Below are 54076 nucleotides of genomic sequence, written 5' to 3' on the forward strand. Positions count from 1 at the left end.
GTACGGGCGGGGCCGGTCCAGGCCCCAGGCGGGGTTGAGCTGCTCGGGCGGGGCGGCGGCGATGACGGCCTCGAGCCCTCCGGGCAGCGGCCGGGTGGTGTACAGCAGCGCGTAGGCGCCCCAGTCGGGGCCGGCGCCACCGCCGATGCGTTCGAGGGTGACGCGGCCGGCGCCTTCGAGTAACTGGGCGGGGGCGGGGCGGCGGTTCGTGGTACGGGCCATGATGGGAGTTCTCCTCGTCTCGTACGCGGGATGTGGGGATGGGCCCGGGGCGGCCGGCGAGTTGGCAGACCGGACGGCCGCCCCGGGGCGTGATCAGAGCTGAAGGCGGTATTCGTCGATGGCGTCGAGGCCGTTGCTCAGGTGCTTGTCGGCCAGCCGTGCCAGCACCGGCCGGTCGGGCTCCTCGACGGCGTCGACGTCGGCGAGGTAGACGGCGCCGGCGTACAGGTCGCCGCCGTCGATGCCGACCGCGGTGAGGTTGTCCGCCGCCGTCTCCGCCTGGGCCGCGATCTCATCCAGGGTGGTGGCGGGCGCCTCCTCTGCGACGAAGGCGACTTCCTTCGCGTACCGGCCGATCAGGTCCTCGGGGCCGGTCAGGCCGGGCATGCGCTCCTCCCCCGCCGCGGGTGCAGGGCGGGACGCCGGCGGCTCGTCGGTCTCGCTCTCGATGCGGCAGCCGCAGCCGCCGGCGGGGTCGACGAGGATGCCGGCCAGCTCGACTTGGTACTTGATCTCGGTTTCGCAGAAGCCACCGAGGTCACAGGGCCGCACCAGGTGCAGGCGCCCGCCCATGCGGGTTGTCGAGTCGCGCCAGTGCAGGAAGGTGCCGCAGCCGAGGTAAGCGGTAGCGCTCGGCTGCGCACGCTCGGCGGTGCCGGCCGGGTAGATCACCGGACTGCCCTTCCAGTCCTCGGCGGTGATGACTGGTGCCAAGGTGTCGGCGAAGTGCTCGCGCACAAGCCTGGCGGCGGAGTATTCGGCGCTCCGGATCTCGGAATGCTGCCGCGCCTGGTCGGCTTCGGCTTCTGCCTGCCGGCGCTGCTTTTCTTCCGCGGCGAGGGCGTCGAGGAAGGTCTCGGCGGCGTCGCGCAGCTTCGGCAGCCGCGCCAGTTCGTACGTGCTTGCAGACATCTGTGATCGTTCCTTTCTGCTGGTGGGGTTGGGTTGTTCGGGCACTTGACGATCAGGTGACAGGGGTGGCCGTTGATCATTTGGCCCATGCGCTGCGGGCAGTCCTCTCGTCCTGCTCAGCCGAAATCAGAGCCAGGTGTCGGTGCCGGCGTCGTTGTCGCGCATCTTGCGTTCGTGGCGGCGCTCGCCGTAGGCACCGGCTTCCTTCACACCGTCGCGGGCCAGGCCGATGCCTTCTTTGCCGAGGTCGGCGGCGGAGCCGACGGCCGAGGCGCCGGCGGTGGCGACCTGTCCGGCGGCCCCGGCGATGGCGGCGAGGGCGCCGCAGGCGGCGGCGAATGCGCCGCCGGTGGCGCGGCCGGCGGGCTTGGCCGGGCCCGGTGCCGGGGCCGCGCCGTTCTTGCCCTTGACGGCGGCGGCGGCCTTGCCGGTCGACGTGGCTGCGGCCTTCGCCTTCTTGCTGGGCGGCAGGATGGTGCCCTCGATCGTGTTGCCGCCGGGGGTCGTGACGCGGATGGCACCAGGCCTTTCGTCGGCGAGGCCGTTGAGCACGCTGCGGTGAATACCGACGGGGAACATGCAGCCGCTGCGGGGCCGGCCGTGCTTCTCGCCGCAGGTGGCCATGACTTGGCCCTGTTCGCCGGGCATGAGCGTGAGTTTGCGGGGAACGTCGCCGGCGCCGCGGCCGGGGCAGCGCACCCACACGCCGTTGATCGCCAGCTTCTTGACGGTGACGGTCGCCATCAGCGGCCTCCGGTGTCCCAGGCAGGGCCGTCGTACTGGACGGCGACGAGCTCGGCCTCGGGATGGCGGGCGCAGGTGTCGATGACGTCCTTGACGAGTACGTCGAGGCAGTTGGTCGTGTTGATCGACAGCACGGCTCCGGTGCGCTGGTCGTACAGCCGGTAGTGAATGTCCTCGAGGACAGGGCTGCGCTCCGGCAGCGGGCGGCCGTTGTACATGTCAGGCACGGGCGTGCTCCGTCTGCTCCTGGCCCTTCCGGTCGGCGGCGAGGCGCAGTTGGGCGGCGAAGAGCTTGGCTTCCAGGGCGGCGCGCGGGTCGCCGGTGACGGCGTGCAGGGCGACGGAAGCGGCGATGATCACGTCGCAGAGTTCGTCGGCCACGTCCGCCGGTACGTGCGTGATGCCTTTGCGCGGGTTCTGGCCGGTCATGCCGATGTAGGCGGTGGCGGCTTCGCCGGCCTCTTCGCTCACCTTCAGCAGGCGCATGGCCTGCTCGTGCTCGCTGGTGCCGTTGGCGGCGTCCAGTGCGGCCACGATGCGGCCGGTGATCGGCCAGAGGGCGTCACTCATGGGAGAGGTGTCCTTTCGTCGGGTGTGGGCGGGTCACTTGCTGATGGAGGCGGTTGCGGTGGCGGTGGCCTTGGCGCGGAAGCCCTTGGCGACGGCGGTGGAGGTGGCGGTCGCGGTGTCGCTGCCGCCGCCGCTCAGCGCACGGCGGGCGCGGGCGGCGGTGCGGCGGGCGACGAGGTAGATGCCGCCGAGGATGGCGGCGAGGAAGGCCAGCAGCGGTGTGGCGACGGCGGCGGCCTCGGCGGCCTTGTGCGCGGCCTCGGCGAATTCGTTGGTGGCTTCGGCGGCGATGTACAGGGCGCCGGCGCCCAGTCCGGAAGATGCGGACAGGGCCAGGCTCAGCAGGGCGAGGGTCTTCGCCCACGCGGGAACGGCGTTCGCCGCGCCGTCGGTGGTGGCCGGCTCGGTGGCGTGGATGCGGGCGAAGCGCACCCAGCCCGTGGCGCCGTTGGGGAGTTCGACCTCGACGCCGCCCGGAATCGGGGTCGGGGACAGCAGCGGCAGGGCGATCGTGGTCGGCGAGCCGGGGATCGGCTTCTCGAGCGGCGCAGGCCGGTACACCTGCGGCTCGAGGTCGGTCGTCACGGGCGATTCCATGATCGGGTCGTCTCCCTGCGGCTGAGCGGTTTGTGGCGGTATGGGGTGCCGGGTCGGGGCCGTACGGGGCGGGTTGTCGCAGGTCAGCGGCCGGTGCGGGTCGGTGCGGCCGTGGCGATCACCGGTGTGCGTCCCGGGCGCCTCGAGGCCGGTACGGGCTGGATACCGGTCGTTGACCTGCGGTGTTCTGGCCTGTACCGGCTCTACACCGGGCATGTCAGGCCACTCCTGCGGCGGTTCGGACGTCGGCGAGGTAGTAGCCGTTCGCTCGGCCGCCCTTGCTCCAGCTGCGCGGGGAAAGGGTGCGGTCGGTGTCGTCGAGGGCCTCGCTGATGGCCTTGCTCAGCGCGGTGCCGCCGACGGTCACATACGTGCGCCGGTCGCCTTCGTCGACGCCGAGGGCTGCGGGCGCCCACGTCTTCTCGTCGATCTCGGCGAGACCGTCGAGGATCTCGGCGGTGGCCAGCCGTTCCGGGTTGCCGGCGTCGGCGAACACCTTGAGCACGTCGGCGAAGACGCCGGCGACGCGGGGCGTGGCGCCTTCGATCTCGCCGGGCCGGCCGGAGCCCTTGGGGCCGCCGCCGACTGAGGACTTGCCGGTCTCCTCGTACAGCTGGGCCTCGATCGGGTCCTCGAAGGTGCCCGGGGCCCGGCCGCAGGCCTTCCGCAGCTCGTATCCGGCGTCGATGATCGGGGCGGCGCCGTCGTACTTCTCGTCCTCGATGAAGAAGGAGCGGATGAGCTCGCCCTCGGCGCCGTCGAGGTCGACGATGGCGCAGCCCTTCTGGTTGGGCTTGATGTCGTGGGCGCGCAGGCCGGCGCCGGTCGCCCCCTCCTTCAAGATCGCGTTGGTTTGGGTGGGGCCGCCGGTGCGGGTGGCGATCCGGGCGCCGGAGTTGGACTTGAAGCCGCGGGGCACGGTGTTGGCGTCCGGGTCCTGCGTCGCGAGCAGGATCGTCATGTTCAGGGCGCCGACGAATGCAGAGGCTTCCTCGATCAGCTCGGCGATGCGCTCGGCGAACGGGGCGCCCTTGCGCAGGTATTGCTTGAGCTCGTCGATGATGAGGACCTCGAGCGGGAACAGCTTGAGGTCGGCCTCGCTCATCTTGGCGCGGCCCTGGTCCTCGAGGTATTCCTCGCGCCGGTAGGCATCGGCGAGCCAGGCCTCGAGCAGTGCGACCAGGCGGGCGGGGCGGCGGCCGAAGAAGGTGGCGCAGACCTTCGCATAGCCGATGTGCTCGCCGGGCTTGGCGCCGGCCACCAGGCGAATGTTGATGCGCGGGTCCAGGCCCAGGCCGCAGATCAGGCTGCGCAGCAGCATGCCCTTGCCGGTGCGCTGCATGCCGCCCAGCAGGATCATGATGTGCACGAGCTTGATGAAGATGGTTTCGCCGCGGCGGTTGTAGCCGACCGGGACGCCGGTGTTCCACACGTCGAGGCGGCTTTCGCCGCGGGTGACGGCGTCCAGCAGCGGGGAGGGCCGGCCCTTGCCGAAGGGGTCTTCGCTCGTCATCCACAGGCGCACCCGGCCGGGGTTGCCGGCGGTGCGGAAGTCCAGCCATTCGGGCTGGACCCGGAACGCGGCGGCGATCTTGTCCCGGTGCTTGATCAGGTCGTTGATGGTGAGGTTGCCGGGGAGGTCCATGACCGCTTCGGCGGCGTTGATGTCGACGGCGCGGACCGGGCCGACGAGGGAAACCTCCTCGCCGTCCTTGAGCAGGCCGGAGCGGCGCAGGGCGGCGGTGATGGAGTCGGCGCCGAGCGGTGCTCCGGGCTGGTCGGCGGCGTTGTCCAGGAGGGTGTACAGCTCGCCGTCGGGCAGGCGGCGGATCATCTCGCGGTGGCCGAGCATGTACAGCAGCCCGATCAGCGGGATGAGGGCCGGGCTGGCCTGCAGCACCCCCCAGGCCTCGGCCAGGGCGAGCAGCGCGCCCACGTACGTTGAGGCGCCGGTCGCGGCGTAGACGGTCACCGCCTCGCGGCGCCGGGCCTTGCCTTCCTTGCGACGGTCCGCGCGCAGGTCGGCGATGTGCTCGGCGCCGGCGTCCTTGCGGCGGACCTTGTCGGTGAGGTCGCCGTACTCGGTGGCGAACAGGTACGACCAGGCGTCACGCAGCCCCACCTTGGCGCCGATCGCGGATACCTTCGCGATCCGCCAGGCGTAGACGGGGCTGCGGGTGAGGTGGTACAGGCCGGTGTTCGTCCACACCGCGCGGCGCTGGCGCCACACCTCGGGGTCCATCAGCGACGCGGGGATGATCGGCCGCAGGCCAGGCGCCATCTGCCCGTCGGCGCCCGCGTCGTCGTCGACGTCGCCGGGCTGGGCGTCGAGGCGGGTGATGACCAGTCCGTCACCGGCCGCGTCGGTGTCGTGGTCAGGGGTGTGCTGCTTGGTGAGGCTGACGGTGCCGGAAGCGAGGTCGGCGAGGCCGGCCTCGGTGGTGTGGGTGGTCTCGCGGGAGAGCGCGGCGATCCGCTCGAGGGTCTCCGGGTCCTGGGGCTGGAACTCGGCGAGCGGGACGACTTCGGCCTCGCGCTCGTGCTCGGTGTCGGTGGTGCTCATGGAGATGGGTCCTTCCTGCGCAAAGCGTGGTCTGGGGCCCCGTGCCGACTGGCCGCGAGGTCATCCGGTCGGCACGGGGCAGCTAGGCGGCGGCCTCTGCGGCGGGCTGCCGTTGGTGGTCGAGGGCGTCGAGGGCCAGGTGCAGCCGGGCGCGGGCCGTATCGGCGCTGACGTTGAGTGCGCTGCCCTCGCGCACGGCGTATCGGGCGGCCTCGGCGGCCTGCCACGCCTGCAGCCCGTGCGGGCCGGTCGGCGGCTGGTCGACGAACGCGAGGTAGACGAGGCCGAGTTCGGCGGCGGCCCGGCCGAGCTGCGGGTGCCGGGTGCGGGCCTCGGCGTCGGCGACCTCGGCGAGATCGGCGGCGATCCGGTGGCAGACGGCCGGCAGCGTGGTCGCGGTCATGTCCGGCTCGCCTCCTTCACCGCGGCCTGCACGGCGCCGGTGGCCTTCTTCTCCGCCCTCTTGCTCGCGGAGCGCACGGCCAGCCACTTGACGACTGCCTTCAACAGGGCGGCGCCCCACCGCACCGCGGCGAACACCACGGCGGCGGTGATGGCGGCGCGGATCCAGCCGGTGCCGGTCAGGCCGTGTTGCAGCAGGACGTACGTCGCGGCGCCGGCGGCGGGGATGATGAGGCGGTTCGGGGTGTGGCTCATCAGCTCTTCCCCTCGTCCTTCACGTGGTCGCGCAGCCGCATGAGGTACTCGGTGGAGCCGCCGACGCCGGCCTGACGGAGCTTGTTCACGGAGACGGCGCCGTCGAAGGCGTCGGCGACCTTCCGCGCCTTCGCGATGTGTTCGGGCGTGAGCGGCCTGCCGGGGGTCTTCGGGGCCTTGCGTCCAGTCAGGCGGCGAAACGCCTTCTTCCCTTTACGCCCAAGGGTTTTGGCGTTCGTACGTCCGTCTGTAGGACTACCGTTCGGGCCCTTCCCGGAGGGGTCGCCGGCCGGGCCGTCGCCGCCGTCGTCATCGCGGAAGACGTCCGCGAGGAGGAGCTCGACGGCCGCCGCCTCCCGGCTGACCCCGGCCTGCTCGACGGCCGTGCCGAGAGCCTGCGCGGCGGCGATGCGACCGGCCCGTACCTTCGGCGTGACGCCGATTTCGTCGCCGTAGACATCGCGCCACGCATTCGCCCACGCGGCTTCTTGGTCGACGGTGCCGTACGGGTGAGCGGCGATGATGTCCCGGTATCGCTTGTAGACCTTCGGGAAGTGGCGGCGGCGCTTGCGGTCGTGCCGGGCGCGGGCGCGCTCCGTACGGCGCTGCGCCTTGCTGCGGGCCGTCTTCGCTTTGCTGTGCCGGCCCCAACCACGCAGCTCCCAGAAGAAGACCCCGCCGTAGGAGGAGGCGGCGAGCACCCAGGCCAGCCAGGGCTCTCCCGGCGCGTGGCTGTAGTTGATGAAGGCGGCGAAGCTCGCGCAGCCCCACATAGCCAGACGGAAGGGCCACGTGGGGCGGCCCTCCCGCTTGGCCCGCTCCCCCGCCACGGTGGCCACCCAGGCGCCGGACTCCAGCATCACCGCCAGGCACACGGCGATGATCAGCAGCAGGCCCGCGCCGCTGAGCGCCTTCAGCTGGAAATACAGGGCGGGGACGATGGAGCACACCATGGCGACGAGCGCGCCGGCGGTGTCGAACTCCTTCAGGATCTTCTCGTACGCCTGCCGGCGTGCGGCCTTACGCTTGTCCTTGTTGCGGTCGCGCTCCCGCTTCGCCTCGCGCCGGTCCCGGCGCACCTTCTCGTCGCGGGCGTCGGCGTCCTTGCGCCGCTCCTCGCGCTCGAGCTGTCGATCGAGGCGCGACTCGGCACGGTCGGCGGCCTTGTCCTTCCGCTTCTCCTCGTAGTAGTCCGTCAGGCTCACCGGTCACTCTCCTTGCTGCCTGCTGCAACTTCCGGCAGGCGGGCGATACGGGCGCTGGCGTCCTGCGCCGTAAGGCGCTCGCACAGCGGGCAGTCGGCGTACAGGGGCCGGCCGCGGCGGGCCGCGGCGTTAGCGCGCAGGCGCTCGCCGGTGAACACCACCGCATCGGCCGCGAAGTGCGCGCTCACCAGCCACGGGAAGCCCGCGAGCGCGGCGCCGACGGTGAACAGCACGCACCCGGCGATAAACGGCCAGGAGGTCAGTACGTGGTGGAAGGCGAGAACGCCACCGCGGCTGGCCACGGCGCGGTGCGCGGTCACAGCTCCTCACCCGCCCGGCGGTCGCGCTGCGCCGGCACGGCGGCCGGACGCTGCGGGTGGGCGGGCAGTGGGGCGCGAGCGACCTGCAGCTCTTCATCGAGGGACTCGGCACGCTCGAGCTCGGTCCGCCAGTTGGCGTGCCAGATCTCGGCCTGCTCCGCCTGGTCGCGAAGGCCGTTCAGGGTCCGGGCGCGCACGATCCGCAACCCGCGCTCCGGCTTGCCAGCGGCGTCCCGGCGCTGGCTCCATACGCAGATCGGGCAGCCGATGCACGGGTTGTCGGCGGCGTCGGCGCGCAGTCGCTCGGCCCACAGCGCCACGGCCACCGCCAGCAGTACCGCGGCGCCGATCCACTGCCGGGTCATCACGGCGGCCACCGCCGCCCACGGAGTGACGACCAGCGCGGGCATGCTGACCATCAGGTGGTGCAGAGCGGCCGATACACGACGAAACATCACAGCGCCTCCCCCGTCTTGCCGTAGAAGCCGCTGATCGGGTCGGTCGTGTGGCCCTTGTGGATCGGGGCGCCCTCAACCAGCACCAGTGGATCGGCCTCCGTGGCCTGATTGCCGCAGGCAACGCACGAGTTGTTGATCCTCATCAGCCGCTCGAAGCGCGGCCCCGGAGTCGTGCCATCGCGGCTGTCGCGCTTCAACAGCTCCTCGCCGAGGATCGCGGCCGCGCCCGCGTTCCGCTCGAGCGTCCGGGCGTGGTGGTACGCGGCGAACAGGTCCTCGTCAGCCAGTGCCGGCAGACACGCCGCGCACGCCGCGCAGCGGCCCGGCCCCAGGTGATCGGCGAGCAGCGTCGGCACCGTCTGGTGCTGGTAGTCGAACACGCCCTCAACTACCGGGCGTGCCGGTCCGAGCTGGGCGGTGATGTCGGCGAACAGCCGGTCACGCTGCGACGGCAGCCGCACCTCACCCGCCGCCACCCGCTCGGCCGACTTCAGCGGCTGCGCCCAGGGCTGCACCTCAGAGAGCATCTTGAGCAGCGGCGTCTCATCGGCCTTGCCGGTCATCGCGAGTACCGCAATCGCGTTCAGGGCGAGCGTCATGCGCTCATCGCTGCTGACCAGCGCCGAGAGCTCGTCGACGATCGCGGTTCGCTCGGTGCGCAGCTGCTCGGCCTCGTCCGTACGAGCCTGAAGCTCGACGGTCGTTTCCGACAGGCGCCGGCGGAGGTGCTCGAGCTCGTCGTTCAGCCCTTCGGCGCGGGCCGCCGCGACATCAGCGAAGGCGCTCTCCTCCTCGGAGTGCTCGAACCACATCTCAGCTACCACTTCGTGCGCCGCGACGTCCTGGTCGGCCTGCTCGACGTCGGCGTGCAGGCCGTCGAGGACCGATGCGTGGACGATGCGCCACGAGTACCAGCGGCGCCGCGGCGTGGTGATGGTCTCCTCCGCCTCGTCGACGGCGGGCGAGGGGGCGGGGTTTGCGTTGGGCATAGCGAGGGTCATCGGTTGGCTCCCGGTTCGGCGTGCCGGTCGAGGGCGGCGCGGTCGAGGCGCCGGCGCTTCTCTACGGCCCACATCTCGGCGCAGCGGGCGGCGCGATGGGCGGCGGCCTGGTCGCGGAGTCCGGCGTCACGGAGGGTCTCCATAGACACGTCGCGGACCAGGGCGCACACGGTGGTCATGAGGACAGCGCCGGCGAACTCCCGGCGGGCAGAGGGCGGCGGTAGGCCGCGGCGGTCCGGATCGCGAGGCGGGCGAGCAGGCCGGCCCCGGCGAGGAAGGCAGATGCCTTCAGTACGGCGACTACCGCGGTGAGCAGCGCGACGAGGAACGGCGCGGCGGCGTAGACGACGCCGATGAGCACCGGGACCAGGACTAACAGCGCCACCGGGTGCAGCCGGTCGACCAGGGTGAGGAAGCCGCGCAGCGCGCGGGCGAAGGTGCGGGTGCGGGCGTTGAAGGTCATGCGGCCCACCCCCCGACGAGCAGCTCGTCGGCGTCGTCGAGCTCGTAGCCGTCGGCGTCATCGGCACGCTCGAGCTCGTCGGCGAGCACGAGCAGCCGGCCGTACGCGCGGGGGACGTCGACGAACCCGGTGTCGATCATGTCGACCAGGGCGGCGGTCCGGGCCGCCTCGTCACTGAACGCGTCGAACAGCGCCGCGGTGTACTCCGCGTCGCTCAGCTCGTCGGGGATGTCGTAGGTACGGCCGGTGACGAGGTCAACGTCGAGCCCGATCAGCGCGGACACATCCGCACGGGCGTCTTCAGAGATCGGAAGCCGGGGGCGACTGGGGACAGGCAGGCTACGGCCTGCAAAGATGGTGTTCACGGGTCGTTTTCTCCTTGAGTGCTGAACGGCCTGTGCCGCGGCTCCCCGCCATCCGCCAAGATCCGGGGAGCCGCTTTTTGCTGCTCTGAGCAGCACTGATCGGACATGCCGATGCAGCGCTCCGTGAGTGACTCACGCCACTCAGTAGCAACTGATCTCGAAGCTACTCGCACCTGGATTGCGAGTCAACACCCGAACTTCAGCCGTGTTGAAGTCTTGGTGATTCATAGTTCAGCTGCGACCATGAGAGGGTGTAAACCCGCTCTCGACGCTCAGGAGGGGATGTGCCGCAGACCTTCGGACTGCTGGTGCGCTTCGTCATGAAGGACGAAGCCTCAGCTCAGTCCTTCGACCAGCTCGCCAGCGAGACGCTCGAGGGGATTCGCGATCACGAGTCCGGAACTCTCGTGTACGTGGTCCACACGCCCGAGGGCGAGCCACTGACGCGGATCTTCTACGAGCTGTACGCCGACCGATCCGCTTTCGACCGCCACGAACAACAGCCCCACGTGAAGCACTTCCTGGCCGAGCGCGAGCAGCATCTAGCCGCAACCGAAGTGACGTACCTCGCCGAGGTCGCCGGCAAGCGCCCCGCCCTGGAGAGTTAGTGCCAACCGAACCGACAGCAGAAGATCGTGCCTTCGGCCGACGCGTTGCAGAGCTACGCAAGGCCCGAGACATGAAGCAGGACGAGCTCGCCGCACGGATGCGCCGCACCTCAAGCTGGATGTCCCAGGTTGAGCGCGGGCGCATTCCCGTGCGGCGTCTCGACTTGCTACAGCAGCTCGCCGATGAGCTCGGCGTCTCGGTGCAGACCCTCAACCCGGCGGTGCCGACGACAGCACGCACAGAGCCGCCGGCGCCCGCTCGGGACGCCGGCGCAGTAAACGATCTCGATGGCGCACGGCTGCTCATCTCTGGACACCCAGCCTTGGATGTGCTGCTGCCCGGATCGCAAACGACTGCCGCGCCCTCCCCCTCCGTCGAGGAGCTGGTCACGAGGGTCGAACATGTCTGGGAGCTGGCGCATGCTTCCCAGTTCGCAGACATGAGCGCCGCCCTTCAGTCCCTAGTTCCGGACCTCGAGCGTGCACTTCGAGTCGTCCCTTCTGATCAGCGCCGCGCAGTCTCTCGTCTCCTCGCCCGGACCTACCAAGCGCTATCGGCGGCGTTCGTACGGCAGGACGAGGCCGACGCTGCTTGGATCGCAGCTGACCGCGCGATCCGGGCCGCTGAGGAGTCGGGTGATCCGCTCGCCGTCGGGGCCGGCGTCTTCCGGCTTGCGCAGGCATTTGTGCGGCTACAGCGCCTTGACCAAGCCGAGTACGCGGCACGCAACGCTGTTCAGGTGATCGAACTGCATGTCGCTGATCGGCCTGCCGCTCCGGAGGAGCTCTCCGTGATCGGCTCCCTGCATCTCGCCCTGGCACTCGTCTACGCCCGCGGAAGCCGACGGCCCGAGGCCCGCGCAGAGATCGAGGCAGCACGATTGGCAGCGCGCGCGCTCGGCGCGGACCGCAACGACTACAACTTGGAGTTCGGCCCGACCAACTGCGAAATCCAGGCCGTATCGACTGCTGTCGAGCTCGGCGACGCCGGCGAGGCGCTTGACGTCGGGCTCGACCTGGACCCTACTGAGCTTTCCCCGGAGCGGCAGGCCCGGCTGTACCTGGACCTGGGCCGTGCTCACGTGCAGCGCCGGCATCCGGGGGAAGCGCTGGACTGCCTACTTCGCGCGGAAGAGCTCGCCCCCGAAACCGTGCGGTCGCACGTAGCGGCGCGCGCCGCTATCCGCGAACTTGTTCTGATCGCTGGTCGCAGTGCTCCGCCTGAGCTGCTGGATCTCGCCGAACGTGCAGACGCTACGGAATAGGTCGAGGAAGGTGACGGCACATGGCTGACGCCGAGCAGCGGTACATCTACGTGATCGGCAGTGCTGCAACACCGCTAGTCAAGATCGGGACAGCCGCCGATCCCAGCGCCCGGCTATGCGCGTTCCAGACAGGGTCTCCAACTCCCCTGACGCTCCTTTGGACTTGTCCAGGCGGTCGTGATCTTGAGTTAGCGCTGCACCAGCACTTCGCGAATCATCGAGCGCACGGCGAATGGTTCGATCTCCGCCCCTTGGGCGACACTTCGATCAAGGTGGTGGAGTCGGCCGTTGCCGTGGTGACGGCAGCGCTTGAGGAGAGCCGCGCGATCCCTCCTGCGGTCCCCGACTGGCCTAAGTACGATCCCGAGCGCCCGTACTACCTATGGCTGCAGCAGCGAGCGGTGAAGCCGGAGGAAGGGCGGTGCTGGTGCGGGCACCAGGCCGCTACTCACAATCCAGAGCCGCCTCACCCATGCGCCGGCGACTGCCCTTGGGGCAACAGCTCGTCCTGGTGCCTCTGCACGGAATACGACGAGTCCGCCGAGGCGATTGCTGAAGCCGAGGCCTACAACGCCGCCCACCCGTTACCTCCGGAGATAGAACGCCTGATCTAGATGCGGGATTCCAGGGGCATCCCGAGCAGGGATACGAAGCGTTCGCGGGCGATGGCTTCCAGCTGCGCGCGGCGGTAGACCGTGTTCCATTGAGGGCCATCGCCGCACATGGAGGTGACGGTTACCGCGCCCGTGCGGGTCAGTTCTTCGTGGAGCTGTTTTACGGTGCTTCCTCCGCCGCTTCTCCAGCTCGGCGGGTGGCTCTTGCCGTACGGGCAGCCCTCGTTCGTTGCCGCGTCCTGCGCCAGGTCCACCAGGGTCCGCGGGGGCAGCATGCCCGTCGCCCGGCAACTGGGACAGGTCATCAGGTAGCGCAGGCCGTCGGCGGTGCGGGCGCTGCGGCGTTCTGCGGCGGCGCCGTTGCATGTTCCGCACAGCGGCCCCCGGATCATCATGTGGTCGTGGCAGTGGTCCCACACCAGCGCCGGGCGTACGGCGCAGCGGGTGCAGCGGTACGCCTTCGGGGATGGCTGGCGGCGGGCCTTGGGGCTGTAGGTTTCGCCGGTCCGCTGCCCGGTGTACGGCAGGTATTGGGCTGTGAAGCAGTCGGGGCACAGTGCGCGGTCGGACTCGCGGGGCCGGTGGCCGTGGCGGCGCCAGAGCGTGAACTCTTGCCAGGATTCCGGGCCTGTGTGTCCGCATCCGATGCAGACGCGTTCGGCGGTGCGGGCGTTGGCTTCTTGTTCCTGCCAGCGATCGAGTAGGGCAGCGTAGGCGCGGGGAAGGCCCCAGGCCGTGCTTCGGGCGCGCGGGCGGAGCATGAATCCCGGAGAGGTGCACCCGATGATGGCGGAGCGGGCGGCTTCGTCGGCCTCTGGGCTTTCGCGGCCGTCGTCGCAGACCCTTCTGGCCAGCTGTCGGCGCCATCCCCATGCGGGATCGCCGCGGCGTTCGCGGACGGGTACCAAGTCGTCCCAGTCCACAGTCACGGTGGCGAGGCGGACGGCCGCGGCGTTCAGCGCTTCCTCCTCCACCCGGTACGCGCCGCGGTCGTAGGTGACGGGTATGGCGGTGTCTCCCACGATGATCCGGTCTCTCCCCCAGGGCTCCGGGTGGAAGACGGCCCACACGCTGCTGGTTCGGGTCGCCTCCGTGAACACGGTCTTCGCCTCGCTAAGTGTGATCACGTCTCCTCCCTCCAGTACGAGTCTGCTCGGGAGCACTGACAAGCACGGGCCCTGCGGGCTGGGAGGGTTCGTCACCGGCGGCCGAGCTGCGGAGTGTCCGAAGAGCAGCGAGGCGCGGCGTCGTGTGTTTCGGATCAGAGGGCCGAGGCGGCGGCGAGTCGGCCCGGAAAGTTACCTAAGCAGGTTGACGGACCGAAAACGGGCGATCGGGGCCGGCGTCGTCACCGGCCTCATCTGGTGGGCCCAGCACCGCTGACCGGGCCGGTCAGCGCGAGAACCGTGGTACGAACTGCGAGGGCCCCGCTCTGGGGCCCTCGCAGTCACCTTCGTCTCCGTGTCGTTTATGTCGCGACGCGCTTGGTGTCAGGCTTCTACGTCTCCTCACCGGGTGTCCCGTACTCGCGGCCGTCGGCTCCGGCCAGCTTCCGAGCGGTACACCGTCAGGCCCGTTCGCGTGCTCGGATATCGCATCCATCCGAGGTGGCCAGCATCACATGTGATTGCCGAAGATTCTTTGCCGTTGGCCGCTGTCCCGTTGCGACTTTCCCGGGCGACCCTGATCCGACGACTGCTAGGGAACCCATGTCGCTATCGAGACCGATCCCGTCCAGCCCGCCGCCCGGTGCCCCCATCGAAGACCCGCTAAAGCTCTACCGGCTCCTGCACCTGGAGCGGCCGGAGCGAAAGGCAGAGGTTGAGGCTGAGGTGCAGGCGGAAGTCGACGCGTTCGACGACCCGCGGATCGCGGCCGTGCTGCGCCAGTTGTCCCTGCCCGAGGCGCACGTCGCCATCGAGTGGGCCCGCAAGGGCTGCAGCTGGTGGCGGGCGGCCGCGAACCTGGGCATCGCACCGGCATACGGCTACCACGAGCGGGTGCGGCGGAAGCTGAAGCGGCTGGGTGACCGCCACACCGCCCGTGCCGCCGCGGCCCGGGCGCGCGGGTGATCATCTTCAGCGCAGCGCACCGGAGTTCCTCGGCGGCCTGGGAGCCGCCACTGCTCTTCGCCACCGCCCTTAGCTGTTCCCGGCGTCGGTCGCAAGGCTTCGCGAAATCGCGGTGCGGGCCTTCTGATCAGGTGCTTCCGCAGATTTTCGCGAGGGTTGCGCCGCTAAGGCTCCCGTCCTCCAGAGTGCAGACCTGCCCCCGACGGCGCCTCGGGGGCTATTCGTTGAACTACGACCGAAGGGACCACCGCCCATGTCCGCCGAGCCGACCACCCCTCACCCGCAGTCGCCCGCCCCGGAGCCGCCGCCTGGGGCCCGGCCGCTGCTGAGCCTTCACGCCTTCACCGTCCTGCTGGGTGCGGCCGTCATCGGCGCAATCGCGGCCGGCCTCGCCTACGCCCAGGACCATTCGACGGCTGATGCCGCGATAGCCGGCGGGGGCCTCTTCCTCGTCGCCGTACCGGGGCTGCACCATCTCATCGGCTAGCGGGGGGGCCTGGCGCCGGCGCCCGGGGCGGGGGCCTGGCCCCCGCCCCGCTTTCGGGTCCGCTCTGCGGCTGGGATGTCAGTGCCGCACGACATGATCTTGATTTCATGATCGTTGCACAGCGCGCGCTCCCCGAAAGGCTGACGGTGAACGACTCCTTGGCGGACCTCTTCGACGCCCCCTCCAGCGATTGGTTCGAGGATCCCTTCCGCGATTGGTTCGAGGACCTCTTCGCTCCCCGCACCGACTACGTCTACGTCGTGGGCGGCCGTCTACAGGTCGATGGTCTCCGGGTCCGCAAGATAGGCATCACGCGCGTGAGAGGGCCGGTCCAGGAGAGCCGGCGAATCAGCGAGCACCGGCGCCAAGGCTTCTCCTTGCTGAGGTATTGGCAGGTGCCGAGCACTGCAGTCGCTCGTCGAGCCGAACGGTCGGTGCTGAGCTTCATGCGGAAGTGCGGCATGGAGGCGGTGGATGACATTCACATGCCGTACGGCGGCGCCACGGAGACCTTCTGGCATCACGAGATCGAGCAGGACTTCCTCAATGCCCTGATCGAGAACGCTGTGAAGATCTCTGAGCGGCAATGGAGATTGCAGGCCGCCGCCAAAGAAGGCGTCCGCTACCGGAGGACCCTGGGGGACTCGGTCGCCGACGCTGGCGGGTCGGTCTGATGCGACCGCGGGGTCCGGTCAGGGGCCGGAGAAAGACGACGCGCACGGTGTCATCGTCTAGGTGCCCTCTGCTGTTCCTGCGGGGCCGGCTCTTCGCTGCTGCCGTGTGGTGATCAGGTCCCGCCAGCGGCGGCGGACCTGTTCCGGCTCGTCCAGCCAGCGGGTGGAGGAGTTATCGGATGCGGGATGGGCGGCCATCATGTGGGCGACGTCGACGAGGTGGGCGGAGTCGCCGTTCGCGGTCAGCTCCCGCAGGCGGCCGATCGTCGCCTGCATGGCGGCGTCGTCTTGCAGGACGGCGGCATGGAAGCAGGCCACCAGCTGCAGTGTGGGGGCAGCGGAGGCCAGGCCGGCAATGTCGATGGCCGCTTCGACGCTGCGGAACCGCTCGTGCCAGCCGGAGGTGGTGCCTGCGTCGCGGACCAGGGCGGCCATCTGGGCATTCAGGCTGGAGGCGCGGAGGTCGACGCCGGCCAGGAGTTCCTCGGCGAGGTCAAGTTCGTCGTCGGCGCGCTCGGGATCGGTGAAGGCCAGGGCGAAGGCGCACAGCGCCTGGCAGGTGGCCGTCTCCCCGGCCTTGCCGTGCTGCTCGGCTTCGCGGCGGCCGGCCCGGTAGGCGTCGGCGGCCTCGTGGACGCGGCCGTGCGGCCAATACAGGTCGCCAAGGACGCGCTGCTGGCGGCCTTCCCAGCCGAGCTCCTGGGCGGCGGCGAAGGCGGCGGGGAAGTCACCGCGCAGCCGGGCGAGATGAACCAGGCCGCGGCGGGCGGCGGGAGCCTGGCGGCCCCCGCCGGCCAGGACAGCTTCCATGTGGCGGCGGGAGTCGTCGGCGCGGCCGATGTCCCGTTCGGCCTTGGCCCGGTAGTACGTGGCCATGTCGGCGAGCTGCCGGGGCAGCAGCTCGGTGGCGATGAGCTCGGCGAGGCGGGCGACGGTGCGTTCCCGGTGTTCGTGCTGGCGCTGCCGCAGGGTGGTGAGCAGCTCGAGCAGCGCCGCGGCCGCGGTGTCCGGGCGGTCCGTGGATTCGGCCATGGATGGGGTAAGCGGCTCCCACACCGAGTCGCCGACGTACGCGAACGCGGCCTCGATCAGCCAGCCGAGCGCCAGGCCGTACTCGGCGGCGAGCGCCAGGCCCTGGCGCAGGCAGGCGATGAGGACCGTACGGTCGCGGCGCGGGCCTTCGGTCCATTCCTCGCCCAGGGCGGTGTGGGCTCGCTCGGCGGCGCGGCGCCAGTCGTTGCTCGACCACCGGTCGTCGCCGGTGTCGGCGGTGCTGTCGCGGATCGCGGCGCGGATCAGCTGGTGCAGGTGGTACGGCCACGGGGCGGCGGGATCTTCGGTGATGAAGGGTCGCTCGGCCAGGCGGAGCGCGGCCGCGTCGCGGTCCAGGCCGGCGACGCGGGTGGCCAGCGGGATGGAGAAGGCGTCCAGCAGGGAGACGGAGCGCAGCACGTGGCGTTCATCGGGGGTGAGGTCGCGTACGGTGCGGACGATCAGCGCCGGGAAGGGATGGTCGAAGTCTTCCGGTACCGGGGTGCGGCCACTGCGGCGGATCTCCAGGAACCGGCTGATCGACAGCTCGAGGTGCAGCGGAAGCCCGTGCGAGCGACGGGTGATGGTGTTGCGGATGTCGGCGCCGATGAGCGGCTGGTTGCCGCTGGTGAGGCGGTGGGCGAGGTAGGCGTCGCAGTCCTGGGGTGAGAAGTCGCCGATGAGGACTTGGCCGCGGGGGTGGGTGTCGGGGCCGGCGGCGAGGTCGGGCCAGGCGGTGGGGCCGGTGAAGTCCAGCTGCCCGGACAGGGCGGCATCGGCCCACTGCAGCCGGTCGCGGCCAGTGATGACGAACATCGTGTTGGGCATCAGGTAGACGACGTGCTGGATCAGCCGCTCGAGCTCGCGGTGGGTGCGGTCGCCGACCTCTTCGAAGGTGTCCAGCAGCACCACCGGCACCGGCCGCTTGGTGGCGGGGAGTTGGGTGATATCCCAGGCGAGCAGGTGGGTGGCGTAGGAAAGGGTGTCGAGGTCGAGGTCGGCCTCGAGGAGGTCGGCGAGGCGGTGGCAGCCGGCCAGGGCGGTGACGCGTTCGTTGCGTTGGCGCAGTGCGGTGACCAGGGAGCCGATCAGCTGGGCGCCGGCGGCGCCGACGGTGCCGGGCAGCGACAGCGCGCCGGCGACGTCGGCGAGCGTGGACTGCAGTTGTTCGGGCAGCCGTATGGCGCCGGCGAAACGGGCCGCTAGGCCGCCGCGGCGCAGGTACTCTTCCAGCGGTTCGCCCGGGTGGTGGGCCTCCCACCAGCGGCGCAGGAACACATCGAAGGCCGGCATCGGCCGGCCGGTGTCGGTGAGCGCCAGGCGGAGGGTGAGCACGAGTTGTTCGAAGTCGGTGCCGGCGGCGCGGGCCAGGTCGATGCGGATCGGCAGCAGCTGGACCGGCGGCGCCGGCCACTGCGACGGCCGCGCCTGTGTGTTGCGCAGTGAGGCTTCGATCTTCGCCGACAGCGTGGTCTTGCCGATGCCGCCGACGCCGTGGAAGACGAGCACGTTGTGGCGGGGTGCTTCGACGTCCTGGACGTCGAAGCCGGGCTCTTGCTGCTGCGCCTGGTGCCGGGCGAGGGCGTCGAGGAAGGCGGCCCACTGGGCCTGGCGGTTGGTGAAGGCCTCCGCCGAGGCCAGGGCGCGGTCGTTGGAGGAGAACAGCGAGCGTAGATCCCGTCCGGCCACCGCACCTCCCCCTCCAGCTCGCCCTGCGCCCAAACCCTAGATCCCCCGCATGCGGGCGGACGACCCCTCCCCCACCAGTCCTGCCGGCGCTACGGTGCCTGGTGTGGGCAGACACCAACCGCCCGTTGATCATTTCCGCGGGTAGGGTGACGCTCCATGTCCGATATCCCCCCCGCCGGCCATGACGGGCCGGCGCCGTCCGCGGACGCGGTCTCCGTCCAGATCAACACGGTCCTCGTTCTCCTGCAGCGCGCCCTCGTTGCCGAACGGCGCACCGAGCCGCAAGACTCCGTCCGGATCCAGCAGCTCGGCGAGCAGCGTGCGGCGGCGCTGCAGGATCTGCGCACTCTCCCCGGTGCCACCCCCCAGACGCTGCGGACGATCAGCGCCCGCTACGCGGCCCTGCACACCGAACTAGTCGAGGGTGAGTAGTCGCTGGCCGGCAGCGGCAACCAGGTGGCCGGTCCCGGCTGGGGCAGGCGCGGCGGCAGCAACCAGGTGGGCATCAGCGGCCGGGCCAATGCCGCAATGTCGTCGAGCTCGTCGCGGTACTGGGGCAGCTCTTGGCGCAGCCGCCGCTGCAGGGCAAGAAACCGCTCGGCCTCGCCGTCGGTGTAGGGGCGCATTCGCTCCGCGAGCAGCGACCACACCAGCCGCCCGGCTCCCGCGCCGGGTCCGGCGCCGGGTCCGGCGGCGGCGCCTTCGTGCCGCCACAGCGCCTGCCCCTCCCGGTTAATTATCGTCACCGCTGCCACCGAAGGGTGCGCTGCGACCGCGGCGATGACGTCCGGCACCGCTTGAAAGCAGGTGTCGTGCCCGGCCTGGGACGTGAACCGGCCGGGCAACCCCATGCCCACGGCCAAGGCGTAGCGGTGTGCCGTTGCCTGCCGGCTGTCCGCCTCCCGGACCGCCAGCGCCACCACCTCGACGCGGTAACCCGCCTGGTGAAATGGCAGAGCGGATGCCCAGAACTCGCCGGCGTCGCCTGGGGCGATCTCGATCGTGACGTTGCCGCGGCGGGCTCGCACGTACGCCTCGCTCTGGGTCATCCAGGCCCGGTAGTCGTCCCGGATGGCAGCGCCGGCGCTGCGCGGATCGTCCTTGAGGAGCTCCAGGTAGTCCGGGTGCAGCGACTTGAAGTGCTCCCCCACCAGGTGCGTCACGCCCTGCAGATCAAGCGAGCGGCGCACCAGGCCCGCGACGTCGGCCTTGCCGGCGCCCGGCTGCCCCAGTACGTACACCACCCTGGGCCGCTCGGTCGGGGTGATCGGCTCCAGCATGCCGGGCACGATCGCGTTGTCGAAGGTGTCCTTGTGCTCGGCGGCCGACAGACCGAGGAAGCGCACCCCGGGCCGGCCCGGCTTGATCCGCGCCTGCCGCTTGACCGGCTCCGCGAACGCGCTGGCCCGCTCCAGCGCCGGCCGCACCGCGACCTCCCGTTCCTCCGGCTGCGGCGCCCGGGCCAACTGCCGCTCCACCGTGGCCTGCTGGCCGCGAAATCGGCGGGTCTCCGTGGCCGTCCAGGGGCGCTTGCGCTCGGCGGCCACCGCCGTGCCGGCGCCGACGGGGTGTCGCCAGTGGCCAGCGGCCAGTTCGTTGGTGAAGAGCGGCTGAAGGTCGCGGCGTACGACCGCGATCCGGTCGGCGAGCTGCTCGGACTCGACGACACGCACCGCGTCTTCGAGGGCCGTCGACGCCGCGTCGTGGTTCTGCCAGCCCACGAACCGGCCGGTGCCTTCGGTGGTGACCTGGGCGAGGTAGCGGTGCAGCACAGCCAGTTGGCTGACCGCATCGGGCACCGCGACGACCACCAGCTCGATCCGGTAGCCCGCTGCCCGCCAGGCCGGCGCCGCCGTACGGAAGGCTTCCAGGTCCGCGAGGGTGGTCTCCACCACCGCATCGACGCCGCGGGCCCGCACTTGGGTTTCGAGGTTGTCCTGCCAGCGGCTGACCACCGGCCGCACCCGGGCGCCGGCCTCCCGGTCGTCGGCCTGCAGCAGCTGCGGGTAGTCCGGATGGTCGGGCCTGTATTTGTCGCGGCTGATCTGCACGGCCCCGCCACGGGCGGACAGCGCCTTGCAGATCCAGCCTCCGGCCGTGGATTTGCCCGCTCCCGGCTGCCCGGCAACGAACACCACCACCGGACGGTCCTGCCGCACGGCGCCGGCCAGCGCGCGGGGCAGGATCTGCCGGTGCAGGATCTGCTGCTGGCGGTCCGCGGGCAGCTGTCCGGGTGGGGTCGTCTCCGTCACGTCAGCCGGTCCAGGCGCGCAGCGTGCGGGCGACGCCGCGGAGGTCTTCTTCGCCGGCACGGACCGCGCCAGCGAGGGACCACAGCTCCTCCGGCTTGGCGGTGACGGCGTGGCCGGACAGTTGCAGGTAGGCGTCCGCGGCGGCATAGCCGACGACCAGGTTGTAGTCCTCGAACGGCTTGAGCACCAGCGCGTGGTGCAGGAAGGTCGCGGCCCGGGCTGCGGCGTCCTCGTAGTACGGCTCGCCGGCGATCTGCTCGTAGCGGTGCGCGCTGCCGGTCCAGTGCAGCGCACCCCAGTCGGCGATGCCGATGTTCTGCGGCGCGGCCTCCTCCTGGATGGTCAGCAGCCAGCCAGGATCGACATAGACGATCGGGCTCACCGCAGGCCCGCCGGCGCATCCTTCACGGCCTCAAGGGCAGTGGGCAGCGCCGAGCGCGCAGCGGTGAGGAAGCGCGCTTTGTCGGCGTCGCTGACCAGCAGCTGCTTGGCCCAGGAGCGCGTGGACATGCCCAGGCGCTCGGCGTGCTCGTTCACCCGGGCCAGCTCTTCCTCGGTGAGTTCCACGGAGATCTTCGGCATGCACCCATGATATCGCGGAATGCCTCCACCCGTGGAGGCATTCATGGAGGCATCGGAAGGCGGCGTGCCACGCCAGCCGGAAGGACGTAATTCGTGCAGGTCGGGGACTCACGCAACGCGGCCGCCACGCGCGCCATGAAGGCATCGTCAAATGATGCCGGTGCGGGCAGAGGCTGCGAAGGTGACCGGGTCTGGCGCCTGGTCGGTCACGCGGTGGGGTCCTCGCCGAGCAGCTGCTCGAGGGTGTAGCGCGGCGCCGACGGGTCGACCGAGGCGTTGATCGCTGCCTGGATGTCGGGGTGGGTGCGCAGCACCCATACATGCCGGTACTCGGTGATCAGGGCGCGGATGGCGTCAAGGCTGGAGGCGTCAGTGGTGCGGACGGCGTCGAGGCGGGCGGTGAAGGCGGCGAGTTCGGCGGGGTCGATGGCGGCAAGGGCGGCTTTGAGTTCGCCGATGGTCTGAGGGCCTTCGTCCGGCTCGATGCGGTACGGGCTGCGCGTGGGTGGAGTGCCCGGGTGTTCGGCGGCGGTGGTCACCGGGCCGCTCCGATCGCGTGGGGTCGGTCGTGATGGGGCACAGTCGCGGGGCGGGTGAGTCTGTTGGCAGGCCGAGAATTTTCCGCGGAAAATTCTCGGCTGCCTCTGCTGGCCGCTGCGTTTGGCGCCTCGGGGGTGGTCATGCGGCTGTCCGGCGGCGGCGGGGCGGCGGCTTGCGGCCGGCCTCCTTGTCGGCTTCCTTGCGGGCCTTGCGGTTGGCGGCCGCCTGCTCGAGCCAGCCGGGGTGCAAGTCCTCGATGAGGAGGCGGAGGTACTGGCTGGTGATGCCGGCCTCGCGGGCGACGGCCGAGAGGTGGCCGTGCTCGTCGGACTTCATCGCTTCGGCGACGGCGGCATCTAGGAGGGCTTCCTTGGCCTGCTCGGCCAGGTCGGCTGCCTTCGCTGCTTTCTCGCGCAGGGTGGCGAGGTCGGTCGTCGTCATGGGCTGATGATGACACGCTGGTAAGCCGTCTACAAGAAGCGCTTGTAAGTGACTTTTGAATGTGGTTGAGTATGCGTGATCCACACGGCGCGTAGCCGTGTATCCCTGTCTGTGACTATGCGCATTGCGCATGAGCAGTGAGGAAGCGAGATATGACCACGGGCAATCTGGACGGGCTGAGCTCCCAACAGGCCCTTCGTGTCACGGTGGCCGCTTTGATGCAGGCGTGCACCGAGACCCAAACAGATCTGGCGCGCGGGCTGCGGCTCACTCAGGGCCAGGTCAGCCGGAAGCAGACCGGTCACGGGAAATGGTCCATCGAGGACCTCGACAAGCTCGCCGCGCACTACGGCATCAAGGCGTCTGACCTTCTGGACGGCCCGACGGTGGCCGTCCAAGCACTCCCCCGGGTGCGGCATCTCGCGCTGGTGCGCAGCTCGCGGGAGCCGGTGACGGTTTAGTCATGTCCCAGAAAACACGGAACGCCTCCGCCGGCCGGGAGCTGGTAACTCCCGTTCGTGCCGGTGAGGCGTCCGCCGACCTCGCGGTAGGTCTGCTGTCGAGTGTACCCAGGGACGGTTGCCCTGGACACGGCAGTGGGCCGGTTAGGCCCTCAACAGGGCCGGAAAGGCCGAATCCAGGTGTCTCAGCATCGGGTGATGAGCCCGGACGACTGCGACAAGTGCCGCAGAATCTTCGCGGCGCTGGACGCACACCAGAAGCAGGAACCCAACCAATCGCTGACCGCTCGACAGATCGGCGCCGCCGTCGAGCTGAAGGAACGGGCCACCCGTGTCCACCTGACGCACCTGTACGAGCACGGCCGGATCGACGCCACCCGCCGCGCCCCGCTGGCCGGTGCCGCCGTCGGTCAGCCGATGCTTCCGGGAGCGCAGGAGTGGGCGGCCAGTGTGGTGGCCCCCGATCCGACGTGCCACAAATGCCTGATCGCCCTTTCCGGCAAGGGCTTCGACGGGGTGTACGACACGGAGTGGCTCGCCGCCGAGGCCGGTGAGTCGGTCCGGTCGATTGAGCGGCACCGGCCCCACATCGTGGCGTGGAAGCTCGCGAAGTTCACGCCCGTATCGATTCCCGCTGAGACCGCCGGCCGTTTCCAAGGGCGCGGCCGATCCCGGTTCACGTTGATGAGCGGGCTGTACGCGCGGCGGCTGACCGAGGCGGAGAAGGCGACGGTCCCGGCACGGGCCGCGGCCCTCGTCGGCAAGATCGACTGGTATGTGAAGGCCGGGGTCGACCACGAGGACCGGGTCGGAATCGAGATCGCCATGCGGTGGATGCTGTACGCCGGGTGGCCGGAAGAGGCGCTGCTGCAGGCTCTCGATGCGTCGAAAGAGCGGCAGGTGCGGCGCCCGCACGCCTACATGGCCAAGCTGTTGGCCAAGCTTCGCGAAGAGGACCCGGTCACCGGACAGGTCAGGCCGCGGCGGTATCTGGTGCCGGTGCGCGACCTGTACACCCCCCAGCTCGAGCGGCGCGGCGTGGCCTGCTCGGTGTGCGGCTCGGTCACCTGGACCGACTCCCCCACCGGCGGGGAGCACGTGTTGTGCGGTGGCGCGGTGTGCCTGGACGCCGGCATCGCACCGCAACGCGCCTCGTCCGATGCGTCCGTCACCCCGTTGATCCGTACGGCCTGACCGCGAGGAGGTATCCGTCATGGCCAGTGATGACGACAAGGTCTTTGATGCCTTCCGCGGCATGGTGCACACCAAGAACATCCCGGTGAAGCCGCAGACCCGGTTCAACCGACTGATCGCTGCGGTGAAGGGGTCGACGAAGGCGGCGGCCGAGCGGCTGGGGATCTCCCGGCGCCAGGTGCAGCGCTACCGAAGCGGCGAGGCCAAGATCGAGAATGCGAAGAAGGAGACGCAGGAGCGACTGGAGAAGGAAGTCCTCAAGGACCATCAGCCGCGGGTGCGGGCCGAGGCCTTGAAGCGGATGCAGGACAAGGGCCTGACGGTGGAGGCCCGAGCGTCGTTCGGGTTCTCCAGTGCCGCCGGCAGTACCGACGACCCGCGGCTGCGGCTGCTGACGCAGGAGATGCCCGATCATCTGCTGCCGGACATGTTCGACGCACTGCGCGACGGGGACCGGGAGCGGCTGAGCGAGCTCGTCGCCGAAGGCTTGGGCGAGGCGTACTTCCGGCAGTTCGACGCGCGCGCCCAGGGGCTCGAGGTCGAGTTCACCGATATCGACTACATCGACCTGTACCACTCGAGGTGATCACTGTGGCTGAGACGCGTACGAAGTACACCGCTCCCCTGATCGTCCTCGATGCGGTCGATGGTGAGCTCGTCGGCCACCTGCCGTCGGTGGAGCGGATGAAGGTGCCGGCCGAGGTGGTCGACCTGGCGACGGCCGCCGACTGGGCGCTTGCCGCCAGGATCGGCGCCGAGAGGATCAGTGAGTTGGGTGAGGACTTCGGGCCGGTGCTCATCCTCACGGCGGCCGCGACGGAACGCCTCGGCCTGCCGGTCGAGCTCGAGGACCGCAGAAACCTGCGGCTGGCGAAGGAGCACCCGGCAGCCGAGGCCCTGGCGGCGGCCGGCTGGTCGGCCTCACGGGCGGGGTTGGCTCCCTGGACCCATCTGTTCCGGGACCGGGACGAGGTGCACATCGGCGTCGTGCCGTGGGGCGGCCTGGGAGAGATGTACCGCTGGGGCGGCTTCGAAGAGGTCGCCGCCGATCCGCCGGCGCTGGCGTACGCGCTCGGCGTGTATGCCGAGCGCGTGATCCCTCCGAGCGGTTCCACCGCCGGCTGCTCGGTGGCGCTGATGGAGGCGGTCCGCCCGCCGACGAGACTGGTCTTCGACCGCGGGACCAAGCGCAGGAAACGGGTACCGGTCGAGACCTCGCTGTACCAGCCGATGGCACCGGCGCCGCCGGAAGCTCCGGACGAGCATCCCCTCGCCGAAGGCCGCACCCGGGAACAGGCCCAGGACCCCGCGCATGTGCTCTTTGAGGAGGCGTACGACTGCTCACGGCCGCCGAGCCAGGCAGAGGGCGAGCTGCCGTACGTGGTGGGTCTGGACATCAACACCGCGTTCCTCGCCGCGGCGAACCGGCTCACGGTCGGGCTCGGCGAGCCGGTGCACACCGAGGGGCCGAGCTTCGATCCGAAGCTGCCCGGGGTGTGGCTGGTCGATCTCTCCGGCGCCGAGCTGTTCATCAAAGATCTGCACACCAAACAGTGGCGGCCGATGCCGGACGGCTTCCCCTCCCCCTTCACCCCGACCGGCGAGCCCCCCACCGGACCGGCCTGGTACGCGACTCCGACCCTGACGTACGCGCGCGAGCTCGGCGTCGACGTGCGGCCGACCGAGGCATGGATCCGGCCGGAGGCGGTGGTTCCCGGGCCGGGTGGCCCGCTGACGGTCAAGCCGGGCGGCTATCTCGACCTGTGGCAAAAGCGGCTGCGGGACGCCTACATGGACACCCTCGCGGAGCTGAAGGTCACGCCGGACATGGGCGAGGAGGAGTTCCTCGCCGCCATGGCGACGATCGACAAGAGCGATCCGGAGCTCGCCGCCGTGCTGAAAGCGATCAAGCAGACCGCGAAGGGCGGCATCGGCAAACTGCGGGAGCGGCCTCGGGGCCGGCGGGAGGGCAAGCACGCCGAGTGGCCGGCACTGAAGCGGCCGACATGGCGGCCGGACATCCGGGCCGCAGTGCTGTCCAACGCCCGCGTCGGCACGCACCGGAAGATGGTGAAGTCCTGGCAGGCAACCGGGTTGGTGCCCCTCGCGGTGATGTCGGACTGCGTTGTGTACCCGTCCGCGTATCCCACTGCACGGGCCGTGGTGCCGCGGAAGGAGGACGGCAGTCCGCTGCCGGGCGGCTTCCGGCTGGGCCCGAACCCCGGTTACTGCAAGGAAGAGGGGGTGCGGTCGATGGAGTGGTACCGGGACCTGATCGCCAAGGGCGCGGAGAAGAACGTAAAGATCAACCCAGGCCGGTACATCAAGGAGGGCCGCGACGCGGTCCTCGAGGGGGAATGAACGATGCAGAGCCCGGACTATCCCGTCGTCGACGCGCCGGCCTTCCCGCTGTTCTCCATCACGCCCACGGGCGAGATGATCCTGCTGCAACCGGTCCCCCGCACCGCCGCGCCCGAGCTCGACGAGGCATACACGAACGCCGCGTTCGACAGCACCTCAGACACGGATCACATGCCGGGGACCGGGGTCAACATCGACGTGCATTGGCGCGTGGCCGCCGACCTCTCTCACGTACTGCTGGTTCTCAACGGCCGCACGCCGCGGCACTTCAAGCTCGGGGTCCGCCTCGGCGCCACCGAGGACCGTGAACGCGACTTCTTCCTCGACATGGCCCGCCACCATCAGCAGGGCGGCCCGGTTGTGCTGTTCATCTACCCGGACAAGGAAGACGTGGTCCGGGCCATGGCAGCGCTGCAGAAGGGCGACCCGCTGTTCACGCATCTCGGCATCGGCGTCGAAAGCGATGTGTACTGCCGGCCGCTGCTGCGCCTGGCCCGCGCAACCACACAACGGCCAGAGCAGTGAGCAGCCCCGGAGCCACTCCCCCGGCCCTCAGCCGCAGGCCAGTTCATCGGGAACGCCTCACTGTCCTGTCTCAGCGGACCTGTCCGTCGATCGCGCTGTGACCTGGGGTTGGACAGGTGATGTGAGACGACGTCCAGGCTCGCGTCTCATTCGGTGTGGCCAGGCAGCAGCCCCGCGGAGAATCTCATCGAAGTGGCCAAGAGGGTTTCCGTGGTGCTGTGGGTGGGCGGCTGGGTCTCACTCGGGGCGGTAGCGCAGGTCGAGCGAGTCGGTGCGGTGACCCCAGTGGAGCGTGAGGGACCAGCAACCTGCTTCCGGCAGATCGATGATGGACGCCCCGGGCCAGGGGGAGATTGTGCGCTTCTCTGTCCGTCCGTTCACGGCGAGCACGGCTGTGATCCGCAGTTCGCCTGCCGATTCGGCCGCTGCCTCGCGGGGGATGAACCTGACCTTGTTCTGGCGTCCCCCCTTGAATGTTGACCGTTCGGTCAGGGGGTAGCCGAAGACCACCGCGACGATCTGGCGGCGGTCGCTGAGGATGAAGTGGTCTGTGGTGCCGTGGGTGAATCCGGCGTTGGCCCAGTCGGGAAGCTTCCCGGAGCGCATCGCGGGCCGGCAGCTGTCAGCGGTGCCCGTTCTGTTGGCGGACGAGGACTCGCGGGTGGTCTTCGTGGCGGGCTGTTCGTTGGTGCAGCTTGCCAAGGTCACGGTGCTCAGGATGATTGCTGCGAGCACTCCGGGCCGGCGAAGTGTCAGGTGTCGTAAGTAGGCTGGCCGAGCTGCGTAGTGGGTCATGTCGAGCGTCGTCCCCTTCTGTCGGGGCCTTGGACGTTGGTGGCGCCATCCCTGGATTACCCCGCGATCCACCTTGAGGTTCCCGCTGCTGTCAGTAGAACGGCCAGGGCGAGGTTCGGAAGTCCCGGCTGGGGCGGTTTGGTGGGGTGGGGCGGGTGGTCTCGTCGGGGTCGAGGGCGCCCCAGGCTCTCCAATGGACTCGGCAGAATTTGTGCTGGATGACGCGCCCCTTGATCCAGTCGAAGAGTGGGTCGTCCTCCTCGGTGAGTTGGTAGCCGGCGAGGATTTCGCGGCGGGTGATTTCCTCGACGTAGCGCTGGGGGCTGCCTTCGCCGAGGTAGAGACGCTGTTCCCAGTGGCGAGAGGCGAGCAGTCCGGTGAGGGCCACGATCTCGGCATGGAAGATCACCGGTAGCAGGAGATCTTTGCGGATCGGGCGCCGGTTGGCGGCAGCGAGGTTGAGCATGCGGCGGACGATTTCGTGTTGTGGCTGGAACTCGCGTTCCTTGTGCCATTGCAGGTAGATGCTGCGGGCTTCGTGGAAGCGTTCGCGGACCCAGCGCCGGCCGTGCCGGACGAGGAGGTTGCGGTGGTGGCGTTGGGCCCGGCAGACGCGGGGCAGGCGGCGTAGATCGGCTTGGTCGTCGATGCGGTGGCAGCCTTCGCCGATCCAGAGCCGGTGGCGCAGGCAGACGTTGCGGTCGTGGGTGGTCCAGCAGGTGACAGGCTCGGTGATTCCCATCGCGCGGGTGCAGCGGCGGCAGGCAGGCCGCTTGAGGGCTCGATGGCGGCTGGTGGCGGGTCGTTCGATGCAGCCGGGTTCGTCGGTGTACTGCTCGGTGATGAACTCCGGCATCGCCAGGCGGAGGTTGTGGACGGGATAGCCGCTGAGCGTGGACAGCGGCTCGAGCAGCTTGCCCATCGGCGTCTTCTTGAGCATCCGGACGCCGAGGTGTTCGCGCAGTTCCTCGATGCGCAGGTGGTTCGCGGCGGCCAGGCGAGCAAGGTAGGAGTTGACGGTCTCGTCGTGGAACGGCCGCGCGGTGCAGGGAAGCTGCCGGTGTGGGATCACGGGCGGCCGCCGGGGTGCTGGCGCAGGAAGACGTTGAGCGTGGAGTACGACACCGAGACGGAGGCGTGGTCCATCAGGTGCTGCCAGATCGCGCGGGTGGTCATGCCGTCTCCAGCCAATTCGCCGATCAGAGGGGCGTGGGCGTCGAGAACGGGTGGTCGGGCTTCTTTGGGCCGTTCTCGCCGGGGCGGCAGCGGGGTGTTCAGGGCGAGGCGGGCGGTGCGACGGTCGACGCCGTGCCGGACGGCCAGGCAGCGGAGTGGAAGGCCGTGTTGTTCGGCATCGCGGCGGATGCGCTGGCGCAGCCGGAGCAGGTGCTCCGGGGGCGGTGCGGCGGCGGTGTGCAGGTTGGTGCGGCGACGAGGGATGAGGATGTCGGTCAGGGCCTGGGTGAGTACGTCCGGCGCATAGCCGCTGACGGCTGCGAGCCGCTCCAGGCGGGGTTTGCCGAACCAGGCCGGCGGCCCGGCGAGATAGCTGTGCAGGCCGCTGGGAGACAGGTGATTGGCGCGGGCCAGGCGGCGGATGAAGGAATCGGTGCCCTCCCCCAGATGCGGCCGGACGGTGATCGGCAGCAGTGTGGTCAGCGGTGGTGCGGTCATCGGCGGCGCTTCTTCGAAAGGGGCTTGTCGTGTTGCTGGGCGGTGTAGTCCAGCGGGACGCGGTCCAGGCCGGCGCGGGTGAGTTTCTCGGTGCCGGTGAGGATGGCATCGATGGCGGCTCCCCGGATCTGGTGCGACAGAGCGCCGATCATGCCGCCGGTGCGGGTGTGCAGGTAGCGGTCCAGACGGCGCAATGTCCCGGCCTGGTGGTCCAGGAGGCAGAGGGTGTCCTCCAGCTGCGCGACCAGTCCTTTCCACTCGGTCCCGTAAGGGAAGGGGTGGGTGGGGATGAGGGTGAACCGGCCGGCGATCTGGCCGCCGCGGGTGCCGGCGAACATGCCTTCCTTCTCAACATCGATGCCGGCGTAGACGAATGTCACCGGGATGCGTTCGGAGAAGTACTTCAGGGTGTCGGAGACCTCGGCGCCTTGCCGGGTGGTCAGGGAGATGTTGTGCAGCTCGTCGACGAGTACCAGGCCGCAGCGGGTGTCGGTGAGAACACCGACCACGGCCTCGATGAGGTCGGTGATGTTCGAGCGGGTGCGGACGGGCAGGCCGAGGAAGCGGGCGAACTCCGCCGCGACCATGCGGGCCGTGGCCGCGGGCGGGACGGTGATGTAGACGACCGGGATCCGGTCGGTGATGCCGGGGTGGCGCTTGCGGTCGGTCAGCTCGTGCCGCAGGCCGAGCTGAGTGATCGCGGTGGTTTTGCCGGTGCCCGCCAGCCCGGAGACGATTAGCCCGCGGCGGGCGCTGATCGCATGCCGGTTCAGCAGCACCAGGCGGCTGCCGACGATGATGGTGTGCTCGATGGCGGAGGTGGCGATCACGAGCATCCGGGTGTGGTGATCGAGCCGGTCCTCGTCGTAGCGCTCCCGCTCAGCGGCCGGCAGCTGCCGCCACTCGCTGCGGGACAGCCGGGCGGGAATCTTCGGGACCTGGCCGACGAAGTCGCGCCAGCCCTCCTTGGTGGTCAGCTGACGCTCGGGCGCCTCGGCGCCGCTGGGCAGCGGAAGCGCGGAACTCATCGCCGCCTCCAAGGGTCTTCCAGCGGGTCGAACAGCCCGAGCGGGATGACCTCCGCGCTCTCCTGCTCCGGTGCGGCCTCCGATTCACCCGCGTCGTGATCGTGCTCCGGCTCAGGCGCCGGGATGGCTTCGCGGGCCGCTGCCCGGGTGCGTGCCGCAACGCGGTCGCGCCGTTTGCTGCCGGGGCCGGGCGGGCCGCGGTGGGCGCGATCGAGCAGCGCGGCCACCGCCGCCGCTCGTTCCTGCTCGCTGCCGTCTGGCAGCTCGCGGCGGGCATGGTCCCAGGCCAGCTCGCCGAACGGGCCCGGGACGGTGGACAGATGCCGCCAGGGAACGGTGATCCAGCCGTCCTGTGGGTGGCGTACCCAGATCCGGGAGACGTCGTAGGGATCGTGGTGGATCTCCCAGAGTCCGCGGTGGACCCGGTCCCCGGAGTCCTGCCGACGCAGCGGGTTCAGCTCGGCGCAGTCATAGCGGCGGTGGTTGACCTTGATGCCGCCGGCGCCGATGGTCCGCCAGCAGGCCGGCAGCAGTTCCACGTAGTCGTCGCCGCTGAGCGCGACCGGGACGTAGCCGGCCGCGGCGACCAGGGCGGCGTACTTCTCGTTCGGGGTGAAGGCCCGTCCCGGCGCCGCCGGGTCGCGTAGCCCGTCGTGACGGTGGTTTTGCCACCTGGCGACGAGCCACTCATCCAGCAGCTCCTGCATCTGCAGCAGCGACCACAACGGCCCGCCCTCGATGTCGCTGCCGCGCATCTCTGCCGAGCGGCCCAGGTGACCGGCCACGAACTGGCAGAACATCGTCGACACCGACTCCAAGGTCCGCTCGATGTGCGGTTTGTCGGTCGGGGTGCCGGGGTGGGCCGGTTGAACGCTGATGCCCAGCGTCCGGCATGAGGCGCGGAAGTTCCGTGACAAGAACACCGCGCCCCGGTCGCAGACGATCAGCTCGGGAACGATCACGGGTCGGGCCGCGGCGTGCTCCAGCCGTTGATCGATATCCGTCAGCGGCCGGTGCGGCAGCACCGACCGGGCCATCGACAGCGCCTGCGACCAGCCCGGCCGCATAGGCTCGGGTGTGACCGCGCGGGCCAGCAGCAGCGAGGCATCCACCGACTTCGTCGTCGGCCGCAGCACCGCTGCCAGCACCGTGCGTGTGGCGAGATCGACCATGCCGGTCAGCGCGACCCGTCCCGGCACTCCCGCATCGAGCAGCACTGCGACGTCGAAGGGCGTCGAGTCGATCTGCACCAGCTCACCGGGACGGTCCGCTGTCACCCCACTGAACGGATCCTCCGGCCGGTTCGCCAGCGAGCGGCGTGTGGCAGCCGATCCGGTGGCATGCCCGCCGGCGTCGACCTTCGCGAACAACCGGTAGAAGGTGGCGCGGGACGGCATCGCCACCACCCCCTCCCCGTGCTCCGCCGCCAGGATCCGCTGCGTGCGCCAGCGGAAGAACTCCACCGTCTTCGACGACTCGTCCACCGCTTCGGCGAGCGCCTGCCGCAGCGCGGCCACCACTCGCTGATCACAGCGGGCCGTCAGCGGCACTCCGCCGTCCCCGCGTCGATCAAGCAGCCCCGCCAGCCCGTGCTCTTCGTAGCGTTTGCGCTTGCGCCGCAGGGTCCGCTCGGAGCAGCCCGGAACGCCGAGGGCCGCCAGCTCGGCCGCCTTGGCCCGCTCCCGGGCCGCCAGGGTGTGCACCGCCGGGTCGTACTCGTGCCGCGGCCTTGCGCCCGCCTCCGCCGACGGGATCATCCCGGTCAGCACCTCGTGCAGGTGCTCTTCCCACCACTCCGCCGCGCGCACCGCCTCCGCCGTGGCCCCGGCCAGGCGGCTGGGCTGCGGCAGCGATAGCCGCTCCGCGTGGCCCAGAATCCGGAAGCCCTCGGACATCTGCAGGTGCGGCAGCTGCAGCACGATCACCGCCCCGTCGGCGTCGGCCAGCCGCACCAGCGTGCCCTCCAGACCGACCACGCTGTGGACCCGGTCCTCGAACCGCACCTGATCACCGACCCGCAGCCCGGCCGGCCATGCCCCGCTCACCGGATATCACCGGCCGCCGGGCCCACCACGGTCTCGGATCCCAGCAGGGCCGCGTCCACGTCCACCGCCAGCTGCTGCCGCCAAAGCAGGTGGAACAGCACCGGCAAGACCGCCAGCGGAGGCCCCACGGCCTCGGCGCCGGCGCGCAGGGGCCCGGGGACGGCGAAGACCTCACGAAGACGCGCGGCGATCTCCGGCCGCATGCACCGCGGATGCCGGTAGCCGGCCAGCCACCGCAGATTCGCCTCCCGCACCGCCGCCGGGCACCCGATCCGGGCAAAGTCCCAGCCGACCCGGCCGCAGGCCTCCGCCGTGGCCGCGAACGCCTCGGCATCCTTCTCCCGGATCCGCTCGTCCGCGCGGACGTCCACCACCACAGCCGAGCCGTCGGCGCGGCGCACGAAATAGTCCGGAGGGTGCCGTCGAAGGCGCCGGCCATCGTGCCAGTGCAGCCAAAACGGCTGGGATGAGATCCCGACAACGGCCGGGTCGAAGTCCAGCCCGATCAGTACCGACCGCTCCAGCCAGGACTCGTAGCCCACATCCGTGCCCGTGGTCGCGGTCCACCACCAGCCCGTGAAGTTCTTCTGCCCCCGATACGCCGGGAAGGACCGTGACGGCCGGCACTCCTCGAAGCGCACGTCCCAGCAGGCACTCAGCGCGGACCGGACCACCCGGCCCAGGCCGTCGACGTACTCCACCTCGAATGGATCCGCCCCGCACAGAGAGACAGCCGCTCCGATCGCACCCGCCATGCCCACCCCCGGCACCGCCCAGCACCGACACCACCGAGCGTACGCAGCAGCTCTGATCCACTGGCCAGGTTCGTGAGACTTCTCCCCGAAGGTGGCCAGACCAAGTGAGATCTGGCCACGTCGTCAGAGACGGGACACTCACGGCGTGCGTCGCGTAACGCCCGCCCCGGTTGTGCCTCGAATTTTCCGCGGAAAATTCTGGTCCCCTCGGCCGCGCCCCGGCGGCGGGGGGCAATGACGATGTCCCGTCTCTCACGTGAAGGAACGGCGAGGCCATGAAGCTCAACGCGGACAAGTCCATCCGGCAGGTTCAGCGCCACCACGTTGCCCAGCACGCTCACCAGGCCATCTGGGACCGACGCGTCAACCCCAACCACGCCGTGCTGAGCGTGGAACGCGACCCCGATCGCCCCGAGGCCGTGATCCTGCACGTCAATAGCGGCGGCAACGCCATCGCCTGCCGCAACCACTTCCAGCGCGCTGGATACCGGGTCGAGGACACCGACTACGACCCCTTCGCCGACGGCAACTACGGCGTCAGGCTGCGCATCCTGCCCAAGTGAGTAGCAGGTCGGCCTCAGCAGGCATCATGCGAACGGTGTCGAGCAGCGCGACACGCGACAACCCGTGAGTCTCACGCTTGATCATCTGTAAGACTGAGCTCACAACTCATCCGAAGTAGCTGAGCCCTACGCCAAGGGGGCTCGGCGAAACTACGGAAGGAAATCATGGCCAGAGTTCACACGTCTATGAGCGGCAAGGGCGGCGTCGGCAAGTCGCTTCTAGCCTTCAATCTCGCCGCTGTCTGTGCAGACGTCCGCGGCTACCAGCCAAACGGCAAGCCCTACGTGGCCCTTGCATCCGCCGACCCGCAGGGAACTTCCCTCTGGCGCGCGAACCGGATTGCGGACTGTCCCTTCGATCAGCTGGACATCTCCGAAGAGGCCGGGAACCTGCACCAGCTCAAGAAGCTGTCGTACGCGCACATCTTCGTCGACACCCCCGGGTGGACACCTCCCACGCCCGAGCAGTTCGAGAAGAACAACGACCCGTTCCAGCGGGTGATGTATGGCCCGCTGCTGCGCGAGCTGCTTGAGGTCTCGGACGACGTGATCGTGCCGATGTTCCCGGAGAAGGACTGCTACGAGCCGACGTGGCAGACGATCAAGTGGGCCGTGGAGCCGGCCAAGGTTCCCTACCAGGTCGTGATCAACAACTGGAACCCGATGGAATCCAAGTCGTATGTGACCGGCACCCGCATGTGGTGCGACAACCACCAGTTCCCTACGGCGAACACGGTCATCCGTCGGTATCGCGTACACACCAACGCGAACAACGTCGTCACCCGCTACGAGCCCAGCGGCGGCGCGGCGAAGGCCCGCGAGGACTTTTACCGCCTGGCCCTCGAGCACGGGCTGAAGGGCGCGGACGATCGGCTCAAGCAGCTCATTGAGGCCGAAGGAGCAGCCGTCTGATGGCCGGTACCCGTACTTCGCTGGCCGAGGAGATGGCCGGCACTCTCGTCGGCGACGAACTGCCAGCCGACAAGCAGACCATCCAGCGCCGCCGAGGCGTCCCCGGCTCCGAGGGCCCGGCGAAGTTGCTGCCGATCAAGCAGTGTCTTCCCAACCCGCGCAATCCTCGGGAAGAGCTGGGCGATCTGTCGGACCTGAAGGGCATCAAGGAGCGGCAGCTGCAAAGCTGCCTCGCGATCACCCCCGAGGCGTACCTCAAGCTGTGGCCCGAGGACCGGGAGCGACTGGGTGCCGGCCCCGACGACGTCGTCATCATCAACGGCAACCGGCGCCGGGCTGCCGCCGAGAAGTACGGCCGGGCCAAGCTCGTCGTCGTCGTCGACGACGGTATCGCCACATCCCGGGCCAGCGTGCAGCGCGCTGCGTACGACGAGAACACGGGCCGCCGCGACTTCGACCCGATCGAAGAGGCGCGGGCCGTGATGGGCATCGTTGCCGAGTACGCCACCGCCAAGGAGGCCGCCAAGGCTGAGGGCTGGTCGGCGCCGTGGATCTCGCAGCGCAAGAACCTGCTCAAGCTCCACCCCGAGCTGCAGGGGCAGGTGCGTGCCCACGCGGCCGGCGGCAAGGGGCTGTCCATCCGCATGGCGCGAGAGCTCGGTTCGGTGAAGGGCATTGAGGGGATGTCGCTCGCCGAGCAGGAGGAGGCACTCGCCGTTTTGCTGCGGGACGACGCCGCGACGAAGTCGTCGGAGAAGCAGGCGCGGAAGCAGGCGAAGGAAGAGAAGAAGAGGACGGCGGGGAAGTCGGAGAAACCCGCTGCCGCTCCGACCGGCAGCCCGGAGGGGCAGGCCGATGGGTCGGCAGGACCGGAATTTTCCGCGGAAAATTCTGGGACCACTCCCCCGGTGCCGCTGCCAGGGCAGCGACCGGACGCCTCGGACACCGCCGGCGCCGATGCAGCCGACGCCGCGGCGACCGACGGGGCCGACGTCGACGTCAAGCAGGAGGAGCCGGCCCTCGATGCCGATGGCGGGCAGGACGACGATGGGCCGGCCTGGCTGATGCCGGTCGATGCGGTGCGGTACTTCTCGGAGATGTTCCTCGAGCAGGCAGCCGTGCGCGGCATCACCGCCGAAGAGGCTATGTGGGAGGCGTTCAACGCGATGCGGAACGGTCCCGCAGTCGTTCCGGAAGCCAGTTAGCCGGTAGGCGTAGAGGTGGGCCCTGGCGGTGCGATGTGCGCCGCCGGGGCCTTCTTCGTGCCCGTGCGGTGGCCCACTGGCGAAGGCGGGGGAGGGGATGCACCGTCCGGCGGCGGGCTGAGGGGGGCATCATCCGACTTGGCCCTCATGCATCCGAGTGACGAGGGGAGCCCAGCGTTGTGCCTCGCGCCAGACGACGCATACAGTCCCAGGCGCAGGGGCGTTCTCCGGCGTCCTAGTGCCCTCGCGGCAGTGAAGGAGCTCAGCTTCACCGGAGACCAAATCATCAGCGGCGGCTCCCGCTCTACGGGGGCCGCCGCTGTCTTGGGGCCGCAGACAGTCGGCCCCCGGTCGAGGCGTGTGGGTCAGATTTCTCCGCGGAGAATCGTGCCACGCACCGAACCCGCCGCCGGGTGCACGGCGTGGCGACCGAAACCGCCACCCGGTGCACGGCGTGGCGACCGAAACCGCCACCCGGTGCACGGTCCGCCCCTTGGTCCGCTCTACGGTCCGCCCGGCTCCGCTGGGATTTCCGCAGGTAGAAGAGATTCCCCGGCCCTTGCCGCGTGGTGGCACCGAAACCGCCAACTGATGCACCCCCTCTCACCAGCGGAGTATGCGGGGTGCGCATAATTTGTGAACTGGGGACATACGCGGCTACGCCCGGCTCGCCTTCGAAGAACCGGGCGCAGCATGCATCCCCCGCTGAGTGGCGAATTTTCCGCGGAAAATTCTCGACCGGGCTGCGCCGGGCGGTCAGTGGGCATCGCGGGTGGCCCTCTCCCGTGCAGGGGTGAGGAGATCGCGCAGCCAGGCGGGCAGCGGCCGGATCGGGGCATCGTGGGTGATGGCGTACGGGGTGCCGGCGACGATGGATCCGGGGCCGATGAGGTAGCCGCCGCTGCGCCGGCCGGGGGCGCGGACGTCGATGCCGGCGCCGAGGCCGGCGCGTCCGTCCGAGCTGCTGGTGATGGTCCTGGCGGCGGGGGCCCGGAAGTACAGGTGCAGCCCGCCGCGGGGCGTGCGTACGGTCAGCGTGTCGGGCCACGGCTGGCCGTGCGTGCCGCACAGTGCGGTGAAGGCGTCGACACCGCCGTCGGGCTCATCGAGGTCGAGGCCAGTGAGGCGGCTCGGCCGGCAGGCGACGCCGATGTTGTCGCCGGTCCGCCAGGTGCGGCGGATCAGCTCGGGGTCGGTCATCGCGGTGTGCTGCCAGCCGGGGCCGGCGGGGCGTCGGCTGCCGAGCGACAGCGGGAAGACCGCGAGGCCGCGGCCGGCGAGGTCGGCCGCGGCGGTGGGGGAGGGGCCGGAGTTCAGCACACGCAGTGGTAATCGTGGCCGGGGTCGCCGAGGATGCCGCCGCACTCGCACTCGGGGCCGTCGTCCGGGTCCGGCTCCTCGAGGATGCCGTAGGCGTCACTCCAGCCGTCGGCGCGGCAGCCGTCGCAGAGCAGGCCGGCGATGGCGTAGCCGCCGCAGGAGCGGCAGGAGCCGTCTCCGTCGGGCAGCTCGGGGGTGTCCTCGTGGATCTCGGGGAAGTTGGGGTGCCGCACGCCGCTGAAGATCAGGATTCCGCCGGCTTCGCGCTGCTCGCCCCAGGGCAGTTCGGGGAGGGTGACCCCGCATTCGAGGACCTCGTCGCACTCGGTGCACTGGTAGGTGTCCCACCAAGCGGTCTCGACGAACAGGGAGCCGGGGTGCCGGTCGACGTGGGTGAGACGGCCGGTGCACCCCTGGTCGCGGTCCGGGCAAGGGGCAGCGTGATCACAGCCGCCGGAGCAGCGGCACGGCCGGTCGATACCAGCGGGGCGCCACACCGCTTCGGCGTGCGCGCGCTGGGTGGGGGTGGCGTCGGCGGGCAGGGCACGCACGCCGAGCTCCTCGGCGGTGATGCCGTCCGTGGCCTCGGCCGCGGTGGGGTGCAGCACGTATGCGACGGCCGGCGGCTTGGGCTCGGTCGGCGGGGTGGCGGCGGTCTCGTCCCGCACCCGCCTGATCGCTTGTTGGTAGCCGATTCCTTCGGTGCGCTGGAGTTCGCGTGCGGCCTTCTGCTCGGCATTGCGCTTGGGCATGACGTCCTCCCGGTCCCGGGGTTCGGGTTCCCACGCCACCCGCCCGGCACGGCGGATTCGTCAGCTCGGCTGCATGTGCTGTCTGTTGAGCCGGCATCCCGGGGGACCTTCGTACCGTCGATGCCCGGCGGCGTGGGCGCGCGGGTGGCGGTAGGGGCGGCGGTCTCCGCCCGTCATGAGAACGCTACCGGGTGCCTCTGACACTGCGGCGCGGCTCGGGCATCCGCCCCCGCTGGGGTGACGAATTTTCCGCGGAAAATTCTCGGGCTGGCCGCGGCGGGGGTGGTCAGCGCTTGCGACGGGTGCCGGCACATTCGGGGTAGGGCACCCATTGGCAGCTCAGGTTGCGCCCGCGGCACTTGGGACAGATCTCGCTGGTGGCGGTGAGCGGCAGCCCGTAGACCCACATCAGGCAGGACGGTGCCCGCATCGGCCCGTGCTCGTGCGGCCGGGGCCGGTGGTGCAGTTCGGGGAGGCGGTTGAAGCGGCGTTCCGGGGTGCTGCGGCCGGCCACTTTGACGGGCGGCTCGGCCGGGTGCAGGCGCAGCCAGTGCCGCACCGGCTGCAGCTCGCGGCGGGCGAGCGGGCCGGCGGGGGCGAGCCGTCCGACGCCGGTCAGCCACTTGTCGGCGTTGACGCCCTTGCGGCGGCGGCGCTCCTCCCAGCGCCACAGGGTGTCGGCGAAGGTGACGGCCTCGGGATAGACGACGACGGGCGCGGCCCGCCGGCGGCGCCGGGCGAGGCCGAGGGCGTCCTCGCGGGCCCGCCAGACGTCCGGCGCGAACAGTCCGGACACCCACCACCAGAGCATGATCTGGTGGGCGTCGACGACGAGGGCGTCCGCGACCGGGCCGAGCCGGTGCAGCATCTCGCGGTGCGCGGTCAGCGCCCGGCCGAGCTCGGGGACCGGCCCGGTGTCGACGAGGTATCCGCCGTCGTCGCCGGCGAGCCAGCGCCGGCCGCAGCCGCAGGGGTGCCACCGGTAGCCGTTGGCGACCAGCCACGCCCCGGGCTCCATGCACAGCGGGCAGGCCGGCAGCGGCGGGCCGCCGTACGTGCGCGGCCATGCTTCGAGGCGCACCGCGCCGTTGCCGCCCGTGGTGGGCAGCGCCTCGGCGAGTTGGCCGGGGGAGCGGTGTACCAGGGTGGCGAGCTTCTCCACCGCGGCGGTGGGGAGGAGGACCTCCTCGCGCGGCGGGGCGAGGCCGTCGTCGGGCAGCTCGAGCCCGCCGTCGGTGAGGGCGGCGAGGAGGCGGGGGAGCGGTACACCGTTGGCCGCGGCTGTGCGCGTCAGGTACGAGCCCGTGGTCTCGCCGTGGATCAGCGGGACGCGGAGAGCCAGATCGTCTGCGGCGAGCGGCGCGGTCATGTCGGCACCCTATTGCTGATCACTGACAGCGTCAGCCGACTGCCGCGCGGGCGGGATGTCCGATGACGCAGGGTTCGCGATCCGGCGTTGGCTACCGGGGTAGCCAACGCCGCAGAAGCCTGGAGCGGAGGGGTAGCCAAAGCGGTGATGGGGCTCGGCTGCACCGGTAGCCAGCGCTGGTCAGCCCACGATTCGGCGTACGGCCACGGTCCTGGGTTTCCAGTCCGCCACCTTGTTGATTTTGACGGTGGATCCGGGCTTGTGAGCGTGTACGACGAGCCCCGACCCGATCGCCATACCGACGTGACTCCCGCCCTCGGTAAAGATCAGATCGCCGGGCTTCAGCTGGCTGATCGCCACGCCGCGGCCGTCGTTCATCTGGTCGTAGGTGACCCGCGTGATCCGGATGCCGGCGTCGCGGTAGGCGACCTGCATCAGCGACGAGCAGTCGCACCGACGCGCGGCGACCTTGCCATGCGGGTTGGTGCAGTCGCCGCCCCACTGATACGGAGTGCCGAGCTGCTGCAGCGCCCAACGGATCGCCTTCTGCACCGCGGGCGGGACGGTGGCCGGCACCTGGTAGCCCTTGGGCAGTCCGCCGCCTTGGGGGAGGGGGCCGAGGTCTCCACCGTCGCCGGCTTGCTCCGCGCACCCCGAACCCGCGCCGGTGCCGGCGGCCCAGGCCGGCACCGTGCTCCCTGCCCCGGCGGTACCGCCGTTGCCGAGCGTGGGGGCGAGAGCTTGTTGGAGGGCGACGGCGAGCGGCTCCCACTTCGCGTACGCGTCGGGGTAGCCGGACTTCTGCACCTTCTGTGCGGCGTCGGTGACCGGCATCTGCTGCCAGCCGTCGACCTTCAGCAGCCGGGAGTAGAACTTCTTGCTCGCGTACACCGGATCGTGCACCTGCGCGGCGGTGCCCCAGCCCATCGAGGGCCGTTGCTGGAACAGGCCGATGGAGTCGCGATCCCCGCCCGGATTATTGATCAGCCGGGATTCCTGCATGGCGGTGGCGAGCGCGACGACCTGCCCGCGGGCGGGCACCTTCATTGCGGCGCCGGTGGCGACGATCGTGCGGGCGCTGGGGATCTGCTTGCTCGGTTCGGTGAGCCCTTCCACCCGCACGCCCTTGGCGTTGTCGCCGCCGGCGAGGAGCTGCTGCACCTGCGCGGCCAGCGCCGCATCGCCGGCGCCGGTGGTGCAGGCGGCGTTCTGCCGGCGGGCCATCTGCTCGCGGACGTCGGCGAGATACCCGGCTATCGCGATCAGCACGATGGCGAGAATGAACAGCGGCGGAGTGGACCACAGCCCGCGCCTCGCCCAGCGCCGCCACGGGGGCTTTTCGGCGGTGGTCATGGCCGCTGGTTCCGTGGCCGGTTCGGTCGCGGTCTGGGCGCGGGCCGGCGGCCGCCGCGGCGCCGGTTGAGCCGGGTGGCCAGGGCGGCGGCGCCATCGCGGCGCAGTGCCCCGGCGGCGGCGCCGGCGGCGTTGCCGGTGGCCAGGGCGCCGCCGACCATCGCGACCTGGGCGAGGGTGTTGACGACCCGGCGAGGTGAGGGCAGCGGTCCGGCCGGTGCCGGCGGGGTGGCCAGGACGCTGTTGCCGATCCCGCCGATGCGGTTGGAGGAAAGGCGGGTGCGGATGTTCCGGCCGATCTCCTTGGACTTCAGGGCGAGGGCTTTGCGCTTCTTCATCGCCGCCAGGCAGATGATGTCCAGGATCAGGAAGCGGAGGGTGAGGCCGCCGGTGCCGAACTCCTTGGCGGGGACCTCCATGAGCGCGCGAACGGCCACGATGAACAGGCCGAGCAGCATGGCTGCGGTGAACATCTCGACCAGGGAGCGGGCGACGGAAGCGAGCCAGCCCCACAGGTAGGCGCGGCCGGCGCCGGGGGCGATGCCGGCGACGAGGGCGGCCTCGCCGCGTACGGCGTCGTAGGCGATGCGGGCCTGAGCCATCAGGAAGGTGGCGGCGATGTAGCAGCCCAGCGCCACGATGATGAGCGCCGCGATGAGGATGAAGGCGCAGCCGATCAACTTGTCCCAGGAGGCCCGTTTGGCGTCGCCGGCGTTCGGCACGCACTTGGCCTCGAACTTCTCCAGCGGCGGTTCGCCGTAGTGGTTCTTCGCCCAGTCCCAGCCGAGCCCGTACGCCCAGGCGCCGACGTCGCCGGCCGGGCCTTCGGTGAAGCTGCCGTTGATGAGGGCGTTGGCCGGCTGGATCGTGTTGAGCACGCCGTTGATGCCCTTGGAGACGAAGCTCTTCGCCTTGTCGCGGCGTTCGTTCTCAGCCCGCTCCCAGGTGGCCTGCTGCAGCATCGCGTCGGCGTACAGCTTGGTGCAGTCGTCATCGAAGGTCCGCCCGTACTTGATCAGCTGAGAGGGGCGGACGATGAACGCATCGGTGAGGGCGTCGGTGATCGGACGGACCAGCACGCCCGTCGTCGTGTTGTCGGCTGTCGGGTTGGGGTTGGTCTCCCGCGGGTTGTCCTCGGGGGCGCCGGCGTCGACGATGACGTCGGCGACGGCGAGGGAGAGCTGCTTGACGGTGCCGACGGCGCCGCCGTTCTCGCCGCTCATCAGCACGGACGTGGGAGAGAAGACGGTGGTGGCGGCGACGGCGGAGATGACGACCGACAGCGCCGCATCACCCCAGCCACGGGCGCGGTCGCCGAAGAAGATGTGCCAGGCGCAGATCAGGGCGCAGGCGGCGAGCAGCAGGCCGGGCAGGCCCAGGGTGTAAATGACCTGGGTGTGCAACGCATTGGCGACGGCCAGGACCGGTTTGAGAAGGATCTGCGCGAGCCCGAACCCGAGCGCCCAGGCGATCAGCCAGCAGCAGAACGCGACCAGCCATTTGATGGCCATGAAGCACAGCTCGGTGAGCAGGTTGATGACGCCGTTCTGCCAATCGAGGTCAAGGAATTCCTTTTCGCCGTTGCCGACGTCGTACACGGAGATCGGCACCCCGTTGGCGTCGGTCACGTTGAAGATGGACAGCACACCGCCCTCCTGCTTGGAGGTGCGCATCTTCTCGGCGTCGACACCCAGCAGCTTCGCCTGCTCGCTGTCGCTGAGCTTCTCCTTCTGGGACTTCTCGAAGTCCTCCAAGGCCTCCTTGTCGGCGGGGGAGATGTCGTCCAGGTTGTAGCCGTCCTCGCCCGTGTCGCCCGTGCCGCCGGCGCCGGGATCGGCGGGGGCGGTGGCGGCCGGGTCCGGGGCCGGCGGGTCGGTCGGGTCGGCGACGGCGTTGGTCAGCGGGCCGAGCAGGGTGAAGCTGGTGGCCGCGAGCATCGCGACCACCAGCACCCGGCGTCGGCCGTACGCACTGCCCAGCCGGGCGAAGACCTTGGGGCGCCTCATGCCGCGGCCTCGGTCCGCATGGGGGTGGAGTGGATGTTCGCCGCAATCTTGGGGTCGGCGGGCATCAGCACCTGCATGGTGCCGATGCGGCCGCGCAGGTCCCGGTAGAGGCATTCGCCGCGGCGGGCGGCCTTCTCCTCATCCGATACGTCCAGCGGGGAGAGCTGGGAGGTGACCAGCTCGACGAGCTTCGGATCATCCGGGTCGAGCTCGAGGAAAGCCAGGGCCCGCTTGGCGAGCTTGCTGTCGCTCTGCCGGAACACGAGCCGATGCCGGATAAGCCCGCGAATGATCAGGCCGCGTTCACTGTTGGACGGCCCGAAGTCCTCCGGATCGTGGGAGCCGAGGAACGCCGCGGCGTTGTTCTTCCGCCCGTCGCGGACGACCTCCAGCACGAGCTCGAGGCCTTCCTCGGAGTTGGTCAGCCACCAGCACTCGTCCCACACGCAGACGACGAACTCCTCCTTGGAGGCGTAGGCAACCTGCCGGCACAGCGCCCCGATCAGGTACATCACCGCCCGTCCCAGCACCTTCTCGAACTCCAGGCGCTCGATGCGGTGCTCGGAGGCCAGCTCAGCCTTCTTCGGCAGCATCAGGTCGGCGACGGAGAAGACGACACTGTCCGCGTCCGGGGTCTGCACGGCCGGCAGGGTGGGGTCGAACACGACCCGGGCGAGGTCCTTGCGGGACACCGCCGAGAGTTTGCGGGCCAGATTCTGTGAGGCGGTGTCGCCGCCGCGGCCGCGTTCGGCCAGCTCGTCGACCAGGCCGGTCATGGACGGGCCCGGCCGGGCCAGCACCGCGGCCACGGCCTCGGACAGCGCCACACCCTCCAGATCCATCGGCTTCACGCCGAGCAGCAGCGTCAGGAACGACTCGGTGAACCGCGCCGCCTCGTCGGCGTCGAAGATCCTGAGCGGGTCGAGGGAGACCTGCGCGTGCCGGTCGACGGTGATGACCTCGGTGGAGCCCGGGCACGCCCTGGCGAACCGGACCCATTCCTGATCACGGGTGCGGTCGACGATGACGGCGCGGCCGCGGGACGCGGCGTACCCGAGGCGGCGGCCGCGCAGCAGCACCGAGTTGACCGCCGACTTCTTCGCGAACGACTTGCCGACACCGAGCTCCCCGATGAACCCGGCCGAGGCGGAGGTGTCGTTGCGCGGGCCGTAGGAGAAGTCCACCAGCACGGGGCGCACCCCGCCGGCGGCGAGCTGCTGCGCGTACAGGTGGCCGGTGTCGTCGCCGAGGTTGGAGCCGCACCAGGGCATCGCCATGGCGAAGTCGCGGGCGAGGAGAGACTGGGCGTAGTCGCGCAGGACCATGGGGGTGCGGCAGCCGGGCAGCATCGCGGTGAACAGGCTGGCCTGTTCGCCCAGCGGCCGGTTGAAGGTGTAGTCACCGCCGCCGAAGTGGCTGCTGAGCGCGCCGGCCCGGTCCTCGGCTACCTCGGCGGTGGGCCCCCACACGGCCAGGGTGACCATCGCCTGCACGGCGACCTCCTGGCGGGAGGCGGTGATGCGCTGGCTGTAGTCGTCGAGGCCTTCCTCGGCCGTGGCGACGTCGGCGGGCGGGCCGGCCGGGTCGTCGCGGTATTCGTTGGCCTGGCCCTTGACGGCCCGGCGCCGCTTGCGGGTCTTGGCTTCCGCCTTCTGCCCGGGGACGATCTTCAGGCGGGCTGCCCAGTCCACCGGGAACGGGAAGTCGTCGAGCTGCTGCAGATACTCGCTGCCGGGGAAGCGGAAGCGTTCGGGCATCTCGCCGAGGGCGAGCAGCACTTGGTAGGAGTCGCCCCATTCGGTGGCGACCTGCACGAAGCGGCGCTGGAAGGGGTTGTCCAACGCGCGGCCGCCGTCGCCTTGATTGGTGGGCAGTCCGCCCTCGGCGAGCACCACCTGCGACAGCGCTGCGACTTGCCGGCCGCGGCCGCGGGTGCGGCTGGGGATGCCTCCCTCGTCCCCGCCGGCCGCAGGTTCGGCGGCGGGGTCGGGCAGCAGCGGCTCGAGCAGCCCGCGCCGCGCGCTGTGGGCGTAGATCCACAGGATTTCCGCCTCGGATGCCGGCCGGGTCTCGATCGCGGACGGCCACTGTGCGGCCATGCGCTGCGCCTGCTCCAGCCGGGCGGTCTCCTCGGCGGTGGTGACGGGGGCGGGCAGCAGGCCGAGCGCGGATTCCACCTGCGCCCGGGCTGCCGCGGCGACCTCGCGCGCCTGGGCGAGGCGGGAGACGGCAGGCAAAGGGACCACGAGCCAGTCGGTGCGGCCGGTCAGTTCGACTTCCTCGAGCTGGTCCAGCACGCGGTGGGAGAGCTCCTCCATCCGGGCGGAGGCCTCGGTGTTGGCGCTGATGTCGATGTCGGCGGTCATCGCCCGCACCACGGCTACCGGGTCGATCTGCGGGCACAGCGACAGCATCATCGGCTCGCCCTGCAGCGTTTTGATCAACGTCTCCAGGGCCTTGAGCCGGCGGGTCCGCGCGACGTACGGGGAGTGGCTGTAGTTGGCCGAGGTCACCCGCCACACCCCGAACACGGCGCCGTACGTGGTGAAGATCAGATTTCCGGTGATGTGCCGGATGGGCAGCTGCATGAGACGACCTACCTCGAGGCGTGCGAAGGATCAGTAGGGGAGTGCTGCTGCAGCAGGAGCTGCAGCGGGGAGGCCACCGGGCCGTCCGCGGCCGCGGTCGCGGTCGCCGGGAGCGCGCCGGGGGAGGGGATAGCCGGGTGGCGAGGGCCCGGCGCGGGGCGTGCCGGGCTACCGGTAGCCGGGCGCTCGGCTACCGGTAGCCGAGCGGGCGCGGTGGCCGGCCGCGGCCCGGCCCCTCCGAGATTCACGCGCAGGCTGACCGCGGTGGGCCGCGGCCGGGTCAAGGCGCGGCCATGCAGGCGGCCGCGGCGCGGGGTGAGGAGGAACAGCAGGGCACTGGCCGCGGCGGCGGCCGGGTTGCGGCCGTCGACGTGCAGATACCGCAGCGCCCATGCCGCGCCGTACGGGATGACGATGAGGACGACCAGGTCGAACCAGCCGCCGGTGGACCAGAAGGAGCGGGTGAGCAGCAGCGGCACGAACAGCGCCACCATCACGCCGAGCTGGGTGAGCGTGTAAGGGCCGCCGGGCAGCCGGGCCTTGCCGCCCGGGGTCATGCCGACCACGAGCGGCATCCGCTGGGCCTTGGTGTAGTTGCGGCCGATCAGCTCGCCGTCGGCGGGGGCGTCGGCGACCATCATTTGCCCCAGTTGTTCGTGCCGCCCCAGTCGCCGTCACGAGGGGCTTCGTCGTTGTAGTCGCTGATGTCGTTGCCGGCCAGCTCGGAGAGCTGGTCCAGGTTCCAGGCGCCGCCCCAGACGACGGCGGCGAGCAGCACGGCGGCGATCGTCGGGCCGGGGGCGCGGGTGCGCCAGCCGACGACCAGCACGAACAGCACGCACAAGCCCGGGATGCCGACCTTCAAGATCAGGCCGGTCATGTCGGTGCCGATGTTGCCGAGCCAGTCGAGGAAGCCGTCGGCCGCCAGGGGCGTAGCGCCCTGGCCGGCGGCGAAGTTGATGACGTTGTTCATGACGCGGTACTCCCTGCAGATGAGTTACGAGGTGGGGTTGGGGGTGGTGGCGAAGGCGGGGGCTGGGTCGAGGGAGGTGACCTCCCAGCGGCCGGCGCGGGAGGTCAGCGTCAGCGCGTACTGCAGCGGGGTGGCCTGCTCGCCGCGGGTGGCGGTGGCCTGGATCAGCAGCCGCATCCGGACCCCGTCCGGCGGCGGGCCTTCGCCCATCTGCCGGTCGGCGGCGAACTCCTCGACCTCGACGGCCTCGTACGGGGCCGGCGTCACCGGCGACAGCCGCGTACGAGGGGACAGGTAGCGGGACAGGTCGCCCTGCCCGGCCAGATACGACGCCAGGAACGAGCGCGCCGTCTGCACCCGCGGGTCCTGGTCGCTGGCCGGTGCCATCTGCCCGTACGCCAGCGCCGGCGTCTTCGCCTGCTTCGGCGCGGCGACCTCCGAGGGCAGGGCGAGGGCGACGTAGGCGCGGCTGCCGGCCTTCTGGGTGGCGGCCTGTACGGGCACCTGGAAGTAGCGCAGCGCCGGCTGCGCGTCCTCCTCGTCCCGCTCGGCCCTGCCTTTGCCCCTGCTCTTCGCGGCGGGGGTGGTCTCCAGCCGCACCGCGACGGTGATCGACCAGGCGCCGTGCGGGCCTTGCCGCATGCCGACGGTGGTGGCCTGGTCGGCACGGACCGTGCCCGGGTCGGTGGTCAGCCGCAGCTGCTTGGCGGCCGGGTAGTACGGGACGAGACTGGATTCCTGCCCGCGGCCGGCGGCGGTGTAGGCGGTGACGAACAGCTCCGCGAACCCGGCCGCACCGCTGCCGTCGGAGCTGCTGGCCGCCTTCGCCGGGGCCGGCTTTGCCGCCGGGCTCGATCCTCCGTTGGAGGCTTGGGCGAAGGCGGCGAGCGCGAGCAGCGGACTTGTGATGATCAGCGTCCACAGCAGCCCGCGCACCAGACGGCTGGCCAAGGTGAGCCGGCTGACATCGGCGACGGCCGCGGTCTCGTCGCTGCCGTAGACGGCGCCGTCCTCGTACGCTTCGACGTCCTGCGGCGGAGCGAAGCCGTCGTGCGGGCGGGCGGGGGAGTGGCGCCTCTTGCGCTGGCTGGTCATGCGGTTCCTCCCGTCCAGGCGCCGTGGCGCTCCAGGTCGGCGATCTGGGCGCGCAGCGCCGGCTCGTCGCGGTCCCGAAGCGCGTTCAGGGAAGCCACCACCGCGTCCGCTTCCACGGCGATGAAGGAGCGCAGCTCGTCGTAGGTGGCCTCGTCGAGGGGGCGGCTGACCAGCGCGACGCCGAGCCGGATCGCCTGCGTCCAGCCCTCGTTGATGCGCCGCTGGTCCGCATCCAGTTGCTCCGGCTCACGCATCGGCGGGCCCTTCCTTTACGGCGGCGCCGTCGACGGCGTACGGGCGATCGGCCGGCGCCTCGGCGCCGGCCGATGCGGCGGGGCGGGAGGTGCGAACCGCCGTGACCGCGGCGGCCACCAGGAACGCCGCGGCGGCGATCCACGCCAGGTACTGCGCGGCGGCGAAGACCAGTTGGACGACGGTGTTGGTGAACCAGATGTCCGCGTCGACGTGGAGCTTCGCGGCCTCGGCGTCGGCGCGGGCGCTCGCCCGGGCGGCGACGTCGCTGCAGGTGCCGGCCGTCACGGCGAGCACGAGGGCGCTGGCCGTCAGGTAGAGCTGCCGGCGCACGGGATCTGGCAGAGGGAACAGCGGCCGGCGGGTCCGCTTGCAGTGATCACATGGGTCGTGGGGCATGAAAGATCCCTTCTGAGTGGGCAGGGGTGGGCGTCAGGCGGCGGTGGTCAGGCGGGCGGCGGCCGCGGCCAGGCGTTTGACGGCGCGCATGCGGCGCATGCGCACGGCGCCTGTGGCTGTCCCGGCGCGGGTGCTTTGAGCGGCGTCCGAGACCGGGTCGGGGCCGTAGCGGGAGCTGATGGCCAGCGCCTCCGGCCGGGTCAGCAGCCCGGATTCGATGGCGCGGATGAGGACTTCGAGGAGGCGCAGCTCCTCCGGCGCCGATACCGGGGTGCGGGCGAGACCGTGGCGGCGAGCAGCGCCGAGCAGCAAGGCGGCCTCGGCGCGCCAGACCGGATCGACGGCCGGATCCGTGTCGACGAGCGGGATGTCGGGGGAGAGGCGCGCCACGGCGTGGGGCTCGCTGTCGTGGCCCAGGTCGCGGCGCAGCCGCTTGGCGGTGTCCAGCGCCAGGTTGGCGGCGCAGCTGCCGGGCCGGGTGTGGATGCGGCCGATGGCCGCGATCTCAAAGACGGCCGAGACGGCATGGCCGGCCAAGTCCTGGAAGCTGCCGCGACCGGCATGGGCCAGGCGGTGGGCCAGGGTCATCGCGGCCGGCAGCATCGCCTGCACCACGATCCGTACGGCGAAGGTGTGGTGCGCGCCGCGCCCTGCGGCCCGGGCCAGCAACATCCGCAGCAGGTCATCCTTGTGCGCCGCACTGGTGGGCGCCGTCGGCTGCAGCGCGGCGAGCAGCTGCCCGGCCGTCCCGCCGAAGCCGCCGGCGGGTGCGGGCGGCAGCGCCAGCTGGGCGGCGTCGAGCCAGCCGGACACCGCGGCGGCGCGCTCGCCGTCGGCGCACAGCGCGGCGAAGTCGGCGTTGAGGCGGGCGAATACGTCGGCGGCCGCCGGCCGGGTGGCGGGGGAGTGCTCGGTCACGGGCACGACTCCTTTCGGATCTCGTGCCGTTGACCATTCACCTCGCCGGTAGCCCAGAAGATGGCCCGGAAGATGGCCCAAATTCCCGGCTACCGCAGGTCACGCCATCCTTCGCCCGCCCTGGCTACCCCCTCAAGGGGGTTGGGCTACCGGTTCAACCGGTAGCCCAACCCCAAAAGTAACGAGTTGATAACAGTGCGGGGCGGGGTGTGACAACCGGTAGCCCACGAAGGGCTTGAGAGGGGTGAGAGGCCATTGGGCTACCCGACCCGCGAAGGAGCACCCCGTCATGAACCCTTGGGATGCCGCCGCCCGCTCGTTGACCGAGCCCACCGTCTTCGGACCGCCGTGGACCTGGCCGGTGATACTCGCCCTCCTCGCCGCCGTCGTCCTCGTCGAGATCCACCGGCGCCGCGGCCGCCGGGTCGCGGACGCGCTGCCGCGCCGGGTGAGCGTGCAGATGCAGCCGACAACGGACTTCGACCCCGACCCCAGCGAAGTCGTGCGCTACGCCTGGCACCTCTCCCGCGCCCGCCTCGCCGCCGGCGACACCCCCGACGCCGGCGCCGCCGTACGGCTGCACTTCACCGCCGACGGCGACGGCCAGCTCGTCATGCGGGTGCACGGCCCCGAAAAGGCCGCCGCCGTCCTCGACCTGTCCGGCTACGGCCAGGTAGAAGCCCACCGCCTCGACACCGGCCGGCCCGCCGGCAACGCGTACGGGAAGGGGAAGCGGCTGTGAGTGCGATCGTCGACCTGAGCAAGCCGGACGGCACCGTGCCCGCGCCGCGGCCGGGCGGCCGGTACGTCGAGCGGGCCGAGCTGGTGCTCGCCGAGACCGACTCCCGCCCGCTGCACATCCCGACCCTGGACCCGGACCCGCTGCAGCAACTCGCCGCCATCATCACCGGCGTCGACGCGGAGGCCGGCGAGGGCGTCGACGTCGCCATCGACCTGGTGCCGGTCACCCCCAAGGCGCTCGAGCGTCGCCGCAAGAAGGAAGTCCGCGCCTCGCGCCGCGGCCCCACCGCGTACGGGGAGTCCCTCACCACCGGCGGCGGCAGCGGAGGAGGCGCGATCCTCGGGTCGCTGAGCTCCGCCTGGAGCGGCGGCACGAAGGGCGGCCACGGCGGCGGGAGGCGGCAGCGGATGCCGCGGCAGAGCGATATCAAGGAGGCGGTGGGAAAGTTCACCCGCTCCGGCGGCCCCTTTTTCCACACCCAGATCCTGCTGCGCACCACCGCCACGCATCCGGGCCAGGCGGCCGAGCGGATGCACCGGCTGCTGACCCTCTTCGCCGGCATGGCCGATGAGAACCGGCTCGTGGTGCGCCGCCCGAAATACCGGCGGCAGATCGTCTCCTTTGACGAGCGGATGGCCACCGGCCGCTTCCGCCCGGCCCGCCGGCAGTGGCTGTCCGCCGGGGAGCTCCTCGGCTTCCTCAAGCCGCCCACCGCCAAGTGCACAGCCAGGAACGTCGCCCGCATCTCCGGCGTGATCGCCCCGGCGCCGGCGAAACTGCCCGTCTACACCGGCCAGCCCGACCTGTATCCGCTCGGCCTGGCCACCTACCCGGACGGCATCGAGCGCATGGCCGCGGTGCGGCTGGTGGAGTTGCTGTTCGCCCTCGAGCTCGGCAAGTCCGGGTTCGGCAAGACCGAACGCGCCCTGATCGCTTTGGTGGCGCTCGCGTACGCCGGCGTCGGCTGCTGGTTCCTCGACCCGCACGGGGAGGCCTGGGAGCGCGTCCGGCCCTACCTTGCCCGCGCCGAGCTGCACGACCGGATGCAGGCAATCACCCTGACCACCCCGCAGCCGGACACGATGGTCGTCTCCTGGAACCCGCTGTCCATGACCGGCCGTACCGCCGCTGATATCGAGCACACCGTCAAGGCTGTCGTCGACGGCATCGCCGCCGGCATGAGCTGGGGCGACGCCCACCCCCGTGCCCGCACCGTGCTGGCGAAGACGGTCGAGGCTCTGTGCGAGCTGTCCTTGCGCCTGAACGCCGAGAACAAGCCCGAGCTGCAGCCCACCATCTTCCAGATCCGTTCCTGGCTGACCAAGCCGGCCTGGCGCGAGGCCCTGCTGCCGCTGCTGCCCGAACGCGTCCAGGCGTACTGGCACGACACCTTCCCCAACATCGACGCATCCGGGATGCCCACCGTCACCTACGCCATCGACCAGCTCGACGTCAGCATGGCCCTGCGCTGCTTCTTCGGCTCCCCGCAAGGCGGCTACGACGCCCGGCACGCCATGGACCACGGCAAGATCATGTTCGTGTGCCCGTCCGTCGGCGGCGACGATCACCCCCTCGTCGACTGCCTGCTCATCCACGATCTGTACCGGGCCGGCCGCTCCCGCCAGGACACCCCCCGGCATCTGCGTAAGACGTTCTTCGCCTGGATCGACGAGCTCACCGCCGTCGACAACTCCACCAAAGGGTTCGTCGCCGCGATCTGCGAGCAGCTGCGCAAGTACGAGGTGCACCTGATCGGGATGACGCAGATGATGATGCGGCTGACCGACCCCACCCGCCGCGCCCTGCTGCAGAACAGCTCCCTCCTCGCGACCACCAACGCCGACGTCGACGAGGCCGCGGTCATCGCCAAGCGCCTCGACGGCGTCAGCGCCGAGGACATCACCGCCCTGGGCCAATACGAGTACCTGATGCGGCTGATGCTCGACGGCCGCCCCACCCACGCCTTCAAGATCCGCGGCGTGCCGCTGGAGGACTTCCACGCCTCCCGGCACAACCCCGCCGGCCTCCCCGCCCTGGACAAGGCGATCGACCGCGGCATGACCCGCCGCCCAGCGAAGGAGATCGAGGACGGTCTCGCCACCCTCGACGCCGACATCTTCCGCCACTTCGCCGATCTGCTGGACGGCGACGACCCCACCGACACCGCCGTCGACTAGGGCGTCGCCCGACGGAGAAGAGGAGCAGCACCCCATGCCCTACCCGCACCCCGCGCCGCTTGGCGCCTCCCGGCTCGGCCAGCAGGCCCTCGAGGTGCTCTACCAGCACCGTCTCGTCTCCACCCGCCAGCTGCACCGGCTGCTCACCCCTACCCACGCCAACGCCGACTACCTGCGCAAGCAGCTGCATCGGCTGCGTGCCCGCGACATGGTCGACCGCGTCGGCCGCCGCGCCAACGGGCAGTCCGAGCTGTTGTGGTGGGTCACCGACGCCGGCGCGGCCGCCATCGAGGCCGCCGGGCAGCTCTCGGTGCGCCCGTACCGCATGAACGAGACGGCTGCCTTCGGCCCGCTGCAGGAACACACGCTCGCGCTGAACGAAACCGGGCTGTGCTTCGTCGAATGGGCGCGTCGCCGCGACGACGAGTGCCATCCGCTGGACTGGACCCCTGAACTGGCCCACCGGCTGCGCGACGGTGAGACCCGCCCGGGGGATGAGGCCTTCCTCGTCCCCGACTCCGTCCTGCGTTACGTCCACACCGGCAGCGGCCCGGGCGGCCAGCGGCGGCTGCTCACCTTCTTCGTCGAGCTCGACCGCGCGACGATGTCCGTCGCCCGGCTCGCCGACAAGGTCCGCAACTACGACCGTTACCGCTCGTACGTCCCCGCCCCGCCCCCCGGGCTCAGCGGCCGCAAGAACCCCTCGGGCCGGCCCGCGTGGAAGGACCGCTACCCCGCCTTCCCGCGCCTGCTGATCGTCTTGACCGGCGCGTCCGAGCAGCGGCTCCAACGCCGCACCGACGACCTGCGCAGCCTCGTCAACGCCGACCCCAAGCTCGCCCGCAGCCCACTACGCGCCGGCGTCACCAGCCTGCAGCAGCTGGCGAAGGCCGGACCGTTCGCCCCCATCTTCACCCCGCTGCTCGGCGCCCCCACCGGCCTGGACGCCTTCCTCACCCCGCCCGCGGCCAGCACCTCCGCGGCCTGACCCAGGGCCGGCAGCAGACGCAAGGAGAACACCCATGACCACGCCCTCGCCGACACCGACCCCGTACGCCTACCGCCTCTTCGACTGCGACCACGTCGCACGACTCCTCAACCTCCCGTGGAAGCCGCGCCCGACGCGCGGAGTCGAGCGGCCGCTCGGCTCAGTGGTCGAAGGCCCTCTGATTGCCGAACTCGGCGCCGCCCTGGAGCACGTACGCAACGCCTGCGCCCTGGCCACCCGGGGAGCCGCGGCCAACACCGCCGACACCGCCACCACCGAGGACGACCTGCACCGCTACATCCGCATGAACATCGACCTCATCCAGAAGGAGCTCACCACCATGCCCGCGGCCCTCGGCGCCGCCGACGCCACCTGATCAGCAAGCCCGACGCTCGTCCGCCACCGGCCCCACCGAGGGAGAAGGCCCATGTGGTTCACCCGCCGAGATGCTCAGCCCGCACTGCACGCCTGCGCCGACCTCGACGGCATCGAGCTGCCGTTCGGCCCGCTGACGACCGAACTACTCGCCGCACTCACCCACGTCAAGAAGATCGATTTCCTGGCCGGCAGGGAAGTCTGCCCCGAGGAGTACCAGCGCGTCGCCCACGCCCTCGTCCGCATACTGCTCGACGGCTGGCAGCAGCAGACCGACGGCCGCGGCCGGATCGAGGATCTCCTCGCCTCCCCGCCCACCGGCATGGAGCCGAGCCGCGAGCACGCTTACGCCAACCCCGCCGGCGCGGCGTGGCAGCCCACGCAGCGATGGGCGTGAAGACATGTCGACATAATTAGCGGGAGCACAGATAGCTTGTGTCAGCGTTTGCACCGAAGGGCCACAATTTGCGCCAGACTTCTGGGTGTTGGTCCCGACATGACTGGTGCGGACGTGCGAATAGGGGCTGCAGAACTGGCCGAATAACACATAGCGTAGACCCCGAAGTTACTCAGAGGTGTGAACCCTCATCGCTTCCGCAACCAGTTGCGGGTTGAGGGCGTCGCTTCGATACGAGGGGAACCGCACTCGCGACCGAGTGCACAGCGGGAGGCACGGATGATCACTTCACCCCCCATGACCCGACGTGCGGCCCACCGGGCCGCCGCGGCTGCCGTCTGTGCCGGCCTGCTACTCGCGGCCGGCTGCAGCAGCGGAGACAACTCCGACTCGGACAAGCCGAAGGCCTCCCCGAAGCCCTCGGCCACCGTCGACGCCAAAGAGGCCGCCGCCAAGCGCAAGGTGCAGGAGGTCTACGAGGGAATGCGCCGGGAGCAGCGCAAGACCTACCTCAAGGCCAC

The 54076-nt window shown here is 70.6% G+C and carries 61 protein-coding genes and 1 pseudogene (1 of these 62 cut by a window edge); 21 read left to right on the top strand and 41 right to left on the bottom strand.

Annotated features, from left to right (window positions below; genetic code table 11):
• From G5C51_RS04355 to G5C51_RS04430, 16 genes are all read right to left on the bottom strand, one after another.
• Nucleotides 1–222: hypothetical protein (locus G5C51_RS04355; protein ID WP_165231913.1), on the bottom strand; the 222-nt coding region annotated here is incomplete at its 3' end.
• Nucleotides 223–315: 93 nt separating this feature from the next.
• Entirely contained in the window at nucleotides 316–1134 is an 819-nt protein-coding gene (locus G5C51_RS04360) for a hypothetical protein (RefSeq protein WP_165231916.1), read from the bottom strand.
• A 126-nt stretch (nucleotides 1135–1260) separates the two neighbouring features.
• A complete protein-coding gene (locus tag G5C51_RS04365) occupies nucleotides 1261–1878 on the bottom strand; it encodes a hypothetical protein (protein ID WP_165231919.1) in 618 nt (205 codons plus the stop codon).
• Nucleotides 1878–2105, bottom strand: a complete 228-nt coding sequence (locus G5C51_RS04370; RefSeq protein ID WP_165231921.1) for a hypothetical protein — start codon at nucleotides 2103–2105, stop codon at nucleotides 1878–1880. The genes G5C51_RS04365 and G5C51_RS04370 overlap by 1 nt, the downstream gene beginning before the upstream one ends.
• Complete coding sequence (locus G5C51_RS04375; RefSeq protein ID WP_165231924.1) at nucleotides 2098–2448, bottom strand: MazG-like family protein; 351 nt, start codon at nucleotides 2446–2448, stop codon at nucleotides 2098–2100. Before G5C51_RS04375 ends, G5C51_RS04370 begins: the two co-directional genes overlap by 8 nt.
• A gap of 33 nt (nucleotides 2449–2481) precedes the next feature.
• A complete protein-coding gene (locus tag G5C51_RS04380; RefSeq protein ID WP_165231928.1) occupies nucleotides 2482–3261 on the bottom strand; it encodes a hypothetical protein in 780 nt (259 codons plus the stop codon).
• 1 nt (nucleotide 3262) lies between these two features.
• Entirely contained in the window at nucleotides 3263–5608 is a 2346-nt protein-coding gene (locus G5C51_RS04385; protein WP_165231931.1) for a hypothetical protein, read from the bottom strand.
• An 82-nt stretch (nucleotides 5609–5690) separates the two neighbouring features.
• On the bottom strand, nucleotides 5691–6011 hold the full coding sequence (locus tag G5C51_RS04390; RefSeq protein ID WP_165231934.1) for a hypothetical protein: 321 nt from the start codon (nucleotides 6009–6011) through the stop codon (nucleotides 5691–5693).
• Entirely contained in the window at nucleotides 6008–6265 is a 258-nt protein-coding gene (locus G5C51_RS04395) for a hypothetical protein (protein WP_165231937.1), read from the bottom strand. The genes G5C51_RS04390 and G5C51_RS04395 overlap by 4 nt, the downstream gene beginning before the upstream one ends.
• Entirely contained in the window at nucleotides 6265–7470 is a 1206-nt protein-coding gene (locus tag G5C51_RS04400) for a DUF2637 domain-containing protein (RefSeq protein ID WP_165231940.1), read from the bottom strand. The genes G5C51_RS04395 and G5C51_RS04400 overlap by 1 nt, the downstream gene beginning before the upstream one ends.
• Nucleotides 7467–7790, bottom strand: a complete 324-nt coding sequence (locus tag G5C51_RS04405; protein ID WP_165231943.1) for a hypothetical protein — start codon at nucleotides 7788–7790, stop codon at nucleotides 7467–7469. The genes G5C51_RS04400 and G5C51_RS04405 overlap by 4 nt, the downstream gene beginning before the upstream one ends.
• Nucleotides 7787–8245: a hypothetical protein gene (locus tag G5C51_RS04410; protein ID WP_165231946.1), complete on the bottom strand. Its 459-nt coding sequence runs from the start codon at nucleotides 8243–8245 to the stop codon at nucleotides 7787–7789. The genes G5C51_RS04405 and G5C51_RS04410 overlap by 4 nt, the downstream gene beginning before the upstream one ends.
• Nucleotides 8245–9237, bottom strand: a complete 993-nt coding sequence (locus G5C51_RS04415) for a hypothetical protein (protein WP_165231949.1) — start codon at nucleotides 9235–9237, stop codon at nucleotides 8245–8247. Before G5C51_RS04415 ends, G5C51_RS04410 begins: the two co-directional genes overlap by 1 nt.
• Before the next feature lie 8 nt (nucleotides 9238–9245).
• Nucleotides 9246–9428 carry a hypothetical protein gene (locus G5C51_RS04420; RefSeq protein WP_165231953.1) on the bottom strand — a complete coding sequence of 61 codons (183 nt, stop codon included), beginning with the start codon at nucleotides 9426–9428 and terminating at the stop codon, nucleotides 9246–9248.
• Nucleotides 9425–9712, bottom strand: coding sequence for a hypothetical protein (locus tag G5C51_RS04425; protein ID WP_165231956.1), 288 nt, complete (start codon nucleotides 9710–9712; stop codon nucleotides 9425–9427). Before G5C51_RS04425 ends, G5C51_RS04420 begins: the two co-directional genes overlap by 4 nt.
• The gene (locus G5C51_RS04430) at nucleotides 9709–9996 is read right to left on the bottom strand and encodes a hypothetical protein (RefSeq protein WP_165231959.1); all 288 of its coding nucleotides are present in this window, start codon (nucleotides 9994–9996) and stop codon (nucleotides 9709–9711) included. The genes G5C51_RS04425 and G5C51_RS04430 overlap by 4 nt, the downstream gene beginning before the upstream one ends.
• Nucleotides 9997–10361: 365 nt before the next feature.
• Between G5C51_RS04430 and G5C51_RS04435 the strand changes: the two genes are divergently transcribed.
• Genes G5C51_RS04435 through G5C51_RS04445 form a run of 3 tightly spaced genes read left to right on the top strand, consistent with a single transcriptional unit; the run spans nucleotide 10362 to nucleotide 12564 of the window.
• Complete coding sequence (locus G5C51_RS04435) at nucleotides 10362–10685, top strand: putative quinol monooxygenase (protein ID WP_338118008.1); 324 nt, start codon at nucleotides 10362–10364, stop codon at nucleotides 10683–10685.
• Nucleotides 10685–11950 (top strand): helix-turn-helix domain-containing protein, encoded by a 1266-nt coding sequence (locus G5C51_RS04440; protein ID WP_338118009.1) that lies wholly within the window; start codon nucleotides 10685–10687, stop codon nucleotides 11948–11950. Before G5C51_RS04435 ends, G5C51_RS04440 begins: the two co-directional genes overlap by 1 nt.
• 20 nt (nucleotides 11951–11970) lie before the next feature.
• Entirely contained in the window at nucleotides 11971–12564 is a 594-nt protein-coding gene (locus G5C51_RS04445) for a GIY-YIG nuclease family protein (protein ID WP_165231965.1), read from the top strand.
• On the opposite strand, the gene G5C51_RS04450 is transcribed toward G5C51_RS04445, so the two are convergent.
• Nucleotides 12561–13691, bottom strand: coding sequence for an endonuclease domain-containing protein (locus tag G5C51_RS04450; RefSeq protein ID WP_165231968.1), 1131 nt, complete (start codon nucleotides 13689–13691; stop codon nucleotides 12561–12563). The two genes, G5C51_RS04445 and G5C51_RS04450, sit on opposite strands and share 4 nt — an antisense overlap.
• 705 nt (nucleotides 13692–14396) lie before the next feature.
• Here G5C51_RS04450 and G5C51_RS04455 point away from each other — a divergent pair.
• The 3 genes from G5C51_RS04455 (at nucleotide 14397) to G5C51_RS04465 (ending at nucleotide 15797) form a co-directional block, all read left to right on the top strand.
• Complete coding sequence (locus G5C51_RS04455; RefSeq protein WP_165231971.1) at nucleotides 14397–14636, top strand: hypothetical protein; 240 nt, start codon at nucleotides 14397–14399, stop codon at nucleotides 14634–14636.
• A 253-nt stretch (nucleotides 14637–14889) separates the two neighbouring features.
• On the top strand, nucleotides 14890–15123 hold the full coding sequence (locus tag G5C51_RS04460) for a hypothetical protein (protein WP_165231974.1): 234 nt from the start codon (nucleotides 14890–14892) through the stop codon (nucleotides 15121–15123).
• 107 nt (nucleotides 15124–15230) lie between these two features.
• The gene (locus tag G5C51_RS04465) at nucleotides 15231–15797 is read left to right on the top strand and encodes a hypothetical protein (protein ID WP_165231977.1); all 567 of its coding nucleotides are present in this window, start codon (nucleotides 15231–15233) and stop codon (nucleotides 15795–15797) included.
• A gap of 57 nt (nucleotides 15798–15854) precedes the next feature.
• Here the strand turns inward: G5C51_RS04465 and G5C51_RS04470 are convergent, their stop codons facing one another.
• Entirely contained in the window at nucleotides 15855–18518 is a 2664-nt protein-coding gene (locus G5C51_RS04470) for an ATP/GTP-binding protein (protein WP_165231980.1), read from the bottom strand.
• Nucleotides 18519–18674: 156 nt separating this feature from the next.
• Between G5C51_RS04470 and G5C51_RS04475 the strand changes: the two genes are divergently transcribed.
• Nucleotides 18675–18950, top strand: coding sequence for a hypothetical protein (locus G5C51_RS04475; RefSeq protein WP_165231983.1), 276 nt, complete (start codon nucleotides 18675–18677; stop codon nucleotides 18948–18950).
• Here G5C51_RS04475 and G5C51_RS04480 read toward each other — a convergent pair.
• The 5 genes from G5C51_RS04480 to G5C51_RS04500 form a co-directional block, all read right to left on the bottom strand.
• Entirely contained in the window at nucleotides 18911–20770 is a 1860-nt protein-coding gene (locus G5C51_RS04480; protein ID WP_165231986.1) for a zeta toxin family protein, read from the bottom strand. The genes G5C51_RS04475 and G5C51_RS04480 overlap by 40 nt on opposite strands.
• A 1-nt stretch (nucleotide 20771) precedes the next feature.
• Nucleotides 20772–21152 carry a hypothetical protein gene (locus tag G5C51_RS04485; protein WP_165231989.1) on the bottom strand — a complete coding sequence of 127 codons (381 nt, stop codon included), beginning with the start codon at nucleotides 21150–21152 and terminating at the stop codon, nucleotides 20772–20774.
• Nucleotides 21149–21352 carry a ribbon-helix-helix protein, CopG family gene (locus G5C51_RS04490; protein WP_165231992.1) on the bottom strand — a complete coding sequence of 68 codons (204 nt, stop codon included), beginning with the start codon at nucleotides 21350–21352 and terminating at the stop codon, nucleotides 21149–21151. The genes G5C51_RS04485 and G5C51_RS04490 overlap by 4 nt, the downstream gene beginning before the upstream one ends.
• A gap of 206 nt (nucleotides 21353–21558) precedes the next feature.
• The gene (locus G5C51_RS04495; RefSeq protein WP_165231995.1) at nucleotides 21559–21891 is read right to left on the bottom strand and encodes a hypothetical protein; all 333 of its coding nucleotides are present in this window, start codon (nucleotides 21889–21891) and stop codon (nucleotides 21559–21561) included.
• 139 nt (nucleotides 21892–22030) lie between these two features.
• Nucleotides 22031–22333: a hypothetical protein gene (locus G5C51_RS04500; protein WP_165231998.1), complete on the bottom strand. Its 303-nt coding sequence runs from the start codon at nucleotides 22331–22333 to the stop codon at nucleotides 22031–22033.
• Nucleotides 22334–22485: 152 nt separating this feature from the next.
• Between G5C51_RS04500 and G5C51_RS04505 the strand changes: the two genes are divergently transcribed.
• From G5C51_RS04505 to G5C51_RS04525, 5 genes and pseudogenes are all read left to right on the top strand, one after another.
• Nucleotides 22486–22794 carry a helix-turn-helix domain-containing protein gene (locus G5C51_RS04505; RefSeq protein WP_165232001.1) on the top strand — a complete coding sequence of 103 codons (309 nt, stop codon included), beginning with the start codon at nucleotides 22486–22488 and terminating at the stop codon, nucleotides 22792–22794.
• A 198-nt stretch (nucleotides 22795–22992) separates the two neighbouring features.
• Entirely contained in the window at nucleotides 22993–23988 is a 996-nt protein-coding gene (locus tag G5C51_RS04510; protein ID WP_165232004.1) for a hypothetical protein, read from the top strand.
• 61 nt (nucleotides 23989–24049) lie between these two features.
• Nucleotides 24050–24574: a telomere-protecting terminal protein Tpg gene (gene tpg, locus G5C51_RS04515; RefSeq protein WP_420824782.1), complete on the top strand. Its 525-nt coding sequence runs from the start codon at nucleotides 24050–24052 to the stop codon at nucleotides 24572–24574.
• Nucleotides 24526–26349: pseudogene (gene tap, locus G5C51_RS04520) on the top strand (telomere-associated protein Tap); the annotation flags it as partial. The gene tpg and the pseudogene tap, both read left to right, overlap by 49 nt.
• A 3-nt stretch (nucleotides 26350–26352) precedes the next feature.
• Nucleotides 26353–26874, top strand: coding sequence for a hypothetical protein (locus G5C51_RS04525; RefSeq protein WP_165232013.1), 522 nt, complete (start codon nucleotides 26353–26355; stop codon nucleotides 26872–26874).
• Between the two features lie 237 nt (nucleotides 26875–27111).
• Here the strand turns inward: G5C51_RS04525 and G5C51_RS04530 are convergent, their stop codons facing one another.
• The 6 genes from G5C51_RS04530 to G5C51_RS04555 all read right to left on the bottom strand — a co-directional run bounded on the left by G5C51_RS04530 (nucleotide 27112) and on the right by G5C51_RS04555 (nucleotide 33117).
• The gene (locus tag G5C51_RS04530) at nucleotides 27112–27582 is read right to left on the bottom strand and encodes a hypothetical protein (protein ID WP_165232016.1); all 471 of its coding nucleotides are present in this window, start codon (nucleotides 27580–27582) and stop codon (nucleotides 27112–27114) included.
• 178 nt (nucleotides 27583–27760) lie between these two features.
• Nucleotides 27761–28741 carry a TniQ family protein gene (locus G5C51_RS04535; RefSeq protein WP_165232019.1) on the bottom strand — a complete coding sequence of 327 codons (981 nt, stop codon included), beginning with the start codon at nucleotides 28739–28741 and terminating at the stop codon, nucleotides 27761–27763.
• Nucleotides 28738–29343, bottom strand: a complete 606-nt coding sequence (locus G5C51_RS04540; RefSeq protein WP_165232022.1) for a hypothetical protein — start codon at nucleotides 29341–29343, stop codon at nucleotides 28738–28740. The genes G5C51_RS04535 and G5C51_RS04540 overlap by 4 nt, the downstream gene beginning before the upstream one ends.
• Nucleotides 29340–30371 carry a TniB family NTP-binding protein gene (locus tag G5C51_RS04545; RefSeq protein WP_165232025.1) on the bottom strand — a complete coding sequence of 344 codons (1032 nt, stop codon included), beginning with the start codon at nucleotides 30369–30371 and terminating at the stop codon, nucleotides 29340–29342. Before G5C51_RS04545 ends, G5C51_RS04540 begins: the two co-directional genes overlap by 4 nt.
• Nucleotides 30368–32416, bottom strand: coding sequence for a helix-turn-helix domain-containing protein (locus G5C51_RS04550; protein ID WP_338118010.1), 2049 nt, complete (start codon nucleotides 32414–32416; stop codon nucleotides 30368–30370). Before G5C51_RS04550 ends, G5C51_RS04545 begins: the two co-directional genes overlap by 4 nt.
• On the bottom strand, nucleotides 32413–33117 hold the full coding sequence (locus tag G5C51_RS04555) for a TnsA-like heteromeric transposase endonuclease subunit (RefSeq protein WP_338118011.1): 705 nt from the start codon (nucleotides 33115–33117) through the stop codon (nucleotides 32413–32415). Before G5C51_RS04555 ends, G5C51_RS04550 begins: the two co-directional genes overlap by 4 nt.
• A gap of 329 nt (nucleotides 33118–33446) precedes the next feature.
• On the opposite strand from G5C51_RS04555, the gene G5C51_RS04560 reads away from it, so the two are divergent.
• From G5C51_RS04560 to G5C51_RS04570, 3 genes are all read left to right on the top strand, one after another.
• Complete coding sequence (locus G5C51_RS04560; protein ID WP_165232030.1) at nucleotides 33447–33734, top strand: hypothetical protein; 288 nt, start codon at nucleotides 33447–33449, stop codon at nucleotides 33732–33734.
• Between the two features lie 186 nt (nucleotides 33735–33920).
• Nucleotides 33921–34646 carry a ParA family protein gene (locus G5C51_RS04565; protein ID WP_165232033.1) on the top strand — a complete coding sequence of 242 codons (726 nt, stop codon included), beginning with the start codon at nucleotides 33921–33923 and terminating at the stop codon, nucleotides 34644–34646.
• The gene (locus tag G5C51_RS04570) at nucleotides 34646–35851 is read left to right on the top strand and encodes a ParB/RepB/Spo0J family partition protein (RefSeq protein ID WP_165232036.1); all 1206 of its coding nucleotides are present in this window, start codon (nucleotides 34646–34648) and stop codon (nucleotides 35849–35851) included. The genes G5C51_RS04565 and G5C51_RS04570 overlap by 1 nt, the downstream gene beginning before the upstream one ends.
• Before the next feature lie 756 nt (nucleotides 35852–36607).
• Here the strand turns inward: G5C51_RS04570 and G5C51_RS04575 are convergent.
• The 12 genes from G5C51_RS04575 to G5C51_RS04630 form a co-directional block, all read right to left on the bottom strand.
• Entirely contained in the window at nucleotides 36608–37171 is a 564-nt protein-coding gene (locus G5C51_RS04575) for a bifunctional DNA primase/polymerase (RefSeq protein ID WP_165232039.1), read from the bottom strand.
• Entirely contained in the window at nucleotides 37165–37923 is a 759-nt protein-coding gene (locus tag G5C51_RS04580) for a hypothetical protein (protein ID WP_165232042.1), read from the bottom strand. Before G5C51_RS04580 ends, G5C51_RS04575 begins: the two co-directional genes overlap by 7 nt.
• Before the next feature lie 286 nt (nucleotides 37924–38209).
• Entirely contained in the window at nucleotides 38210–39292 is a 1083-nt protein-coding gene (locus G5C51_RS04585; protein ID WP_165232046.1) for a TniQ family protein, read from the bottom strand.
• A 180-nt stretch (nucleotides 39293–39472) separates the two neighbouring features.
• Nucleotides 39473–40645, bottom strand: a complete 1173-nt coding sequence (locus G5C51_RS04590) for a C40 family peptidase (protein ID WP_165232049.1) — start codon at nucleotides 40643–40645, stop codon at nucleotides 39473–39475.
• The gene (locus G5C51_RS04595) at nucleotides 40642–42651 is read right to left on the bottom strand and encodes a hypothetical protein (RefSeq protein WP_165232051.1); all 2010 of its coding nucleotides are present in this window, start codon (nucleotides 42649–42651) and stop codon (nucleotides 40642–40644) included. Before G5C51_RS04595 ends, G5C51_RS04590 begins: the two co-directional genes overlap by 4 nt.
• Nucleotides 42648–45239: an ATP-binding protein gene (locus G5C51_RS04600; protein ID WP_165232055.1), complete on the bottom strand. Its 2592-nt coding sequence runs from the start codon at nucleotides 45237–45239 to the stop codon at nucleotides 42648–42650. The genes G5C51_RS04595 and G5C51_RS04600 overlap by 4 nt, the downstream gene beginning before the upstream one ends.
• Nucleotides 45240–45247: 8 nt before the next feature.
• Nucleotides 45248–45880 (bottom strand): hypothetical protein, encoded by a 633-nt coding sequence (locus tag G5C51_RS04605; RefSeq protein ID WP_165232058.1) that lies wholly within the window; start codon nucleotides 45878–45880, stop codon nucleotides 45248–45250.
• Nucleotides 45877–46212 (bottom strand): hypothetical protein, encoded by a 336-nt coding sequence (locus G5C51_RS04610; protein ID WP_165232061.1) that lies wholly within the window; start codon nucleotides 46210–46212, stop codon nucleotides 45877–45879. The genes G5C51_RS04605 and G5C51_RS04610 overlap by 4 nt, the downstream gene beginning before the upstream one ends.
• 24 nt (nucleotides 46213–46236) lie before the next feature.
• Nucleotides 46237–47307: a conjugal transfer protein gene (locus G5C51_RS04615; RefSeq protein ID WP_165232064.1), complete on the bottom strand. Its 1071-nt coding sequence runs from the start codon at nucleotides 47305–47307 to the stop codon at nucleotides 46237–46239.
• A complete protein-coding gene (locus G5C51_RS04620; RefSeq protein WP_165232067.1) occupies nucleotides 47304–47561 on the bottom strand; it encodes a hypothetical protein in 258 nt (85 codons plus the stop codon). Before G5C51_RS04620 ends, G5C51_RS04615 begins: the two co-directional genes overlap by 4 nt.
• Nucleotides 47554–47892 carry a hypothetical protein gene (locus G5C51_RS04625; RefSeq protein ID WP_165232070.1) on the bottom strand — a complete coding sequence of 113 codons (339 nt, stop codon included), beginning with the start codon at nucleotides 47890–47892 and terminating at the stop codon, nucleotides 47554–47556. The genes G5C51_RS04620 and G5C51_RS04625 overlap by 8 nt, the downstream gene beginning before the upstream one ends.
• 99 nt (nucleotides 47893–47991) lie before the next feature.
• The gene (locus G5C51_RS04630; protein ID WP_165232073.1) at nucleotides 47992–48876 is read right to left on the bottom strand and encodes a hypothetical protein; all 885 of its coding nucleotides are present in this window, start codon (nucleotides 48874–48876) and stop codon (nucleotides 47992–47994) included.
• A 289-nt stretch (nucleotides 48877–49165) separates the two neighbouring features.
• Between G5C51_RS04630 and G5C51_RS04635 the strand changes: the two genes are divergently transcribed.
• The 6 genes from G5C51_RS04635 to G5C51_RS04660 all read left to right on the top strand — a co-directional run.
• Nucleotides 49166–49618, top strand: a complete 453-nt coding sequence (locus G5C51_RS04635) for a hypothetical protein (RefSeq protein WP_165232076.1) — start codon at nucleotides 49166–49168, stop codon at nucleotides 49616–49618.
• Nucleotides 49615–51795 (top strand): type IV secretory system conjugative DNA transfer family protein, encoded by a 2181-nt coding sequence (locus G5C51_RS04640; RefSeq protein ID WP_165232078.1) that lies wholly within the window; start codon nucleotides 49615–49617, stop codon nucleotides 51793–51795. Before G5C51_RS04635 ends, G5C51_RS04640 begins: the two co-directional genes overlap by 4 nt.
• A gap of 34 nt (nucleotides 51796–51829) precedes the next feature.
• Nucleotides 51830–52783, top strand: a complete 954-nt coding sequence (locus G5C51_RS04645) for a replication-relaxation family protein (protein WP_165232081.1) — start codon at nucleotides 51830–51832, stop codon at nucleotides 52781–52783.
• Between the two features lie 34 nt (nucleotides 52784–52817).
• Nucleotides 52818–53159: a hypothetical protein gene (locus G5C51_RS04650; protein ID WP_165232084.1), complete on the top strand. Its 342-nt coding sequence runs from the start codon at nucleotides 52818–52820 to the stop codon at nucleotides 53157–53159.
• 51 nt (nucleotides 53160–53210) lie between these two features.
• Nucleotides 53211–53555, top strand: coding sequence for a hypothetical protein (locus G5C51_RS04655; protein WP_165232087.1), 345 nt, complete (start codon nucleotides 53211–53213; stop codon nucleotides 53553–53555).
• Nucleotides 53556–53852: 297 nt separating this feature from the next.
• Nucleotides 53853–54076: the beginning of a hypothetical protein gene (locus G5C51_RS04660; RefSeq protein WP_240929377.1), read on the top strand. It continues 340 nt past the right edge of the window; 224 of the gene's 564 nt are visible here — the first part of the coding sequence; its start codon is at nucleotides 53853–53855; its stop codon lies beyond the right edge, outside the window.

It is taken from the genome of Streptomyces coryli, from assembly GCF_011044975.1.
In the GTDB taxonomy this organism is placed as follows: domain Bacteria; phylum Actinomycetota; class Actinomycetes; order Streptomycetales; family Streptomycetaceae; genus Streptomyces; species Streptomyces coryli.

Excerpts from the sequence above, each read along its gene's own strand:
- G5C51_RS04590 (WP_165232049.1), bottom strand. The coding sequence starts at position 40,645 with ATGACCACCGCCGAAAAGCCCCCGTGGCGGCGCTGGGCGAGGCGCGGG.
- G5C51_RS04385 (WP_165231931.1), bottom strand. The coding sequence starts at position 5,608 with ATGAGCACCACCGACACCGAGCACGAGCGCGAGGCCGAAGTCGTCCCG.
- G5C51_RS04360 (WP_165231916.1), bottom strand. The coding sequence starts at position 1,134 with ATGTCTGCAAGCACGTACGAACTGGCGCGGCTGCCGAAGCTGCGCGAC.
- G5C51_RS04650 (WP_165232084.1), top strand. The coding sequence starts at position 52,818 with ATGACCACGCCCTCGCCGACACCGACCCCGTACGCCTACCGCCTCTTC.
- G5C51_RS04620 (WP_165232067.1), bottom strand. The coding sequence starts at position 47,561 with ATGCGTGAGCCGGAGCAACTGGATGCGGACCAGCGGCGCATCAACGAG.
- G5C51_RS04420 (WP_165231953.1), bottom strand. The coding sequence starts at position 9,428 with ATGACCACCGTGTGCGCCCTGGTCCGCGACGTGTCTATGGAGACCCTC.
- G5C51_RS04615 (WP_165232064.1), bottom strand. The coding sequence starts at position 47,307 with ATGACCAGCCAGCGCAAGAGGCGCCACTCCCCCGCCCGCCCGCACGAC.
- G5C51_RS04610 (WP_165232061.1), bottom strand. The coding sequence starts at position 46,212 with ATGAACAACGTCATCAACTTCGCCGCCGGCCAGGGCGCTACGCCCCTG.
- G5C51_RS04445 (WP_165231965.1), top strand. The coding sequence starts at position 11,971 with ATGGCTGACGCCGAGCAGCGGTACATCTACGTGATCGGCAGTGCTGCA.
- G5C51_RS04410 (WP_165231946.1), bottom strand. The coding sequence starts at position 8,245 with ATGTTTCGTCGTGTATCGGCCGCTCTGCACCACCTGATGGTCAGCATG.
- G5C51_RS04365 (WP_165231919.1), bottom strand. The coding sequence starts at position 1,878 with ATGGCGACCGTCACCGTCAAGAAGCTGGCGATCAACGGCGTGTGGGTG.
- G5C51_RS04505 (WP_165232001.1), top strand. The coding sequence starts at position 22,486 with ATGACCACGGGCAATCTGGACGGGCTGAGCTCCCAACAGGCCCTTCGT.
- G5C51_RS04465 (WP_165231977.1), top strand. The coding sequence starts at position 15,231 with ATGATCGTTGCACAGCGCGCGCTCCCCGAAAGGCTGACGGTGAACGAC.
- G5C51_RS04645 (WP_165232081.1), top strand. The coding sequence starts at position 51,830 with ATGCCCTACCCGCACCCCGCGCCGCTTGGCGCCTCCCGGCTCGGCCAG.
- G5C51_RS04375 (WP_165231924.1), bottom strand. The coding sequence starts at position 2,448 with ATGAGTGACGCCCTCTGGCCGATCACCGGCCGCATCGTGGCCGCACTG.
- G5C51_RS04595 (WP_165232051.1), bottom strand. The coding sequence starts at position 42,651 with ATGAGGCGCCCCAAGGTCTTCGCCCGGCTGGGCAGTGCGTACGGCCGA.
- tpg (WP_420824782.1), top strand. The coding sequence starts at position 24,050 with ATGGTGCACACCAAGAACATCCCGGTGAAGCCGCAGACCCGGTTCAAC.
- G5C51_RS04580 (WP_165232042.1), bottom strand. The coding sequence starts at position 37,923 with ATGCCCAAGCGCAATGCCGAGCAGAAGGCCGCACGCGAACTCCAGCGC.
- G5C51_RS04655 (WP_165232087.1), top strand. The coding sequence starts at position 53,211 with ATGTGGTTCACCCGCCGAGATGCTCAGCCCGCACTGCACGCCTGCGCC.
- G5C51_RS04600 (WP_165232055.1), bottom strand. The coding sequence starts at position 45,239 with ATGCAGCTGCCCATCCGGCACATCACCGGAAATCTGATCTTCACCACG.
- G5C51_RS04500 (WP_165231998.1), bottom strand. The coding sequence starts at position 22,333 with ATGACGACGACCGACCTCGCCACCCTGCGCGAGAAAGCAGCGAAGGCA.
- G5C51_RS04565 (WP_165232033.1), top strand. The coding sequence starts at position 33,921 with ATGAGCGGCAAGGGCGGCGTCGGCAAGTCGCTTCTAGCCTTCAATCTC.
- G5C51_RS04395 (WP_165231937.1), bottom strand. The coding sequence starts at position 6,265 with ATGAGCCACACCCCGAACCGCCTCATCATCCCCGCCGCCGGCGCCGCG.
- G5C51_RS04545 (WP_165232025.1), bottom strand. The coding sequence starts at position 30,371 with ATGAGTTCCGCGCTTCCGCTGCCCAGCGGCGCCGAGGCGCCCGAGCGT.
- G5C51_RS04540 (WP_165232022.1), bottom strand. The coding sequence starts at position 29,343 with ATGACCGCACCACCGCTGACCACACTGCTGCCGATCACCGTCCGGCCG.
- G5C51_RS04635 (WP_165232076.1), top strand. The coding sequence starts at position 49,166 with ATGAACCCTTGGGATGCCGCCGCCCGCTCGTTGACCGAGCCCACCGTC.
- G5C51_RS04380 (WP_165231928.1), bottom strand. The coding sequence starts at position 3,261 with ATGCCCGGTGTAGAGCCGGTACAGGCCAGAACACCGCAGGTCAACGAC.
- G5C51_RS04525 (WP_165232013.1), top strand. The coding sequence starts at position 26,353 with ATGCAGAGCCCGGACTATCCCGTCGTCGACGCGCCGGCCTTCCCGCTG.
- G5C51_RS04560 (WP_165232030.1), top strand. The coding sequence starts at position 33,447 with ATGAAGCTCAACGCGGACAAGTCCATCCGGCAGGTTCAGCGCCACCAC.
- G5C51_RS04390 (WP_165231934.1), bottom strand. The coding sequence starts at position 6,011 with ATGACCGCGACCACGCTGCCGGCCGTCTGCCACCGGATCGCCGCCGAT.
- G5C51_RS04460 (WP_165231974.1), top strand. The coding sequence starts at position 14,890 with ATGTCCGCCGAGCCGACCACCCCTCACCCGCAGTCGCCCGCCCCGGAG.
- G5C51_RS04585 (WP_165232046.1), bottom strand. The coding sequence starts at position 39,292 with ATGACCGCGCCGCTCGCCGCAGACGATCTGGCTCTCCGCGTCCCGCTG.
- G5C51_RS04475 (WP_165231983.1), top strand. The coding sequence starts at position 18,675 with ATGTCCGATATCCCCCCCGCCGGCCATGACGGGCCGGCGCCGTCCGCG.
- G5C51_RS04605 (WP_165232058.1), bottom strand. The coding sequence starts at position 45,880 with ATGATGGTCGCCGACGCCCCCGCCGACGGCGAGCTGATCGGCCGCAAC.
- G5C51_RS04425 (WP_165231956.1), bottom strand. The coding sequence starts at position 9,712 with ATGACCTTCAACGCCCGCACCCGCACCTTCGCCCGCGCGCTGCGCGGC.
- G5C51_RS04570 (WP_165232036.1), top strand. The coding sequence starts at position 34,646 with ATGGCCGGTACCCGTACTTCGCTGGCCGAGGAGATGGCCGGCACTCTC.
- G5C51_RS04490 (WP_165231992.1), bottom strand. The coding sequence starts at position 21,352 with ATGCCGAAGATCTCCGTGGAACTCACCGAGGAAGAGCTGGCCCGGGTG.
- G5C51_RS04415 (WP_165231949.1), bottom strand. The coding sequence starts at position 9,237 with ATGCCCAACGCAAACCCCGCCCCCTCGCCCGCCGTCGACGAGGCGGAG.
- G5C51_RS04510 (WP_165232004.1), top strand. The coding sequence starts at position 22,993 with ATGAGCCCGGACGACTGCGACAAGTGCCGCAGAATCTTCGCGGCGCTG.